The sequence below is a fragment of the Mesorhizobium tianshanense genome (genome assembly GCF_007830515.1).
Lineage (GTDB): Bacteria > Pseudomonadota > Alphaproteobacteria > Rhizobiales > Rhizobiaceae > Mesorhizobium > Mesorhizobium tianshanense.
Window position 1 is genome coordinate 1 of sequence record NZ_VLKT01000031.1, and the last position, 56,035, is coordinate 56,035.

Here is a 56,035-nt window from a genome sequence, read left to right on the forward strand (position 1 = left end):
GTGTTCGAGCGCAACGTTCACGATCTTCTGCAGGGCGAAGCAAAGCTGGCGCGCATCGTCGTGCCAATGCTTCGGGCATGGAGTGATATTCGATACCAGATAGCAGAGCTGAGCAAGCAACTGGCCGCGATGGCTCGTGAAGACCAGCACTGCCGTCTACTCATGACGGTGCCCGGTGTCGGCACCGTCACAGCCACCGCCTTTGCCGCGGCCGTGGAGGATCCGGCGAACTTCAGGAACTCGCGCGCCGTGGGCGCATGGGTGGGCCTGACCCCGAGACGCTACCAATCTGGCGAGGTCGATAATGACGGCCATATCTCGCGCCGTGGCGACAATCAGTTGCGCGGACTGCTATACGAAGCGGCCGCGGTCATCCTGAACCGGTCGACGGATACCAGCACCCTGCGAACCTGGGCGTTGGAGCTGAAAGAACGGCTCGGCTTCAAGCGAGCCGCCGTGGCCCTGGCGCGCAAGCTGGCAGTGATCATGCATGCGATGCTCCGGACGGGCGAGCTGTTCGATCCGCACGGAGGAACGCCCGCCGCTGCCTGATTCTGCAGACGCTCGACTACGACGATTCCGTCAGGCCATTCAACACCAATAGCGTTCTTACAGGACGCACCGAGCCGTCCCTGCCGGGACGTGGCTGAGATCATTCCGCGAAGCGGGAAGCAACTGCCTCGTTAAGCAGATTGCGTAACGAACATAGGAAGATCTCACCTGCGAAACTCATCCTGCGGCGATCAGCTTTGCATCGACCGCGTAGACGACCCTGTACCCGGCATACGAACGAACGAGCATGGACAGAAAGGACGACTGCCTTGCACCTACCCCCTTGACGGTCGGGCGATTAGACGACCCGCTCGCGCGGGAGGGCGCGGGCTTCGAGGTCGGCGCGTATGCGGCGGCGTCTATGAGTGCGTGAACGATCAGGGGTGACGGACTGTGATCTGCCTCCGAGCATGAAGGGTCAACCTTCAGCTTGAGAGGAGCACCCGATGACCACCGATCTCTCGCATCCGTCCGGCAGCGCGCTGCGCGAGCGCATGATCGAAGACATGTCCGTGCGCGGCTTCACCGAGGACACGCGCCGGGACTACATCCGTTGCGTGAAGGCGTTTGCGGCCTTCATCGGCCGCTCGCCCGACACGGCGACGACCGAAGATCTTCTGCGCTTGGCGAGGACTTCAGGTGGAAAGTCTTCAAGAGGGCCGTAGCGGCCAAGAAGCCGGGCTGCCGAGACGCGGCCGATGCCTTCGAGACCCGGATAGCCATCGGCGGCATCGCCTACGAGCGCAAGAAAATCCGGAATCAGGGCCGGCTCAACTCCGAACTTCTCGCGTACGCCGACAGCATCGCGAATTTTCTGGGTCCTGCGGTCCACCTGGACCACATGGTCACCGCGCACACACTGCGCGAGATCTTTGTCCGGGGTCCAGATGCACACTTTCTGGACGCGCGGATCGGCGACGGCGCGGCGAGCCGCAGAGGCCAACGCATCGTCGGCCTCCAGTTCGATCATCGGCCAAACGGCCACTCCCATCGCGACCAAGGCCTCCTCGAGGGGATGAAACTGCGCGAGCAGTGCCGGCTCGATGCCATCCCCAGTCTTGTAGCCGGGCCAGAGCTGATTTCGGAACGACTCGACCACGTGATCGGTTGCCACCCCAATGTGTGTGGCGCCACTCTCGATCATCTCCAGCACTGTGTTCAGCACGCCGACGACGGCGCCAAACGGCTTGTCTCGCCCGTTGTTGAACCGGCGTTGGCCATAGAAGTGGCGAAACAGCTCGTAAGTGCCGTCAACCAAATGGACAATCATCGCCAGCCTCGAGGAGATAGCATCCGGCCTCTGTCTACAAAGCTAGACCAGCAGATGGCCTTCTCCAAATCCTCAATGGGAGCGCTTGGTCGTGCTCGTGCGAAGTCGCGGGTCTTCACCTTAATGGCGTCGATGTGCAGGTCGGAATGTAGATGTCCCGAGGACGCGCGGCTTGGTGCGGATCCGGTCCGGAACCGTGGTGGCGCTCTTGGTCGCCGCGGCCGCGAAAAGGCGCAAACAATTCCAAGCAAGAATTAGAGACGTCCACGGCTTTACTGAGTTCGAGCGCCGTATTACTCTGGCGCAATTCATCGTTTGCGGATTTGCTTAGACGGCTTGTGGGGGTCACATTGTCAACGGGTTTGGCTGCACCTCCACGGAAGCTACGGATTTTCGCCTTCGATCCCAGCCTCGGCCGACGGCATGAGACGTTGCCCATCAACGAAGTCACCGTCTCCATTCCATGGGAGATGGAGCGCATCGACCCAGGCAAACCGTTCCTCGGGCCGGCTGGACGATATCTCGAGGTCATTGATTACGATCCATCGCTCGAGCTCTTCTACGCGCCGGTTGACCTCAATGACCCGCGCCTGCTCGCCGACGGAGGCCTTCGTCCGGCTGAATGGGATCCGCAGTTCCACCAGCAGATGACGTATGCAGTGGCAATGAACACCATCATCCAGTTCGAGCGCGCACTTGGTCGGGTGGCACTCTGGGCGCCGCAGGACTTCCGGAACGTGCCGGGTGGGGATGAGGAGTTCGTTGCCTGCCTGAGGATCTATCCACACGCACTGCGGGACGCAAACGCCTACTATAGTCCGGTGAAGAAGGCGCTGCTCTTCGGCTATTTTCCGGCCGGGCACGGGCAGCGCGGGGCCCCGGAGGGGTCGATCGTATTCACGTGCCTCTCACACGACATCATCGCGCATGAGACGACGCACGCATTGCTTGACGGCATGCATCCGCGCTTCAACGAAGCGAGCAATCCCGATGTGCTCGCGCTGCATGAAGCGTTCGCCGACATCGTCGCGATCTTTCAGCATTTTTCGTTCGACGAAGTGCTAAAGGACCAAATCGCGCGAACACGTGGGAACCTTGAGCAGCAAAGCCTGCTCGGACAACTGGCGCAGGAGTTCGGGCAGGTGCTCGGCCGTGGGCGGGCGTTGCGCGATGCTCTGGGCGAATCCGGCGAGGACGGCGTCTGGCGGCCGCGCGAGCCGAATCCCAGAGCGCTCGAGGAAGCGGAGGGACCGCACGCCCGTGGCGCGATCCTCGTGGCGGCGGTGTTCCGCGCATTCCTATCGATCTATCGCTCGCGCATCGTCGATCTGCTGCGCATCGCCTCTGGCGGTACCGGAGTGCTCGCGGAAGGCGAACTCCATCCCGATCTCGTCAACCGGCTGGCGCGGGAGGCGGCGAAGTCGGCGGACCACGTGCTGCAGATGTGCATCCGCGGCCTCGACTACGTACCTCCTGTGAACGTGACATTCGGCGACTACTTGCGCGGAATCATAACGGCCGACGCCGACCTCTACGCCGACGACGAGCACAACTACAGGGTGGCGTTCCTAGAGGCATTCCTCGCTTGGGGAATCGTGCCACGGAACGTCAAAATCATGTCAGTCGAGACCATGCTCTGGCCGATGCTCGAGGATGTGGCGGCAGACTACAACGCCGTTGCACCGGAAGTGCGGATGATGATCGAACGGCTGGCCCTGATGCTCCAGGCCCCGGAGGAGATGATACGGCAACTCCGCCAAAGGACCGACTTCGACGACCACTATGGCCGTGACTACCTGGACGGACTGAAAGCCAAGGGTCAGCAGATCGTAGCAGCCATGGCCGACGCGATGGCAGATCGGTTGGACCCGACGCCGGCGGCGAGAACGGAAGTCGCGACAGCCGGCGCGACGCAACCCGCTCGCCGCCGCTCGCGATCGCAAACACTGAGCCAGGTGCTGTCGCGCAACCTGCTGCAACTTGGCCTCGACGCGGACCGGCGCGTGGAGTGGCTGGCGCGCCGCCTCTATGGTCAACTCTTCTGGGGGATGATGACCGAGCCGGGCACCGAAGGTCTGCGCAAGGTGCTTAGAATCTGCACCGAGATCAGCCCGAAGAAGCAGACCGTGCATAAGAGCCGGACGCTCGCGAACGGCAAGCCGGCGCTGGAGGTGCATAGCGTGCGGATGGCGACGCGTACCAACCCGCGTGGCGTGGTCGAAGCGGAATACGTGGTCGAACTCATTCAAACGCGCGACGGCTATTTCGACGCCGACCAACAGCAGTCCGCGGATGAAGGTGGCGAATCCGGCAAGGCGGGTTTCAAGTTCCGATGGGGATGCACCCTCCTGATCAATGCCGAGACCTTCCAAATCCGTCGCGTCATCCAGAACCCGGGGTCGATCGAGGACGATGCCGAACTTGGACGGGTGCGTGATTTCATGCTGGGAAGGGCCGATCGGGAGGACGATGCCTTCACCGACAGCATCACCGATCCTGAGGACGGCGAAACGTTCGCGCGACTTCACATTCACGGGATGTAGGAGGGAACGATGCCCAAGATGAAGGCGCCTGCCTCGGGTGTGACCGTCAGGATGTACCGGCAGGGCCACGGGGACTGTTTTCTGCTGGCTATGCGCGACCCCGATGGTGGGCCGTTCTACATGTTGATCGACTGCGGGCTCTGGACTGGATCAGAAGTCGCTCCGGATCGCACGATCGACAGGATCATCGCCGATATCGGCGAGGCGACCGGCAACCACCTCAACGTGGTGCTGATCACCCACGAGCACATGGACCATGTCAACGGTTTTGGCGCGGAAGATGCTCAGCAACAGCCCCATTTTGACGGTATCGACATCGACGAGACATGGCTGGCCTGGACCGAGGACGCGACCGACAGCGATGCAAACAAGCTTAGAAAACGTTTCGGGGACACTTTGCTGGCGCTCGCCGGTGCGGCGCTGAAGCTGCGCTTTGCTGTCGATTCCCGGGCGAAGTCCTCCTACGAGACCGTCCGGGATCTTCTGATGTTCGAAACCGGAGCAACGGACGAGGCGTCGCTGCACGTCGCGCTCAGTGAGTTGCAAAGCCACGCTTTCGCAGCGGATGGCAGCAAGAACATGTCCAACGCCGTCCGCAAACTGAAGCTCGCAATCAAGTACATCCGGGACAAAGCCGCAAATGGCGTGAGGTTCTTCAGCCCCGGGGACGATCACCAGCCAGTCGGCAAGGACGGCCCACGCATATACGCGCTCGGGCCACCGCGCAGCGAGGAGCTGCTGCTGTCACTGGACCCGCATTCTGGCGAGGGTTTCCATATCGACTCATCGGCTCTCGGACTGATGGCAGCGACGGAACCCGACCCAGATCCCTTGCGGCCTAAGGGTCGAATCTTCGACAAGCGCTTCGGCCTTCCGCGCAAGGAACTTGAAAAGGGGGACAACGACGCCTCGTTGGCACAGTTGGTCCGGAGCGCGTATGGCAAGGACCGGAGCGTTGCCGAGGTTCGGGGTTTCTTCATCGATCGCTATGGCCGCAAGGCTTTAGGACAACCCGCCGCGCAAACGTGGCGACAGATCGATGATGATTGGCTCAACTCGGCCGAAACGCTGGCGCTTCGGCTCAACAAGGAGGTCAACAACACCAGCCTCGTCATCGCCATCGAACTGCCCAAGACCGGCAAGGTGCTGTTGTTCACCGGCGATGCGCAGCGCGGCAACTGGATTTCCTGGGGCACCCTCGAGTGGATGGTCGACGGCAAGAAGGTGAAAGCGCGGGACCTGCTCGGCCGGACTGTGTTCTACAAGGTGGGTCACCACGGCAGTCACAACGCAACACTCAGCGGCGAAGTGACCTCTGACTTCGCCAATCTCGCGTGGTTGGCAAGCGGCAAGTATGAAGACGAATTCGTGGCGGTGATACCGGCCAATCGTGTGTGGGCCTACGGCAAGGAGAAGCCGTGGCCCCATCCCCTAAAGTCAATCGAAGAAGCTTTGCTCAAAAAGGCCCGCGGCCGGGTCTTCCGGAGCGATCTGGACGACGTAGCGAGACCGGAAGACGTGTCTTTGGCGCAGTGGACCAAGTTCAAGCACAAGGCGACGGATCTCTATTTCGAGTACACGGTGTCGGACAAATAGGCGCCGCTGCGGGCGCCGCTCGCAGTCAGTGGAAGTCCCGCGTCCTCACCCGATTCCCCGATTCGTGTCGATGTGCAGGTCCGGATGTCGATGTCCCGAGGGCGCGGGACGAGAGGCGCGACTTCGCGCGGGTCCGGTCTGGAGCCGCCCTGGCGCACCTGATCGCCGCGGCAGTGCAGCAGCGGAAAGGTGGCGTCGCGTTGGTCAATGTGTCAATGCTTGCCAGTTCCGCTGACAGATCGGTCAACCGTTGCGCCACGAGGTGGACGACTTCTGGTAGGCATCGAACGTGAATATCTGACCCGTTACAGTTCGTTTCGCCACGCATGATGAACGACCGTTATGCGCCGCCTGTCGGTCGTCCGGATGCTTTCTGGTACTGCCTTGGAAGCGGACGTTGAATCGAGCTGTTGCGCTCCGTCGCCGCTGACTTAGTTGATCCCTACGATTGAGACGCGATATTCGGCATCGAACAGACGCATCAGAACGCGCATGCTGCAGCCGGTACGGCGGCGGATCGCTTCTTGGCGGACCTTTCTCTCTTGCTCGGGCGAAGCGGTCGTTCCGGGTTCGGGCGAAGCGACCCTTGTGTGTTCTGCCGCGGCCCAGCGCGTCCCGTCCTTTTGGGTATCGACTTCGCAGAGATGGATCGGCGCGATGTCGTTCAAGAGCGCCTCTGTTCGGCTCGGCGAAAGACGCCAGCCCAACGGTAAAGCCAGTTCCGCCTGGGCGATCCGGTGTGCGTAAAATCCGTTGTCGACATGTACGGTGACGTCCAGCGCCGGATTGCGCTGCCGTTCCTCAAGGCCAGTTAGAGCCCGGCGGGCTTCGCCGACACGGGCGCCTAGCAGCGCCAGGAATGGATCGGCGATTGTCGGATCTGCGGCGGGCTTCACGTCCGCCGTAGGATCGGCCGCAAAGGCGACGTGAGCCAGAAAAAGCGGCAGCCGGCAGCCGCTCCAATTGGCTTCGCTCATGAATTTCGCGGCGAATACAACCTCGAGGGTCGGGCAGTTGTCTTTGCCCCACGCTTTGCCCCAGGATACCGACTGGGTATTCCTCAAGGCGGAGATCAAATTCGATGCGGTCAATGCGCCCGTGTTGTCGGCATATCCGCCGTCGACGAGAACGCGGCTCGCCACGCCATCATTGAGCACCGCCGATTGCGTCAGGAACGGAAAACGCGCGCTGGTCACAGCCGCATGAATGATCGTGTCCTGGATTGCCGCGTCGGACTCCTTCTCGGCTATCGAGAACGTCTGGACGTCGCCGGAGCCATCGAAACGGATCGGTGAAAAGACGACGCGCGATCCTGCACGTGCGTCGGTCGTCACAAACAGCAGAGCGGCATCTTCGGGCTTGTTGGAGAGCGTGTCGCGCGCCGGCCCCAGAGCGTGCGACAGCGTCTCGGCAAGAGTACTCCCGCCATCCGGAAGTGTATTCCAAAAAGGCATCAGCCAAGCGATTGGCTGACGGAGGAGCAGATTGGCGAGAACAGGCGAGAGCAGATCCGCGATGATCGTGTCGGGAACGTCGTTCGGCGCAACCTCGTCACGACACTGCGTATGCGCCACCGGACGGCTCAATGCGCGTTCCATGACGAAACCGAGCGCGCCGCCCGATACGCCAATGGTCGCGAAGACATGCGTCTTCAACTGCGGACAGTAATGCGTGAGCGCCCGATAGCCGAGAAAACTGTGTGCGGCCGCATATATTCCGCCGCCCTCCGCCGACATGATGATCAAGGGCAGCGGCCGCATCGCCTTTCGATATCGATCGACGGCGTCGTTGCGCGCTGCCAGCCAGGTGTTGAGCGCTTCTTGTGTGCTGCGGCCCTGCTGGCCTTTGCCGACCGGGATCGTGGCGAACTGCTTATCAAAGGCGGCGACCGCCAGCCAAACCAACAGGAAACACAGCGCAGATTTTGGGTGCTGCAGGATCGCTGTGATGATCAGGGTAAAGAGCAGCAGGCCGAGCGAGAAGATCACGAGCGGCCCGAGCGCGATCGGAAACCCGACCGGATCTAACGCAAGATAGAGCACGAGCACACCGTAGAAAAGGCCGAGAAGAGCCAACACAGTCCCTTTACGCGCGACGATACCGGGCGATGAGAGCGGCGACCATCGGGCCATCGCCCAGCCTGCGAGAATGGCGGGGACCGATAGATACGCGCTGCGTGGAGCGGATAGGACGCCGAGACCCGCGAGTGCTACGGCTGGCAGCAGGCAAACGATCGTGTCGCAGATCGAGAGGCGCGTGTCATCGAGCTGAACCAAGACGATGACGAACGGGGTCAGCGCCAGGATGAAAAACGCGCCCGCGATGCCGGCATATTGTTGCCGGTCGATGATGGCGACGAAAATATCGGTCAGTTGAGCCGGATGGATCAGGCACAGCAAGATTACGACGGTGCAAAGGAATAACAAAGGGAGTCGCCGCACGAACCAGCGGTGTTTGACTAAGACAAGTAGAAGCAGGACTGCGGCGGCGCACCCGGCAAGGATGCTGAAACCCGTCGAGGGCATCGCTCAGATCCCACACAGGTGTTGCACGTGATCGCGGAGAACTTTCGCACTCGGATCAGGCGGGCGAAAGCGGTTCACGATCGGCGCATACATGAACTGCAGCTTGCTGCGCAGCGGCCCATCGATGGAGAGCGCGGCGGCATTGAGGGGCGCCGAACTGTAAACCACAAATCCGCGGATATCACCTTTCGCCTGATCGACGCTGCGGATCAATTCGCCGAGGACCAGCCTGAGATTGGCCGAGCCCGTGAACGTCGAGCCGTGGACGACGACGACGTCAGGATTTTGCGCGACGATGTCCGGCGCTATCCGGGCGGCTTCCGACTGGCCGGGTTGTTGCTGCGCCGAAGAAGCCGGCACATACCGGTAGGGCGATTGCTCGCTCTTGAGAAGGGCGAAGTCCGGACAAAGGACCTGACCGACATCGGTGTTCCTCGCTGCTACCTCGCCCGGATGTGCGAGGAAGGTTTGCTCATGAAGGCGGGCCATGGGCGCTACCGTGCGGCAGTTCCCAAAGCGGCTTGATGGCACAATACGAACGGCTCTTGAGGGCGCAAGATGCCGATGAGAGGCGGAGTAGGATTAGGTAGGTTGGAGGAGAAAAAGGCGGGGCTTGTGCTACGGATGCCGGCGCCCTGCTGTCACACGGGTACCAAAGGCCAGGGCAGACGCCACCGGCTATTCGCTTAAGGACAAAGAGCGGTTTCGAACAGGCAGCAATCAGCCGCCCACCTACCTCGATCCGCTCGGATCGGCTCCGTATTGGATGACCGCCGAACAGGCTGGCGATATTCCTTGGCTGCGGCAAGCTCACAGCGGAATCACGGGCATAGCCGCGGTGCAGTTGGCACAAATGAAGGCCGACCAACTCGGCCTCAGCGGCATGAACCTTCTACGCTTTGCCTCGGCTCTATGGGCGCTACGCCCTCCGATTCTGAGAAGATTCGTTGATTACTTTCAGGCGGGATTTTCTAGTCGCGCGATGGTGTCTTGATAGCAAGTCTTGTTAGCTATTGTGTTATTGCTTTTCTCTCGGGGGAAACGATTCGGCCAATGGACGTGAAGCCACAGAGGGTCCGCGACCCATTACACGATCTGATCGAGTTTTCGACTTCGCCTTTTGAGCAGGGGCTCTGGCACGCCATTAACGCTGCGGAATTCCAGCGCTTGCGGCGCGTCAAGCAGCTTGGGTTCTCCGAATTGGTTTATCCAGGCGCTACACACACACGCCTTGCACATAGCCTAGGTGTCTTCCACACCGCTCGGCATCTGGCAAACCACGTCAGAAGGCTGTTAGGACAATCTGCATTCGACGAAGACCGATGCGAAATCGCGTTGGCCGCTGCACTGGTTCACGACCTTGGCCACGGTCCCTTTAGCCATGCATTTGAAGTCGCCATGGAGAAAATCGCCACAGCCCGCGGCGCAAAATTCGAGAAACGTCACGAAATCTGGACAGCGGACATAATTCTCGGGAATACAGATATCGGCGCCCGGCTCGAGAGGGGCATTGGTAAGGAAAATCGTGAAGCAGTAGCCATCCTATTGCTACAAGAGACCCCAACTGACCTCTATTCGGGGATCGTTTCCAGTCAGTTCGATGCTGACCGTTTGGATTATTTACGACGGGATCGGCTAATGACCGGGGTGAGCCACGGGAGTTTTGACTATTCGTGGCTATTGGCGAATCTAGAGGTCGATAGTGTCGCTTTCGCAACGGACGGGGAAAATTATGCCACGGTAGACAGCCTGATCCTCGGCAATAAGGCCTTTCAGGCAGCGGAAGCGTATGTTCTCGGTTTGTTTCACATGTATTTTGCTGTATATTACCACAAGGCGACACGGTCGGCGGAGAAGATTCTGTCGGCCATTCTCGTTCGAATAGGGCAATTGGTGTTGAATGGAAAATCGTCGGCCACAGGCTTGGAAAAGTCGCACCCTCTGGTTCGGTTTTTGTCCGACGCTTCCCTCGGGAATTATCTAGCTCTTGACGATACCGTCATATGGGGCAGTTTACCTATGATGATGCAAGCGGATGACAATCATATAAAGGAGCTCTCATCGAGGCTCCTTCGTCGTGATTTGTATAAGGCTTTCGATGTGGCAGAGCATTTTAAGTCGCGAGGCGGCGCTGCTTCAGTTGCCAAATTTCGGGCGGCACTCGCTGAGGCCAATAAATCCGGGGCTTTTGAAGAGTTTGAGATATTTGAGGATTCGCCAGCCAGGGATCCTTATAAACGTCGAGGCTATGACTCGCCCGACGCACTTTCGAAGGTCTTGATTCGGGGGTCGGCTGGAGGGCCCTATCAAGACCTTTCCGAGTTGTCAGAGGTCGTAAGCGCGCTTCAAAAGCGTACCGCGTATCGTGTGTATGCAAGCAATGCGGACGCAATGACGAAATTAACGGAAATAGCGAAGGGAGTTGGATGATGACGAGGGCAATCGACGTCGCCAAGATACTGCATCTAAATGGAGGCGAGTTGATCGGCAAAACGCGTCTTCAAAAGTCATTCTATTTTTTGGAGAAATTTGGGCTGGGGTTTGGTTTTGATTTCCAGTATCATCACTACGGACCTTATAGTGAGGAGTTAGCAACGGCTATTCAAGACGCCATTGCTTTGGGATTAGTGAAGCAAGAGAAACGCGTTGGCTCTCAGGCTCAACCCTATTCCGCCTTTAAATTGATGACAGATGTAAAAGACGAACCTAATGATGCTGCCAGATCGAAGGTCCTAAAGATGCTGGCTGGCCACGACGCGATTACATTGGAACTGGCTGCTACGGCTGATTTTCTTGAAGTTGCGGGATATGACGATCCATGGGCGGAAACTGTTGTGAGGAAAGCATCTAAGGCATCCGCGGAACGAATCTTGAAGGCAAAAGCACTACTTTCGGATTTGGCCGCTTAAACCTTTCTTATGCGAGATATTTTTTAGCTGGGCCGCCCATCGAGGCGGCCTTTTCATTTTAGGAACCCGCACATGGTCGACCGTGAAGAATTCGGAAGCTGCTGATATTCCATCGGAATCGCCCGATTTGCAGATTTCGGAATTGCAGGTAGCGGCCAGTTTGTGGATGGTTTCTTGCAATTCCAGTTTGCGATTTCGCTGCCCGGCGAAGCGTGATTCACTGCTTTCATCGCAGTGAATCGGAGCCAGGCGATGGGCAGACTGCGCGAGCGGCGCGAGACAGGAGAACAGGATCTGTTCCGCGCCCGCCTTAATCAGATCCTCAACATGAACCACGAGCTGGTGCGGCTGGCCCGCACCATCGACTGGCCGGTGCTGGAAGCGCGCTTCGGCGGGGTCTACTGCGACGGGCCGGGCATGCCGCCGCTGCCGACGCGGCTGATGGCGGGGCTCGCCATCCTCAAGCACACGTTCAACCTGTTGGACGAGGCGCTGTGCGAGCGCTGGTCCGTCAATGGCCAGAGAATTCCGCTGATCCTCAACGAGGTATTTAAGCCGTCGTCGATGAAGCATCTGTAGAGCATCCAAACCATCTATCTGCGAACAGACGCGCGCGTCTGGTGCGACGATCAACGAGCAGTTCACACCAGGGACGGGGGCCTTAACTCGCCAGGGGAAGCGCGAGCCGCTCGGTGCACTCATCGAGGTAGGTGAGGAATTGATGTTGGCGGTCCAAATCTTCGCTATCAAGGCCTCCCGCGATCAGGGCTTCAGACTCTCGTCGAGCTTTGACGACCGATCGCCATGGCGTATTCACGTCCGCTTCCAGCACCCGTTTCCGGACTTGTTGTTGCAAGGTTAGTCGCAACTCGGTGCTTAGAAGATCAGGCCGCTCGAAGTAGACCAGTCGCATAGCCAGTCGGCGGTATCTTTCATCGGCAAACTGACGTGCAATTCCTTGCCGCTGTTCCCAAGGCGCAGCATGAAAGCGCGCCATAAGCGCCTTGTCCTGCGGGGGAGGGAACCCCCGTTCGTAGAGCTGCTCTTCGACGTGTGGTGACGGCAAGTAGGCCCTCTCCGCGGCCTGCGCCGCCGCGCGAAGCCGCTCCAGGAAGGGGCGATCGTCACGTAAGTGCGCGACGCGTTCCAGAATTTCGGCCTCGTCGAACGGCGCGAGATGCTCCGGCGTCGCATCGTACAGCGCCCAGAGCGTCGGTGCGACGTTGGTCCGCACCGTGACGATCGGCCGGTCAGCCGTTTTGCAAAGCGCAATGAGCTCATCGTGGGATAACCCGCGTAGGTGGTCGAAGTCGGCGCTGAGGTCGAGGCAGTAATGCCGTATCACCTGTTCACTATGTTGCCCGATACGGGTGACAAGGCGTGTGCGGTGCTGGTTCCCGACTGTCTCGGATACGAGGAAGGCTTCTTCCCCGGTCATAAAGGAATCGACGCTCGCCTTCTGGCTGAACCGCATAAACTGGGACCAGATCTCGGGTGCGCGCGTGCGGACAATTTCGCAGAGCGCGTGCATGGTCAGGACATCCGCCATGGCGTCGTGCGCCTGCGTCATCGCTACGCCGTTCGCCTCGGCAAGCTGCTTGAGCTTGAAAACCGCGCGCCCCGTTGCGTCCAACGCCGGCTTCATGACGTCAGGTCGGAGGGCGGCCGTCATGCGGCAGAGATTGAGCACGTCGGCCCGCGCGCTACGCTGTGTGTTCGTCAAATAGGCATCGTGAAGGCACAGATAGAAGGCTTGGCGCAGAAATTCCTCATCAAAGGACAAGGAGTTGAAGCCAAGGAAGAGCGCGGGACACCAAGATTGAAGGGCCTGGCGGATTTCCGTCACCATCTCGAAATGAGAGGGGAGGGCAGGGTCCGTCAGTCGCCCGATCCGAAGCCCAGTCAAGTGCATGGCTTCTGGCGACGGAACAATGTGCGGCATGAGCCGGCAGCGAATTTGTAGCCGATCATTGATCCTCAGTTCCGAGTCCGTATAAACGGCCGCGAAGTGTACGATTTGGTCGAAGCGTTTCGCCAGTCCGGTGGTCTCGACGTCGTAGAGAACGAAGCTCACCCGGGTTCTCCCAGCGAACTTAATCGGTAGCGTATCGCCGCCTCACTCACTCTGAAGCGCTTGGCTAGCGATCCTATGGCCGCGTCATCCTCCAAGTCTACGGAATGCCCATCGAGAGCCGCCATTAACAGATCAGTCGGCATCAGCAGCTCGGCGGCGAAAGTATTCGCCTCGATTTCTGTCGGGTCTGTACCAGCAGCGGCAAGCGCATCCCGACGCAACGATCCTCGATCGACGTGAACTGTGCCTTCAAGTTCGTGCCGATGGAGCTGGATATGGGCCAACTCGTGGGCGAGCGTGAAACGCTGCCGAGCCGGCGTATGCAATGTGTTTACCCCGATGATAGGCACACCGTTGCGAACGTGGGCGAGGCCAGAGAGGTCACCATCAAGCGGCGCATACTCAACGCGCACACCAAGAGATTTTGCAATTCGTTCGACGGGCACGGGCGCCGCTCGAACCACGTACCGGTCGAGTAGTGCTTTTGCAGTATCTCGCGCCGTTTTCTTATCTGCCCGCCGCATCATGGCGCGCGCTTCCTCAACCGCTCTTCAGCAAGAGCTGAGGCAATAAGACTTGCGACTCCCGATTGCTCTTGCGGGCTTAAGGCCGGACCGTCTGTCACCTTGATCTCCGGTAGCGGCTCTGCAGGCACCCAGGTCTGTGGCACCAGATCCAGAATCGACTTGAGCTTCAACGCGTTCACGAGCGCGAAAAGTTGGTGCACCATGATTCGCTGGCGGCCGTTCTCAAGATTTGCAAGCGACGCTCTCGAGAGGCCGAGCTTCTCCGCGACTTCGCCCTGCGTCATGCCGAGCTCGACGCGCCGTTTGGCTACCGCCCGACCAAGGCCGAGATAAAGTTCCATGTCTGACATGCTCATAAACTGCTCGCTCCGCCGTTGTGCGTCAAGCTGACAGATTGTGTGTACACAGCAAACATTAAAAATTACATCGTGTCTGCCATTGACAATGGCGTTGGCCACAGCCATCTTCAACATGGGCTGGCGGGAAATGGTTTTCATCGCGTAGCTGGCATCGTTGGCGCCAAGGAGGTCGTTCAAATGACTGAAGTTATTAAAGAAAGGGAGGTCGTCGACTCGCCTCCGACCAAGATCAAGATCCCGGTGAAGACCGGGCATGGGGAGGAGCGCGTCATCGAGCTCAAGCTCCGCAGCCGCGTGACCGAGATCGTCGACATCGTTGCGGCCGAACGCGGCTGCCGCGTAGAGGAGTTGGTCCTGATTCGCGATGGGGACGATGAGCCGCTGACCTCGATCGTTCTGATCGAGGCCGACTACCCACATAAGCGCCGGCACCATGTTCACCTTGCGGGCGATGTCGAGGTGACGGTCTATTATCAGGCCGGGCAAGATACACGGCGTTTTCGGCGCAGCGCAACCGTCGAGGACGTGCTTACCTGGGCCATCGCGGTGTTCAAGGTGGACCCGAGCATGGCAAGCGAGTTCGAGCTCACGCGCCACGGCCAAAAGGAAGAGCTACCAGGGACTGAGCATATTGGCCACCTGGCTGGGGCTCAGCGCGACCTTGCCCTCGATCTGGTCCGCGGAGATATCGCTAACGGGAGCTGCGCGTGATCGTAGATCCCAGTGCCGCCCGCGTCGTCGCCGACCTCGAGGAAGCTGAATTCCTCAACGGTTGTGACGCGGGTCGTTGGCGCATCATCTCCTTTAGCTTCCCGATCCTGGACTTTGCGATCTCCGCCACCGAACCAGATGGCAAAACCGGTGAGTATAGCTTTCAGGCTGAGCTATCGATTTTTCCTGCTCAGGCTCCGAAAGTCCGCATCTGGGATCATGCTCGCAATGCGCCCCTGGCTGCCGAACTGCGGCCTAAAGGTGGCGCGCGGCTGCAGAAAACCTTCCAGCAATGGGGATCCGATACCGTTTACCGTCCTTGGGACAGGGAGACCGGGCCGCATGGCAACAATGCCGCCAACTTCCCACATCTCGCGTGGCGTCCCGACCGGCACCTGACCTTCATCTTCGAGGACCTCTATGGCATCCTTAATAGCAACGCTCGCGCGCAGCGTCTTCGGCCCGGCGCCTGAGATCCTTTGTGAGGACGCGATCTGGCGCCTCGGCATCGCAGAACTCCACCGACGCACCTATGGGCGACGGGAGAGCGGTGCGTTCCTTCTAGGCTCGAAAGGAAAGGCGCGGCGCATCGAAGAGTTTGTCTACTACGACGACATCGACCCGCACGCGCTCGATACAGGCATCATCGTGATCGACGGGCGGTGCCTCGGTGATCTCTGGGTTCACTGCCGCAAGACCGGGCGCGACGTCGTCGCCGACGTTCACGTACATCCCGGCGGCTTTGGACAGAGCGCGTCGGACAAGGCCAACCCGGTCATGGCTGAGATTGGCCACATCGCCTTCATTCTGCCCAATTTCGCGGCGCGTGCGACTACGCCCAGCGGAATCGGCGTCTACGAATATCGCGGCGCCCGGCAGTGGCGCGACCGCAGTCGCGAACGCCCTTCGCCGCTCCATGTCGGATGGTGGCCATGGCGCTAGATCGGCAGATTGCACGGATATCCAAGATCCTCGTCGATAGTGACGGTATCACTTTCGACGAGGCCCAGGCCCGCCTTCGCGCTCTTACTCTGGAAGTGGTGGTCGGGCCTAACGCCACAACCCCAGCCGCTCACGCTGCCGCGCTAACTGCGGTATCGGTAGGCAATCGGACATTCGTCGGGGGCGTCCGGCTGGTGGGGGCCGTCGATCAGCGTCTCAATTCGGCCCTTCCCCTTGCAGCTTCCACACTTGGAGAGGCCGCCCTGGAGGTCGGAGCGTCCGCCTTCGAGGGCTCGCCATCGCGCCGAATCTTGATCGGCGCTGTTCCAGGTGTCAGTGAGAGGTTGGCCGTTTCGGCTTGGTGGCGTGGCTGGCGTGCAGGGGTCGCTCTGCCCGGCGATGCTCCCTGTGGCGATGGCGAGAACGCTCTGTCCGGTATCGCCGCGGGCGCGCTCTCAGTCGGCGCTGCCTTCGAGACGGTGCGCGGTCGTGCGGTCGATCTATCGTTAGGGGTTGATCTCTGGCCGGTCGATTCAAGCAAAGAGGCTCCGCGTTTCGCGGAGGTATTTCTGCCCGGCGCGCTCTGGTTGGTCGGACTCGGGAATCTTGGCCAAGCCTTCCTCTGGGCTCTCGCGGCGTTGCCTTATACCGATCCCGCCGCAGTCTCCATCGTGCTTCAGGACCGCGATAAGGTCACAGAGGAAAATTGGGCGACGTCGGTGTTGGTCAAGGGCGAGACCTATGGAGACCTCAAAACGAAGGTTGCTGAGAGATGGGCGGTGGCGAAGAAGTTCGATGTTCGGCGATTGGATCGCCACCTCCTTGCTGCTGACCGGCTTGAGGATGAAGATCCCCGTGTCGCGTTCTGCGGGGTCGACAAAATCGAAGCTCGCAAGCTCATGGCTAAGACCGGCTTCGACTGCATTGTCGACGCCGGACTTGGTCGTAAGGCGTCAGACTTCGACCGATATCGGGTCACGGTGTTCAACGCCGCGCGTCCGATCGACAAGCACTTCGAAGGCCAGTCGGACGAGTCCGCAGACGACTCGATCCCCGACAATGACGCCTACCAACGCCTTGGGGCGGAGGTCGGGCGTTGCGGGACGGCAGAGGTCGCAGGCGCAAGCGTGGCAGCCCCATATGTGAGCGCCGTTGCCGCCGCCGTTGCAGCCTCGCGCCTCATAAACATAGCATCCGGCTGCCCCTGTAGGATTAACGAGGTGCGGCGGCTCTCCGAGACCGAGCCCAAGTCAGGCCCCTCGGCGAGCATAAATGCGCGAGGAATCCGACACGCTGGGAGGCCGGCAGTTTCGTGACCGGCTAAATCACCGTCTTTCCTATCCAGTCTGAGGCGGGGATGGTGTAATATCTGGCGTACCCTAACCTTCGCTCATGGCAGCACCGAGCGCCAGGTATTGAAGAACCGCATCGGTGTGCGTGATCCCTGATGAATCGTGAACTGTCCGTGTTGCAACGTGCGGATGGATTATATTGTTGTAGATCAAAAAAATGGTCCAGGTATACAGTGCATTATTTTGCATAATGTTAGTGACTCTCGAAAATAGACTAGGGTCTTGGTTGGGTGTCTGCAACTAATGACGTTCTGTGATTATTTCCGCCGTATTCCGCCCGATTCTTGTCGTGCCCAGAAATGCACGCGGGATCACGAATTCCGAACGGGTCAGACACCACACTAAAGGATGGAAAGCTGAAGATCAGCTGATCGCCCCCGCGATCCGCGCCCTCGAGGAGAAGATCGCCGCGCTGGGCCGCAGTGCCGATCCCTGCGATGCCTTCGCCCAGGCCGACACGGAGGATGTTGCTCAAAGAGACGAAAATGGCTTTCGGCCTTTCGATCAAGTCCATCTGGGAGCGTCAACTACGTGGCTACGTTCGGCAAACGCGTCAGCTGGGCTGCATTCGGTACCTGAGCCAGCCCGGCCCTGTCGGATTCGGTTGATGGCTGGGCAACAATCTGCTGATAAAAGACGGCCCGTGAGGCCTTGAGGTTTCTGCCATTATGCCTGATTTGCTGAACTTGTCGCTTGACCTCCAGATTCTACTGGTGTCGGGTTATTTTGCCTACAAAACCGCCGCCATAGGTAAGGTGCAAACTGACAGCACGGAAGAGTTTGTTCTGAAAATTGTGGCGTACGGCTTTATAGGCAGATTGATCACTTATCTTGCGGAGGGCCTTTGGCGCTTGCAAGGATTTGGGTGGAGTTTAGAAGGCGACTCCTTTACCCTGGCTCATTCCGCAGCTGTCGTTTTCTTCGCGATATTATCGGCTATGATTTGGCGCACATATGCTTCGCGTATGTACAGTAAAATAATGCAGCATTTTGGCGTGTACCGCGATGATCACGAATCGAGTGTGTGGAACTCAATAACCGCAGCGCCAGCTATATGGGATTGCGTACAGATTCAGATTGAAGATGGAAGAGTTCTGGAAAGCCACTTTGCGAAATTGGATAGCAATCGTCCGTTACCAGGGGTCGTTCTGAACGAGGACGGTGTATCGGTCTACGTAACTAGAATTCATAAGGCGGACGGGACTTCTGACGAGTTTGAACAAGGAAACAATTCCGGGTTCGAGACGATCACGTATATACCGCGTGATCGGATCCGCCAGATGGAAATTTCTTGGAAAATCAAATCTCGGCGTCCCTAACGGCGCACCTTGGGAGGATTTCCACCATTACCGGAACTGGTTGTAACTGGCTTCTGTGAGGCCTGTTCATGACGACTTGGAGTCGTCGTGATTGGCATCGCGCTTTTTTGTTCAGTGTTTGTGTGCACTGGCGTTGTACCAACGATCCTAATCTTACTTACCATCCTACCGGTTCCTCTCATCGACTCAGAGCGATTTCGTCAGTGTGGGATCATACCAGAGTAGGTGAGCCCGAATCTAGTCGCCGCATTCCGGGGGGGCAGCCCCCCTGACGCCCCGATCATGGCCACGACAATGCTGTCCATCTGTCGCACCAAACCTCGTATGCCCATCGCATGAAAGTCTGCACTTTGTCGGGCGCGAACGGATAATGTGCGGTCCCGGATACGATGAACTCTTTGAGTACCCTGCCAAACACCAAGCACCTTAATATTAGCGGTGCCCTTCTTGTGGAGCTCGCGCGCAGAAGAAGAAGGTTGGTTTTACCACAGCCCGGCGGACCAATCACAAGGTGGTTCGTATCGTCGTCGAGCGAGATCAAGCAATTTCAAAGCCGGCAATGTCCGCCCGATCGCACCGAATCGTACATAAGACCCCTTCGATTTCCTGACATCCGGCGCCATGGTGCTTCCGCTTAAGAAAAGCTGCGGAGCTGCGCCCATGACGCCAACGAAGCTCCTTATCGGCCAGATCGCGGTCGTGTTCGCTATCGTCGTCCTCGGCGTGTGGGCCGCAACGCAATGGTGCGCCCAAATGCTGGCCCATCAGCCACCTCTGGGCGCGTCATGGTTCGTCGCTGCCGGCTGGCCGATCTACCAGCCGTGGAAACTGTTCGAATGGTGGTTCCAATTCGACGCCTATGCGCCTGAGGTCTTCGACAAGGCCGGCATGCTTGCCGGCGCCAGTGGATTCATGGGCTGTGCTGTAGCAGTCGCCGGCTCGCTCTGGCGGGCGCGGCAGCGCGGGTTGGTCACTACCTATGGCTCGTCACGTTGGGCCTCGTCTTGGGAGATCGAGAAGGCAGGGCTGTTCCGGCCCGCCGGCGTTTTCCTCGGAAAGCTGAAGGATCGCTACCTACGCCATGACGGGCCGGAGCACGTCATGGCGTTTGCGCCGACCCGTTCGGGCAAGGGCGTCGGACTGGTTGTTCCAACTCTTCTTTCCTGGACCAGCTCGGCCGTCATTCACGACATCAAAGGCGAAAACTGGCAGCTGACCTCCGGCTGGCGGTCGAAGTTCTCGTACTGCCTTCTGTTCAATCCGACCGATCCGAGATCCGCGCGCTATAACCCGCTGCTGGAAGTTCGCAAGGGCCCGAATGAGGTCCGCGACGTTCAGAACATCGCCGACATCCTTGTCGATCCTGAAGGTGCGCTGGAGCGGCGGAATCATTGGGAGAAGACCAGTCACTCACTCTTGGTTGGCGCCATCTTGCACGTCCTCTACGCCGAAGAGGAAAAGACGCTGGCCCGCGTCGCCAGCTTCCTGTCGGACCCGCAACGCTCGTTTGCCGCGACACTGCGGCGGATGATGACGACCAACCATCTCGGCACGGCGGATAAGGCTCAGGTCCATCCGGTCGTGGCCTCGGCGGCCCGGGAGGTGCTGAACAAGTCAGAGAACGAGCGTTCGGGCGTCCTCTCGACCGCCATGTCGTTTCTCGGGCTCTATCGTGATCCCACCGTGGCTGCGGCAACATCGGCCTGCGACTGGCGCATTGCCGACCTCATGGATGCCGAGCGACCGATGTCGCTCTATCTGGTGGTGCCACCATCGGACATCTCGCGCACCAAGCCGCTGGTGCGACTGGTGCTCAATCAGATTGGCAGACGGTTGACCGAGCGGCTGGAGGGTGACCCAAGGAAGAGCCGTAAGCATCAACTGCTCATGATGCTGGACGAATTCCCGGCTCTCGGGCGTCTCGATTTCTTCGAGACCGCGCTTGCCTTCATGGCCGGTTACGGCATTCGCGCCTATCTGATCGCGCAATCCCTGAACCAGATCTCGAAAGCTTATGGTGAGAACAACGCCATTCTCGACAACTGCCATGTTCGGATTGCCTTTTCGTCCAATGATGAGCGCACGGCCAAGCGTATCTCGGACGCGCTCGGTACGGCGACGGAACTCAGATCCATGCGCAACTATGCCGGCCATCGGCTGGCCCCTTGGCTTTCGCACGTCATGGTGAGCCGCCAGGAAACCGCACGGCCGCTGCTCACGCCGGGCGAGGTGATGCAGTTGCCGCAGGAAGACGAATTGGTACTGGTTTCGGGGCTGCCGCCGATCCGCGCGAAGAAGCTGCGCTACTACCAGGATCAGAATTTCACCGAACGGGTGCTGCCTTCGCCGGCCCTACGCGACGGTCTCCACGCAGACTGCCCTGCGTCGCGCCCGGACGATTGGAGTGGACAGGTGCGCGGCGTCGACCGTCGACTTGCCGGCGCCGACGAGAGTTCCGGCGCGGCAATCGAAGACGACGGCGGCACACAGCAGCAGCGTCATCCAGGCCTCCCCGAAGAACACACCGTCGCTGCCCAAGCGGCTGATCAGGGAGACCTGTTCAATCCCGCCGACGATGATAGTGAGGTGGTGGCCGACAAGCGCGTCATGGACCGGATTTCCACCGCGGCACGTGCCTACGGCATCAACGAGGGAAAGGGCGACGACAAGGACATCGTGCCAGGCTTCTGATCGCCGCTCCAACGGGAGCGCATCTCAGCGTAGATAACGGCCGTAAGTGATTTCGAGCGTCTGGCCGATGCTTGTTCCCGCCGGCGCAGCAGCGCCGGCCAGTCGGAACGAGCCGCATGAATCCCCACCGCATTCGTCATCAGTTTCTGCTTGAACCCGCGCTGAGCGAAAAGCTTGAGAACCTCAGCCGCAATCCCGCGACCACCAAATCCGCGGTCGTAGCAAAGGCGGTCGAGGCCTTTATCCAGCAGCGTGGCGAGAACGAGCTCGACCAGCGCTACGGCATGAGGCTCGACCGTCTCTCCCGCGATCTCGGTCATATCAGGCGCGATGTCGAGATGATCCTGGAGAGCGTGGCGCTCTTCATCCGCTTTTCGATCACGCTCCACGCTCACACGCCGGTTCCGGACAAGGCAACGCAGGCGATTGCCCAGGAGCGTTTCGACAAATTCGTCGAGCAGGTCGGCCGGCAGATCGCTTCCGGGAAACGGTCGCTTGGCAAAGGCAATGGCGGGGGAGGGGAAGAATGAGCTCTCATCCGGAAGCTGACCATCGCCGCCGCGCCATGCTGCGCACCGCCATGGGCCAGGCGATCACCGAGGCCCTTGCCGATCCTTCCGTCATCGAGGTGATGGTCAATCCCGACGGCGCGCTGCGGCTCGACCGGCTGGGAGAAGGCCGAGTCGATACCGGCGTGCACATGCACCCTTCCGAGGCGGAACGCATCATCCGCCTGGTCGCCTCCCATGTGCGCGCCGAGGCGCATGCGGACAACCCGATTGTCAGTGCCGAGTTGCCATCGGGCGAGCGCTTCGAAGGCTTGCTGCCGCCTGTGGTGCTGGCGCCATGCTTCGCGATTCGCAAGCCAGCGGCAAAGCTCTACACGCTGGCCGACTATGTCGCCGACCGCATCATGCTGCCGCTGCAGGCCGATGCGCTGAAGAAGGCGGTCCGCGAGCGGCGCAACATTCTGGTCGCCGGCGGCACGTCGTCCGGTAAGACGACGCTTGCCAACGCGCTGCTGGCGGAAGTCGCCGAATGCGACGAGCGGGTCATCTTGATCGAGGACACGCGCGAACTGCAGTGCGCGGCGAAGGACTGTGTTGCCTTGAGGACGAGGCGGGGTTCGGTCACGCTCGCCGATCTCGTGCGCTCGACGCTGCGGCTCAGGCCCGACCGCATCATCGTCGGCGAAGTCAGGGGCGCGGAAGCCCTCGATATGCTTAAGGCCTGGAACACCGGGCACCCCGGCGGCATAGCCACCGTTCATGCCAATTCGGCCCGCTCCGCCCTTTACCGCGTCGAGCAACTCGCCCAGGAAGCCGTCGTCACGGTTCCCCGCCGCCTCATCGCCGAGGCGATCGACCTGATCGTCTTCATCGCCGGCCGCGGATCCTCGCGCCGCATTGAGGCGATCGCCGAGGTCGCCGGCCTCGACGGCAGCGGCGATTACGCCGTCAACCAACTCACGCTCCCGCAATTTCAGCAGCTTTGAAAGGTCACTTCCATGCGCAAGAAGCTTCGCTTTCTTTCGTCAGCCGCACTCGTGTTTCTTCTCACAGCCCAGGCTCATGCGGCTGGCTCCGGGATGCCGTGGGAACAGCCGCTGCAGCAGATCCTGGAGTCGGTGCAGGGACCGGTCGCTAAGATCATCGCGGTGATCATCATCATCACCACCGGCCTGACGCTTGCCTTCGGTGACACGGCAGGCGGCTTCCGCAGGCTGATCCAGATCGTCTTCGGCCTGTCGATCGCCTTCGCGGCATCGAGCTTTTTCCTCTCGTTCTTCTCCTTCGGCGGCGGAGCGCTCGTCTGATGGCGAGCGGAGAGCAGCATATCGAGGGCTTTGAAGTCCCCGTTCACCGGGCCCTGACCGAACCGATCCTGCTGGGCGGTGCGCCGCGAGCGGTGGCGATCCTCAATGGCACGGTGGCCGCCGCCATCGGCCTTGGCTTGCAGCAGTGGATTGCCGGGCTGGTGCTCTGGATCGCGGGACACACGCTCGCGGTCTTTGCCGCAAGACGCGATCCGGACTTCGCCGGCGTGCTTGTCCGTCATCTTCGTCAGAAGGGTTGGTTTGGATGCTGAACCTTTCAGAATACCGCAGCAAAGCCGAAAGGCTTGCCGACCATCTGCCCTGGGCCGCATTGGTCGCGCCCGGCATCGTGCTCAACAAGGACGGCAGCTTTCAGCGGACCTTCCGGTTCCGCGGGCCCGATCTCGAAAGCGCGACGGAAGTTGAACTTGTCGGCATCTGCGCGCGGGCGAACAATGCGCTGAGAAGGCTCGGCTCCGGCTGGGCATTGTTCTTTGAGGCCGAGCGCATCGAAGCGCTGGACTATCCGAGCTCGCGTTTTCCCGACGCAGCGTCATGGCTGGTCGACGAAGAGCGGCGCGCGGCGTTCGAGGGCAAGGTCGCGCACTTCGAGAGCCGCTTTCACCTGACCTTGCTGTTCATGCCGCAGCAGGATGGCCAGGCGCGGGCCGAAAGAGCGCTGGTTGAGGCGCATCGTTCCGAAGGCGCGAGAGACTGGCATCAGGAGTTGGCGCGGTTCCGTGACGAGACCGACCGGGTTCTGGATCTTCTGTCGGGCTTCATGCCCGAAGTGCGCGTTCTCGACGATGCAGAGACGCTGACTTATCTCCACGGCACAATCTCGACCCGCCGCCATCCAGTGGCCGTGCCGGAAACACCGATGTATCTCGACGGCGTCCTGGTCGATGCGCCGCTTACCGGTGGCTTGGAGCCGATGCTGGGCGACCTGCATCTGCGCACGCTCACAATCCTCGGTTTCCCGGACGTCACTCGGCCCGGAATCCTCGATGCACTCAATCATCAGGAGTTCGCCTATCGCTGGATGACGCGCTTCATTCCGCTCGATAAGACGGAAGCCACTAGGACATTGACGCGCTTGCGGCGGCAGTGGTTTGCCAAGCGCAAATCGATTGCGGCCATCCTGCGCGAGGTCGTGACCAATGAACTCGTCCCGCTCCTTGACAGCGATGCCGATAACAAGGCGCTCGATGCCGACGCAGCACTTCAGGCGTTGGGCGGCGATCACGTCGGCTTCGGCTATCTCACCACTACCGTGACGGTGTGGGACGAGGTCCACCAAGCCGCCGCGGAAAAACTTCGCGCGGTCGAACGCATCGTCAACGGACTCGGCTTCACCACAATCCGTGAAAGCACCAATGCGGTCGAGGCGTGGCTCGGCTCGTTGCCCGGTCATGTCTATGCCAACGTTCGCCAGCCGCTCATTCACACGCTGAACCTTGCCCATCTCATGCCGCTGTCGTCTGTGTGGGCCGGCCCGACGGCGAACGAGCATCTGGCCAAGATCACCCGCACAGAATCCCCGCCACTTCTTTTTGCCGAGACCAGCGGGTCGACACCGTTCCGGATATCCACCCATGTCGACGATGTCGGCCACATGCTGATCGTTGGTCCGACCGGTGCCGGCAAGTCGGTTCTGCTTGCCCTGATCGCTCTGCAGTTCCGACGCTATGCCGGCGCGCAGCTCTACGCCTTCGACAAAGGCAATTCGGCGCGCGCGGCAACACTTGCCATGGGTGGAGAGCACCACGCGCTGGGTGCAGACGGCGCGCTTGCCTTCCAGCCGCTGCGCAATATCAGCGACCAGGCTGCCCGCAGCTGGGCAGCCGAATGGATCTCCGCGCTCATTGCTCATGAGAACGTCACCGTCACGCCGGAGGTGAAGGAGGCAATCTGGTCGGCACTCACCAGCCTTGCCACCGCACCGGCCCAGGAACGAACGCTGACCGGCCTCTCGGTCCTGCTTCAGTCCAATGCGCTGAAGTCCGCACTCATGCCCTACACGCTCGACGGCCCCTTCGGCCGGCTGCTCGATGCCGATGATGATCGGCTGGCTTTGTCGAATGTGCAGTGTTTCGAGACCGAGGAGCTGATGCATCAGGAAGGCGCCGTGCTGCCGGTGCTGACCTATCTGTTCCATCGGCTCGAGGAGCGGTTCGACGGCCGGCCGACGCTGCTGATGCTCGATGAGGCGTGGGTCTATCTCGACAACCCGCTCTTTGCCGCCCGCATCCGCGAATGGCTGAAGGTGCTGCGAAAGCGGAACGTGTCGGTTGTATTCGCCACGCAGTCGCTTGCCGACATCGCCAGCTCTTCCATCGCCCCTGCGATCATCGAGAGCTGCCCACAGCGCATTTTTCTGCCCAATGACCGTGCCGTGGAACCGCAGGCGCGGGCAACCTATGAGCGCTTCGGTTTGAACGAGCGGCAGATCGAATTGATCGCCCGCGCCACGCCGAAGCGGCATTATTATCTGCAGTCGCGTCGCGGCAACCGTCTCTTCGAGCTTGGGCTCGGGCCCATCGCTCTCGCGCTTTGCGGCGCTTCCGACACGTCCACACAGAGCCTGATCGACACGGTCCTGTCCGAGCCCGGGCAGGACAGCTTTGCCTCCCGGTTCCTGAGCGTGCGCGGCCTCGATTGGGCCGCCGACCTTCTCCGGCAATTCCCTCAAACAGACAAGGAGCAATCGTCATGATGCGGCGCCGCCTTCTCACCGGCCTGATCACCGTTTCCCTGATCGCCAAACCGATGGCCGACTACATCCAGCCGGCCTCCGCCCTGATCGTGTTCGATCCGTCGAACTATACACAGAACGTGCTAACGGCGGCACGCTCGCTGGAGCAGATCAACAACCAGATCCAGTCGCTGCAGAACCAGGCGACCATGCTGCAGAACATGGCGCGCAACCTTCAGCGTCTGGACTTTTCCTCGATTGGTCAACTCACCGGCGCGCTCCATCGCGTCGACGGGCTGATGGAGCAGGCGAGCGGGCTGAGCTTTGATCTCGACCAGCTTCAAGACCAGTGGCGCAAGCAATATCCGGAAAGCTACGACGCCGCGATTAAGGTCAGCGATGTGGCGAGCGCCGCGCGCGAGCGCTGGCAGAGCGCGATGCAGGCATTCCGCCAGACCATGGGCGTCCAGTCGCAGATTGTCGAGAACGTCCGTACCGATGGCGACCTGCTTGCCGATCTCGTCAACCGCAGCCAGGGCGCGGCCGGTTCGCTTCAGGCAAGCCAGGCCACCAACCAGCTGATCGCCCTCTCCACCAAGCAGCAGATGCAGATCCAGACGCTGCTCGCGACGCAGTTTCGGGCTGAGGCCGAGGATGCGGCGCGCAAGGCGCAGTCCGAGGAAGCCGCCCGCGAGACAACGCGCCGCTTCCTTGGCTCCGGCACGGCCTATTCCGGCAACTGACCAGGCATTTCTCAGAACGAGGAAGGCGGCCACATGAACGACCTCGGCGTCATTGATCGCTTCATGGAGACCTTCATCCGCTATATTGATAGCGGGTTCGGTCTACTTTCGGGCGACGTCGCCTTTCTCACCACGATCCTGATTGGCATCGACATCACACTGGCCGGCCTGGCCTGGGCGCTCGGTAGCGAACCCAATGTTCTCGGGCGGCTCACCCGGAAGGTGCTCTATGTCGGCGTCTTCGCCTTCATCCTGAATAACTTCAAGAATCTCGCCGACATTATCTACCGCTCCTTTGCGGGCCTCGGCATAAACGCGTCCTCTGGCAACCTTTCCGCCGACAGTCTCCTGCGGCCCGGCCGCATTGCCGCGACTGGCTTCGAGGGCGCCTGGCCGCTGCTCGAACAGGCAAGCCAGCTTCTTGGCTTCCCTGAGTTCTTCGGCAACGCGCTCACCATCTTCGTGCTGCTTTTAGCGTGGTTCCTGGTCATCATCGCCTTCTTTATTCTTTCCATCCAGCTCTTCATCACCATCCTGGAGTTCAAGCTCACCACGCTGGCCGGTTTCATTCTGGTGCCCTTCGCGCTCTGGAATCGGTCGGCCTTTCTGGCCGAGCGCGTGCTCGGCAATGTGATCTCATCGGGCATAAAGGTCATGGTTCTCGCCGTCATCGTCGGCATCGGCTCCACGCTCTTCGGCGAGTTCGCTTCCGCGCTGCAAGGCAAGGAGCCGGATCTGGCCGCCGCCATGGCACAGGTGCTTGGCGCGCTGGCCCTGCTTGGGCTCGGCATCTTCGGGCCTGGGATCGCCTCGGGCCTTGTCTCTGGCGCACCGCAGCTTGGCGCGGGCGCCGCACTCGGAACCACGGCGGCCGCCGCCGGTGCATCGCTCGTTGCCGGAGGTGCGGCGTTTGCCGGCGCGCGCATGGCAACCGGCGGCAGTCTCGCCGCAGTCCGCGCCGGCACAACCATGGGATCGGCTGCTTCCACGGCTTGGCAGATCGGACGTGCAACCTCGCCCGACTCCGGCCTGTCCGGCGTAGCTGCTGGAATTCACGGCGTCACAAGTGCCGTCGCCGGCGCTGCGACAGGCGGAGCGCGATCTGCTGCAGAAGCTTTCAGGCGCAGCGCCGATGCCGGCCATGAAGCCGCCTGGACTGCGACCGGCGGTACGCCGACCGCGTCAATGACCGGAACTCCTGCCGCTGCGAGCTCCGATACTGCGCCGACCTGGGCGAGGCGCCTTCGCTCCGAACAGACCGCGCGAGCCCATCGTCACACCGCCATGCAGGCTGTCCGTGAGGGCGATCGGCCGGGCGGCAGCGCCAATCCCTTCCTCAACGATAAGGACGACTAGATGCTCTTCAAGCGACCGGTTCAGCGTTACGGGAAGATACCCGAACCCGTCACACCGTATCAAAAGGCCGGCCAACTCTGGGATGAGCGTATCGGCTCCGCCCGCGTTCAAGCCAGGAACTGGCGGCTCATGGCCTTCGGCAGCCTGGCACTGGCGATCGGCCTTTCCGGCGGGCTGATGTGGCAATCGATGCAAAGCCGCGTCGTTCCCTACGTCGTCGAGGTCGACCGGTTCGGCGAAGCACGCGCCGTCGCACCGGCGATCCAGAACTACGAGCCGTCGGATGCACAGATCGCCTGGCATCTCGACCGCTTCATTTCGAATGTCCGCGCCATCTCTACCGATCCGGTGCTGGTGCGCCAGAACTGGCTTTCGGCCTACGACTTCGCCACCGACCGTGCCGCTCTTTTCCTCAATGAATACGCGAAGGCGAACGACCCGTTCGGAAAGATCGGTACGCGCAGTGTTTCGGTGCAGGTCACCAGTGTCGTGAGAGCCTCCGACAACTCCTTCCAGGTCAAGTGGTCCGAACAGGTCTATGAGCGCGGCAGCCTCGCCAGCACCAGTCGCTGGACCGCGATCCTTACAGTAGTGATCCGCCCGCCTAGCAATGCAGACCAGCTGCGCCGAAATCCCCTCGGCGTCTTAATCAATGCCATCGACTGGTCGCGCGAACTCGAGAACGCCGCGCCGACATCCATTTCCCCGAAGGAGTCCGCCAATGAAGAATAAAATGTCCTCGGTCCGTGCCGCGCTGATCCTGTCGGCGTCGGCAGCGGTCCTCTGCGCCTGTGCATCAAAGCCGGTACCGCCACCTCAGATTTCCTATGACGCTGCTGATTTCAAACCGGCTGCAATTGAGAAGGCCCCGGAAAAGCCGGTCAAGATAGTCGAGGTGCCAAAGCCCCTGCCGCTACCCGGCCAATTACAGCCTGACTTGGGCAAAGTCGTTGCAGACAAGCGCTCCCCTGAAGAACGTGTCGTAGATGCCAACAAGGCGGCGACGCAGCAACCCACCAAGTATGGCTATATCAACGCGGTACAGGTCTATCCCTATACGGAAGGCGCACTTTACCAGCTCTACGCAGCACCCGAGCGCGTCGTCGACATCGCCCTGCAGCCAGGCGAGAAACTCTCATCTGTGTCGGCCGGCGACACAGTGCGCTGGGTGATTGGCGACACTGTCAGTGGTTCCGGCGACAACCAGCGAACCCATGTGCTGGTGAAGCCCTTCGCACCGGGGCTCAGCACCAATCTGGTCATCAGCACCGACCGGCGGACCTATCACCTGCAGCTTCAAAGCACGGAAAGGACGGCTATGGCGGCGATTTCCTGGACCTACAGCGAGGACCAGATCATCGCGCTTCGCCGGCGCAACGCTCAAGCCGAGGCAGCCATGCCGGTGGCATCGAATGTGGCGCTCGAGAATATTCGCTTCCGCTATTCGATTACCGGCGACGCGCCGCCTTGGAGCCCGACGCGTGCCTTCGACGATGGCAGCAAGGTCTATATTGAATTCCCGCGCCGCATCGATCAAGGCGAGGCGCCGCCGCTCTTCGTCGTCGGAGCTGACGGGGACAACCAGCTCGTCAATTACCGCATGCGCGGCAACTATTACATCGTCGATCGCCTCTTTGCCGCGGCCGAACTGCGGCTCGGCGCCAAGCAGCAGCAGGTCGTCCGCATCACGAGGACTGACGGCCGGCAACCGCCCCGGCGGATAGCACTTTTTGCGCGTTCCGTCAGGTGAGGGGGAAGGATTCATGACCGATACTTCCCGCTCCAATGCTCCGCCGAAACTCGATCCCGAACAGCTGCAGTTACGGGCCTCACCCCGTCGTGCGGTACGGTTCAAGCGCGGTGTGATCATCGCGATCGCTGCACTCGGATCCAGCGCCATATTCGGCGTTACCATCCTGGCGTTGCAGGGACCGGCACTGCGCATCAAAGAGCAGGCGGAAGAGCTATACAACACCGGGAGCAAGCCAACCGCCGAGGGACTTGAAACGCTTCCAAGAGACTATTCCGGAATCAAGCCGAACGCGCCTGTGCTCGGCCCGCCATTACCAGGCGATCTCGGCCGGCCGATCCTCGAACGCCAGCGCCAGCTCGGCATCGCGCCGGGGCACGAGATTTCCGACGAGGAACAGCGCCTTGCTCAGCAGGCGATTGAGGCACGTGAATCGAAAGTCTTTTTTTCGATCGAGAATCGACCCCGGCAGATAGACGTCGCCGGCAGTGGGCAGGATGTGCAGAGGCCATTTGAGCCGCTTCCGCAATCCGATGCCGCACGCGCGTCGGCTTCCGTTGCCCCGGCCGAGGGCGACCAGAACAATCAGCAGCGCAAGCTCGATTTTATCAGCCAGCGGAACACAAGCGGGATCTACAATCCGCATTCCTTGCAGACGCCGGCTTCGCCGTATCAGCTGATGGCCGGCAGCGTGATCGCAGCAAGCCTCATCACCGGCATCAATTCCGACTTGCCCGGCCTCGTCGTCGCACAGGTCACCGAGAACGTGCATGACACAGTCACCGGTGGAATCCTGCTGATCCCACAGGGGTCTCGCCTGATCGGCACCTATGACAGCGTTGTCGCCTTCGGGCAAAGACGCGCGCTGCTGGTCTGGCAACGCATTCTGCTGCCCGACGGCTCGTCAATCGAAATCGACAATCTGCCCGCGACAGACACCGCCGGCTATGCTGGCCTTGAGGACAAGGTGGATTTCCACACCTGGCAGCTGATCAAGGGAGTTGCATTAGCCACATTGCTTGGCATCGGCACGGAATTGAGCCTCGGGGAAGACGAAAGCGATCTGGTGAAGGCAATCCGCGAATCCGCCCAGCAGAACGTCAGTCGGGCCGGCCAGCGCATCACCGAAAAGAACCTCAATATTCAACCCACCATCACCGTCCGCCCCGGTTGGCCGCTGCGCGTCGTCGTACACAAGGATCTCGTGCTGCGGCAGTACCCGAGTTGAACAGGAGTAGTCATGGCCAACCTGAAATTGGGAAAGCTTCCGGACCGGACGCCTTCCAAGATCACTATCACCGTTAGCGCGGACCTGAGCCAAGCGCTCCAGGAATATGCGGCGCTTTACCGTGAGACCTACGGCGAGTCGGAAACGGTGGCCGAACTCATTCCATTTATGCTGGCGGGGTTTTTGGAAGGCGACCGAGCGTTTGCCAAGGCCAGAAACCAAGGCCTACCGGCTGCGGGCATGTCGGAAAAATCTCGGCGCCTACGCGGTTCAGGTTCGGACTAGCCGAAGTACAAAGTTGGTCAAGCCGAACCATGGCGAACGCCGCCGAATTTCCCGGTTCTCCAACATCGCTCGCGGAGCTCGAACGATTTCTGGGTGTGGCGGCCTATTTGGTCGTTCGTCATGGCGAAACCTATACGCCGACGTTCGAGCGGCTGGAGCACGAGCTTGAGGAAGCGCGGCGGCGGTTCGGAAACCGAGACCGGGCTCGGCGCGTGCTAGCCGAACTGATCCAGAATGGGGGACACGTAGGTGCGAAAGCGATAGCACAACTGCGATATGCGCCCCAAACTTCCATCGATAGCGGGATTGTCGCCAACCCGCCCTCGCATACTACGTGATGGCTGTCCGGCACCGATGAATTGCAAGGCATCAAAACTTGCAACCGCACAACATCAAAAACTTGTAGTCACACAGCGTGGCATCAGCCCCGTTCAGGCGGGGTGAACGCGATCCTTTGAAGCCACTGGCGCTTCTGCGCCAGGGACGGTCCGGCGCCGTACTTCGGCCGGATCCATTTGTGGCCCATCAACGAGGCGATTACTTTCTCCGGCGCCTCAACTGCCGTTAGCCGATCCTCGAAAGTGTGCCGCAGGCTATAGAGGCTATGCTCCGATGTCGGCAGGAGTTTCTTGTTGGTGAGCACCTTATTGACGAGCGCCGAAAGCGAGGCTGCCTTGTCACGATAACGCGGGAAGCCGTTCGGATGGAGCTTCATCGCTTCAAGCGCGCAGCCGACCAGGGGGATGTCGCGCGCTGAATGATCGGTCTTCAGCCGACGGCCATTGGGGCGCACCTGCACATGCGGGGTTTCGTGATCGAGGTGGATTGATTCCGTGGTGAGGTTTGCCGCTTCAGAGAGCCTGAGACCCGTGTCGGCGATGAGATAGACAAGATGGCGCGCCTCGTCGTTGAGCCCGTCGAGCGCGCCTTCGGCGAGAATCTCTCCCTGCACGAACTCCGCCGTGAACGCAGCGCGTTGAGCCGCAACGGCACCGGAAAGGCGCAGATGATGGAAAACTGGCTCCAGCTTGAGCTGATGAGTGAGGTCGACGACACGCAGCATCTTGGAGATGTGGCCGATGTCCTTATTGGCCGTACCGATATCGAGGCCGCCCCCGACGATCCGCTTCTGCCACCACTCGCGGAAGGTGACCGCATCATCCCGTGTCAGGCGAGCGATCTCTTTGTCGCCGATGACGCCAATCAAGTTTGCGATCGCTCGTTTCTTCGGATTACGCCACTTCTTTACCTGGTTTGGCGACATGGCCAGCAGGTTCTGTTGCTCGATCGCCTCGAACTCCTTGATGAGACCGCTCAGGCGCAGTGCTGGCCGCGGCTCTCCGCCCATCACCGCAGAGACGTCCTTTGCGTCCTCGACCGCATTTGTGTCGAGAAGCAGCTTTATGCGGGCCACGAGTTCGTCGAGCGGTCCCGCCGCCAGTTCCTCATTAGTGCGATAGGCCACCCCGAACGACCGCGCTCGCTTCCTTGCATCTTCGAAGCGCAGCGCCGCCTCTGCCGACTGGCCGTCGCCAAGTCTGCGCCAATATGCCTCGAGCCCGGCGCCGAGGCTGCGCACTGCATCGCGGGCCCGTACACCGCGCGGATCGTCAGCAACGGCGACCCCGGTGGAAATACGTACCAGGCCGCGTCGATCAAACGCCGCAAATTCCTTCGGCACCCGGCGCACGAGATACCAGATGCCGTCACGTTTGTGCGGCCTTGGCGCCGCAGATCGTCGCATTATCTCGCTCTAATGTTACACAGTTTGTTACACAGTATGAGATATGTTTCGAGCTCCGGCGGTCAAGGTCTACAACGAAGTTTTTGAAAACTAACGACTTTTATGGGAGTCGGTTGGCGGAGAGAGCGGGATTCGAACCCGCGTTACGGTCTCCCGTAAACACACTTTCCAGGCGTGCGCCTTCAACCACTCGGCCACCTCTCCGTCCTGGCATTTCGCGCCGGCCGGTTTTGCCGCGCGGGTTGGGAAGATGCGTCTCCCTTGGGGATTCCGGCCCGGAACTCCGCACCGTGGGCGCCGTCAACCAGCGGACGCCCTTTCCCCGCACCTGAGCCGTCAAAGCAACAGGCGCGGGGCTCATCTAGTCGATCCGACATCGAATGCCAAGCCATAACGGCACTCTATTCGTTTTGCCGGGCACCAACGGTTATTTGCGATGTCGCCGGCGCAAGGCTTCGGGTGCGGCGACGGCTCTGCAGCATGAGGCTGGTGCCGTAGGTCCGTGCATGATCGATGACCGGCGGCGTAGCTTCAAATTCGCGTGTCGCGATTGCGAACAAAGCGCGCGCGCACTATCTCTGTGTTCGAAACAGATGTTGGAAGTCTGCTAAAGTCTGGAGGGGAAAGGTCTGCATGCTTCGCTTTCTTTTCCGGCTCGCGGCAATGGTTGCGCTTTCGGTTTCCGTCATCATGGCGGTGATCGACGCGACACGCTCGGTGGCGGTCTCCGCGCTGGTCATGACCCCGCTCAACATAAGCTGGCTCGCCGTTTCGCCGGATACGCGAAGCGCCTTCGAAAGCTTCGTCCGTGACAAGGCCGGCCCGCTGCTGTGGGACGGCACCTTCGCCTGGGTGCTCGGCCAGCCCGGCTTCGCGGTGTTCGCGGCGCTTGCCTTCATTCTCTACATGATCGGCTACAGGCGGGAGCGGCCAACCGGGCGGTTCGCCCCGACGTGACGACTTCCAGCGTCCCTAACAAAAAGAGAAAGGGAGACTGCGCATGTTTTTTCTCAGCGACATGCTGAACAAGAAGCTCAATCTACCAAAGCCTGCCGAGGCGCTGCCGGGCCGCGCCAAGCCTATCCCGACGGCATCCAAGCACTTTGTCTCGAAAAGGCCGCTCAACGGGCCTTATCCCGAAGGTCTGGAGACGGCGATGTTCGGACTCGGCTGCTTCTGGGGCGCCGAGCGCCTGTTCTGGCAGCTTGAAGGTGTCTGGGTCACGGCTGTAGGCTTTGCCGGCGGTGTCACCCCCAACCCGACCTACCAGGAAACCTGCACCGGTCTCACCGGCCACGCCGAAGTCGTGCTCGTCGTCTACGATCCGAAGATCGTCTCCTATGGCGAGCTTCTGAAGCTGTTCTGGGAAAGCCACGACCCGACGCAGGGCATGCGCCAGGGTAACGATGTCGGCACCACCTACCGCTCGGCGATCTACACGTTTGGCGACGCACAGTACCAGGCGGCGATCGCTTCGCGCGACGCCTATGAGGCCTCGTTGCGCGGTGCCGGCCGCGGCAAGATCACCACCGAGATCGCGCCGGCGCCGGAATTCTACTTCGCCGAGGAAGACCACCAGCAATATCTGGCGAAGAATCCCTACGGCTATTGCAATCTGCAGGGCACCGGCGTCGCCTGCGCCATCCCTGCTGCCGTCTCCGCTTGAGGCCTTTGGCGAAGGGAGCTGTCGTGGCGCTGCATCCCGGCGCCACGCTTTTCCAAAAGGTCAAAATTCCGCGTGAATTTTGTTTCGGGCCGTGCCAGATTGGCCCGAAGCGGGAGGAAGACACTCCTGTCTGATGTCGCATGCCTGCCGGAGAACCGGGCAGGCAGGCGGTGCGTAACGGAAAAAATAACCGACAGGGTGTGGATCACATGAAACGTATCGTTCTCGGCCTTCTGGCCGCAACTGCAATGGTTCTTCCGGCCTTCGCCGCGGACATTCAGCCCGCGCTTCTCTACGATCTCGGCGGCAAGTTCGACAAGTCGTTCAACGAAGCGTCCTACAATGGCGCCGAAAAGTTCAAGGCCGAAACCGGCATTGCCTATGTGGAATTCGAGGTCAGCAATGCGACCCAGCGCGAGCAGGCGCTGCGCCGTTTCGCCGAGGATGGCCGCACCCCGATCGTCATGGCAGGCTTTTCCTGGGCGGACGCGCTGGAGAAAATCGCCGTAGAGTTTCCCGAAACCCAATTCGCCATCATCGACATGGTCGTCGACAAGCCCAATGTCCGCTCCCTCGTCTACAAGGAGCAGGAAGGGTCCTACCTCGTTGGCGTGATGGCGGCGATGGCCTCGAAGTCCAAGAAAGTCGGCTTCATCGGCGGCATGGACATTCCGCTGATCCGCAGATTCGGCTGCGGCTATGTCGGCGGCGCCAAGGCGGCCGGCGCGACCGACGTCATCCAGAACATGACTGGCGACACGCCGGCAGCCTGGAACGATCCGGCCAAGGGCGGCGAGATCGCCAAGACGCAGATCGACCAGGGCGCCGACGTGATCTACGCGGCGGCGGGCGGAACCGGTGTTGGCGTGCTGCAGGCAGCGGCGGATGCCGGCAAGCTCGGCATCGGCGTCGATTCCAATCAGAACGGCCTGCAGCCGGGCAAGGTGCTGACCTCCATGGTCAAGCGCGTCGACGTTGCCGTCTACAGTAGCTTTATGGACGCCAAGGACGGCAAGTTCACCGCCGGCATCAACGATCTCGGCCTCAAGGAAGGCGGCGTCGACTACGCCATGGACGACAACAACAAGGACCTTGTCGACGATGCAATGAAGGCGGCAGTCGAAAAGGCCAAGGCCGACATCATCGCGGGTACCGTCAAGGTGCACGACTACATGTCGGACAATGCCTGCCCTTATTGATCCACCGACATTGCGGATCTGATCGAAGCCGCCGGGTGAAAGCCCGGCGGCTTTGACTTTCTCCGTGGGCTCACCAATGCGGCGGCTTGGTCACCGGCACGTCGGGTGCGGCCTGTTCCTCCAGCGCCAGGAACCGGTCGGTCAGCGCATCGAGCTTGCGCTGCATGCGCTCGATCACCTTCCACTGCTCGGCGATCTGGCCGGACAGTTCCTCGATGGTCTTCTCCTGCTCGGCGGCGCGGATCTCCAGCGTCGTCAGCCGGTCGGCGGGCATGGTCATTTTGAAAACCTCGGGTTCCTGCTGCGCAACTCCCAAGAGATGCGAATTTTTGGGATTCGACACATTAGAGCGACATGCATCCAATTGGACACACAAAGTGCGCTCTAACACCTACAATCTTCGCATCGCGCTTGCGAACCGAGGGGCGGCGCAGCAAAATCGAATCCGGTTTTCAGGCCGATGCGATAGCGAATGTGAAGGCTGCGGCCACGTTCGAAATTGACAAGCGCGCGGGGATTTGTCGAGAGTGGATGCTGCTCCGACCAATTGGCACAAGCGGTGCGTCATGCTAGGCGTTTTGACCAAGCGATAAAAAAATAAGAGTGGGACAGGCTGCATGGCGCAAGCCGCAATCGAGCTGATCGGCATCAACAAGAGTTTTGGCGCCGTTCGCGCCAACCGCGACATCAATCTGGAGATCGTGCGCGGCACCATCCACGGCATTGTCGGCGAGAACGGCGCCGGCAAGTCGACGCTGATGTCGATCCTCTACGGTTTCTATCAGGCCGACAGCGGCGAGATCCGCGTCGGCGGCCAGCCTGCGTCGATCAAGACGCCCAACGACGCCATCGCGCTCGGCATCGGCATGGTGCATCAGCATTTCATGCTGGTCGACAATTTCACGGTGCTGGAAAACGTCATTCTCGGCGCCGAAAGCGATGCGCTGCTGAAGAAGAGCATCGCCAAGGCGCGATCCGAACTGGAACGGCTCGAGCGCGAATACGGGCTGGAGGTCGATCCCGATGCGATCATCGAGGAGTTGCCGGTCGGCCTGCAGCAGCGTGTCGAAATCCTCAAGGCGCTGTATCGCGGCGCCGAGATCCTGATCCTCGACGAGCCGACGGGCGTGCTGACGCCTGCCGAGGCCGACCATCTGTTCCGCATCCTCAAGCAGTTGAAGGAACAGGGCAAGACGGTGGTGCTGATCACCCATAAGCTGCGCGAGATCATGGCGATCACCGACACGGTCTCGGTCATGCGCCAGGGTACGATGGTGGCGACCAGGGAGACCAGGAAGACCACGGTCGAGGAACTGGCCGAGCTGATGGTCGGGCGCCGCGTGCTGCTCAGGGTGGAGAAGGGCGAGGCAGAGGCCGGCGGCGTCAAGCTCGCGGTCAAGAACCTGACGGTGAAGGATTCCCGCGGCGTCACCATGGTCGATGACATCTCCTTCGATGTGCGCGCCGGCGAGATCGTCGGCATCGCCGGCGTCGCAGGCAACGGACAATCCGAAATGCTCGAGGCGATTTCCGGCATCAGGCGCGCCGTCTCGGGTTCCGTCATGCTCGACGGCAAGCCGATCGACCTCACCGGTGCCGCAGATCCCGGCGAACTGCGCGACCGCGGTCTCGCCCATGTGCCGGAAGACCGTCATCACGTCGGCCTGGTGCTGGCCTTCGAGGAGAACGAGAATTCGATCCTCGGCTATCATGACGATCCTCGCTATCTCAGGGGGCCGTTCCTCAACATCGACGCCATCCGCGACGACGCCAGGGACAAGATCACCAAATACGACATCCGCCCGGCGGACTGCCGGCTCAAGACCGCCAATTTCTCCGGCGGCAACCAGCAGAAGATCGTGCTGGCGCGCGAAATGGAGCAGGATCCGGGTGTGCTGATCGTCGGCCAGCCGACGCGCGGCGTCGATGTCGGCGCCATCGAATTCATCCACAAGCGCCTCATCGCCATGCGCGACCAGGGCAAGGCGGTGCTGGTGGTGTCGGTCGAGCTGGACGAGATCCGCTCGCTTTCCGACCGCATCCTGGTGATGTTTGCCGGCCGCATCGTCGGCGAGCGCGGCCCGGAGGCGACCGAAGGCGAACTCGGCCTGCTGATGGCCGGTGTCGAGCACCAGGAGGCGGCGCAATGAGCACGCCTTACGCCAAGCTGCCGGCCTGGGCCGATTACGGGCTGATCCCGGTGATCAATCTGTTCGTTGCCTTCGTCGTCGCTGGCTTTGTCGTGCTTTTGGTTGGAGAAAATCCGTTCCGCGCGGCCGCCGTCCTGGTCGAGGGCGCCTTCGGCCGTGGGCAAGGCATTGCGTTCACGCTTTTCTACGCCACCACCTTCATCTTCACCGGGCTGTCTGTGGCGGTTGCCGCGCATTGCAGCCTGTTCAACATCGGCGCCGAGGGCCAGGCCTATGTCGCCGGGCTTGGCGTGGCCATAGTCTGCCTCGCCTTCGACAGCGTGCTGCCGTGGTGGCTGCTCTTTCCGCTGGCGATCATTGGGGCTGCGGCGGTCGGCGCGCTATGGGCGCTGATCCCGGCCTATCTGCAGGCCAAGCGCGGTTCGCATATCGTCATCACGACGATGATGTTCAATTTCATCGCGTTCTCTGTCGTGGTCTACCTGCTGGTCGGCGTGCTGAAGCCCGCCAATTCGATGGCGCCGCAGACGCGCACCTTCCTCGACGGCGCGCAACTGCCGAAGCTCAACTGGATCATCGAGCTGTTCGGCGCCAAGATCCGCTCGGCGCCGTTCAACATCACCTTCCTGCTGGCGCTGGCCATGGCCTTTCTGGTGTGGGTGCTGATCTGGCGCACCAGGCTCGGCTACGAGATGCGCACCTACGGTCACAGCCCGAAAGCGGCACGCTATGCCGGCATTTCGGAAACCCGCATCATCATCGTCGCCATGATGATCTCGGGCGCTCTGGCCGGCATGATGGCGCTCAATCCGACGATGGGCGACCAGCACAATGTCGCGCTCGATTTTGTCTCGGGCGCCGGTTTCGTCGGCATCGCCGTGGCGCTGATGGGCCGGCTGCACCCGATCGGCATCGTGCTGGCGGCGATCCTGTTCGGCATGCTCTATCAGGGCGGCGCCGAGCTCGCCTTCGAGATGCCGGCCATCAGCCGCGACATGATCGTCATCATCCAGGGCCTGGTCATCCTGTTCGCCGGCGCGCTCGAGCACATGTTCCGGCCTTATATCCAGGCGATGTTCGCCTCCATCAGCCCGAGAACGGTCGGCATGGAAGCGGTCAAAGGGAAGGGTGCCTGAGATGGATGTCTTCATCGCCATCGTCCAGGTACTGGACTCGACCATCCGCCTGTCGGTGCCCTTGCTGCTCGCCTGCCTCGCCGGCCTCTATTCGGAGCGGGCCGGCGTCTTCGACATCGGGCTCGAAGGCAAGATGCTGGTCGGCGCCTTCGCTGGTGCCGCCGCAGCCTCCGTCTTCCATTCCGCCTATCTCGGCCTCGGCATGGCCATCCTCATCTCGGTCGCCTTCGCGCTGATCCACGGCTTTGCCTCGATCACCCATCGCGGCAACCAGATCGTCTCCGGCGTGGCGATCAATTTCATCGCCGCCGGATCGACGATCATGCTCGGCCAGGCCTGGTTCCAGCAAGGTGGTCGCACGCCAGCCTTGGCCTCGGGCGAGCGGTTCGGGGCGATCATCTGGCGCGGCGCGGACGCGGTCAGGGGCGTGCCGATCCTCGGACCGATATATTCGGAACTGATCTCCGGCCATTCCGTGCTGGTCTATGTCGCGTTCCTCGCGGTGCCGTTCACCTGGTGGGTGCTGTTCCGCACACGTTTCGGCTTGCGCCTGCGCGCGGTCGGCGAGAACCCGGCCGCGGTCGACACCGCCGGCATCTCGGTCGCCTGGCTGCGCTATCGGGCGCTGATCTGCACCGGCGTGCTCACCGGCATCGCCGGCGCCTATCTGTCGATGGTGCAGAATGGCGGCTTCGTGAAGGACATGACCGCCGGCAAGGGCTACATCGCACTGGCCGCGCTGATCTTCGCCAAGTGGAAGCCGGTCAACGCCATGTTCGCCTGCCTGTTGTTCGGCTTCCTCGACGCGCTGTCGATCCGCCTGCAAGGCACGCCGCTGCCGCTGATCGGCAAGGTGCCGGTGCAATTCATGCAGGCGCTGCCCTATGTCCTCACCGTCATCCTGCTCGCCGGCTTCATCGGCAAGGCGATCCCGCCGCGCGCCGGCGGCGTGCCCTATGTCAAGGAACGCTGAGCATGGCCCCGAACCGCGGGTCCGCGTCAGCGAAAAGTGGAAGCCGGTTTTGGGACAAGATCATGCGAGAGAAAAACCAAATGGCTCATGATCTGTTCGAAGCGGCCAAGGCCGCCATGGCCAAGGCCTATGCGCCCTATTCGAAATTCCCGGTCGGGGCGGCACTGCGCACCGAGGACGGCCGCGTCTTTGCCGGTGCCAACATCGAGGTCGCGTCCTATCCGGAAGGCTGGTGCGCCGAGACCACCGCGCTCGGCCACTATATCATGGGCGGCGGCGGCAGGATCACGGAGATCGCCGTGATCGCCGAGCGCATGGCGAAATGCTCGCCCTGCGGCGGCTGCCGGCAGCGGCTCGCCGAATTCTGCCGGCCGGAAACCAAAGTCTATCTGTGCGACAATGGCGGCGTGGTCGAGACCGTGACCATGGGCGAGATGCTGCCCTACGGCTTCCAGGGCGACATTTTGAAATGAAGGAAGCGCTTGATCGTCTCGTCGAAAGGCTGGACGGGCTGGCGCCCGCCACCGCACTTGTGCTGGGTTCGGGGCTTGGGGGGCTTGTCGACCAGGTCGAGGATCCCGTCCGCATTTCTTATGCCGAATTGCCGGGCTTTCCCAGAAGCGGCGTCACCGGCCATGCCGGCGAGGTGGTGGCGGGACGTTTTGCCGGCACGCCGGTGCTGATGCTGTCGGGCCGCGCCCACTACTACGAGCACGGCAACGCGGCCGCGATGCGGCCGGCGCTGGAGGTGCTCGCCGGCATCGGCATCTCGAAACTGATCCTCACCAATGCCGCCGGCTCGGTCGATCCGGAGATGGGGCCGGGCTCGGTGATGCTGATATCAGACCACATCAATTTCTCGGGCTCCAACCCGCTGATCGGCGAGCCGAGCGATCGCCGCTTCGTCGGCCTGACCGAAGCCTATGATGCCGGCCTTCGCTCGGCGATCGAAAAGGCCGCCAAGGCGACGGCTACCGCGCTGCACAAGGGCGTCTATATGTGGTTCTCCGGGCCGTGCTTCGAGACGCCTGCCGAGATCCGCATGGCGCGCATCATGGGTGCCAACGCCGTCGGCATGTCGACCGTGCCGGAGGTCATCCTCGCCCGTTTCCTTGGCCTGCGCGTCGCCGCCTGTTCGGTCATCACCAACCTCGCTGCCGGGATGACCGGGGCGGAGCTTTCGCACCAGGAGACCAAGGACATGGCGCCGGTCGGCGGCGCGCGGCTGGCGACCATTCTCCAGCGTGTGTTCCAGGACGGGTTGCCGGAGAGTAAGGTCCCGGCCTGATGCTTCCCCAGGAAATCATCCGCAGCAAGCGCGACGGCCACAAGCTGTCGGCGCAGGAGATCGTCAGCTTCATCGAAGGCGTGACAGCCGGCACCGTCTCGGACGGGCAGGTCGGGGCCTTCGCCATGGCGGTGTTCTTCAACGGCATGAGCCGCGACGAGGCGGTGGCGCTGACGCTTGCCATGCGCGATTCCGGCGACGTGCTCGACTGGTCGGACCTGCCAGGCCCGGTCACCGACAAGCATTCGACAGGCGGCGTCGGCGACAATGTCTCGCTGATGGTGGCCCCGATCGTCGCCGCCTGCGGCGCCTATGTGCCGATGATTTCCGGTCGCGGCCTCGGCCATACCGGCGGCACGCTGGACAAGATGGACGCCATCCCCGGCTACATCAGCCAGCCGGACGTTGCGCGGTTCCGGAAGGTGGTGCTCGAAACGGGCTGCGCCATCATTGGCCAGACTGCCGATCTCGCGCCCGCCGACCGCAGGCTCTACGCGATCCGCGACGTGACGGGAACCGTCGAATCGGTGCCGCTGATCACCGCCTCGATCCTGTCGAAGAAGCTGGCGGCCGGCCTGCAGTCGCTGGTGCTCGACGTGAAGGTCGGCAACGGCGCCTTCATGGAGAAGTCGCGCGATGCAGCGGCTCTGGCGAACAGCCTGGTCGAAATCGCCACTGGTGCCGGCCTGAAGGCCTCGGCGCTGGTCACCGGCATGAACGAGCCATTGGCGTCGGCGGCCGGCAATGCGGTCGAGGTGCGCAATGCCGTCGATTTCCTCACCGGCCGCTTCCGCGACCGGCGGCTGGAGGACGTGACGCTGGCGCTGGCCGCGGACATGCTGCAGTTGGCCGGGTTGGTCTCGTCCAACCAGGACGGCATGCGGCGCGCCGCCGAGACCCTGGCCGGCGGCGGTGCCGCCGCCGCCTTCGCGCGCATGGTGGCGGCACTAGGCGGTCCGGCCGATTTCGTCGAGAGGCCGGAAAAACACCTGCCGAAGGCGGCGACGGAGTTTGCGGTGAAGGCGACCGAAAACGGCTTCGTCACCGGCATCGCGACCCGCGACATCGGGCTTGCGGTGGTCGGGCTTGGCGGCGGGCGCATGCGGCCGGACGACAGGATCGACCATGCGGTCGGCATCACCAGGCTGTTGCCGGTCGGCGCGGAGGTGCAGGCCGGCGAGGCGCTGGCGCTGGTCCATGCCCGCAATGCCGGGGATGCCGAAGCGGCCGCGGCCGCCGTGCTTTCCGCCTATGCGATCGGCGCCTCGAAGCCGCCGGCGGAAAAAACCGTCATCCGGCGGATCCTGCCGCGCAGGTAAGCCGAACCAACCCGACGGAATCGGAACGGGATCCTGTTGGACCATGATCTCTTCCGAACCGAAGGTCAGCGAAGCAAAACCGGTTCCCACTTTTTGGGACGATGGTCTACTGGACAAGCAGCAGCGCGCCGTTTTCGACCTGGTATTTTTCGAGCCGCTGGAGAAAACTCAGGCCGATCAGATTGGTACGCAGCGCCTTGTCGTCGAGCACCACCGCCTGGACACCGTCGACCGTGATCTTGCCGATCTGCAGGCGGTCGATCGTCACCAAGGCAGCCCCGATCGCGCCGTTGGCGGTGCTGACCTCGTGGCGGAAGTCCGACGCGTTCAGCGAAATGCCAATCCTGCGTGCCGTCGAACTGTTGATGGCGACGAGCGTCGCGCCGGTATCGATCATGCCGTCGACCTGACGGCCGTTAAGCTTGAACGCCGACGTGAAATGCCCGCGCGCGTCTGCCGTGACCACGACCTTGCGTCCGAGCGGCTGCGGCGTCGCCGGTCTGTCGGGAACCGCGGCCAGATTCAGGTCGGTTTGCGCTTCGGCCGCCGGCCTGGTTGCGACCGCCGATTTCAGCAGGCCATCCAGCATCTGCGGATTCGACTGATAGAGGATCGGGAACGACGCCGACGTTCCGGCGAGCACGCCAAGGATGAGAAGCTTGCGCAGCATGGACTGGCCTTCGTGAAGGCCCATGCTTATCGCGACATGGTGTTTGCCGCTTTAACCGGCGCCGAAACCGTGCATTTGCGTAAACGATCGGTTAACGGTCATTTGGTCCCGTACATGCGGTCGCCGGCGTCGCCGAGGCCGGGCATGATGTAGCCCTTCTCGTTGAGCTGGCGGTCGATGGAAGCGGTGAAGACCGGGACATCGGGATGCGCCTTGGTGAACCGCTCGATGCCCTCTGGCGCCGCCAGCAGGCAGAGGAAGCGGATGTTGGTGGCGCCGCGCCCTTTCAGCTTGTCGATCGCCGCGATCGCCGAATTGGCGGTCGCCAGCATCGGGTCGACGACGATCACCAGCCGGTCGGCGAGATCGCTCGGTGCCTTGAAGAAATATTCGACCGCTTCCAGCGTCTCATGATCGCGGTAAAGCCCGATATGGGCGACGCGCGCCGCCGGCACCAGATCGAGCAGGCCCTCGAGCAAGCCGTTGCCGGCGCGCAGCACCGAGGCGAAGACCAGCTTCTTGCCCTCCAGCGTCGGCGCTTCCATCGTCTCGATCGGCGTTTCGATCGTCGTCGTTGTCAGTTCGAGGTTGCGGGTGACCTCATAGCCGAGCAGCAGCGAGATCTCGCGCAGCAGCCGCCGGAAGCCGGCCGTCGAGGTTTCCTTCTTGCGCATGATGGTCAGCTTGTGCTGGACAAGCGGGTGGTCGACGACTGTGACGCCCTTCATGGTGTTCTCCTGAAAATCCGGCTGCTTGCGCGAACCCTAGCGGCAATGCGCCGGCCAAGGAACTGCTTGCGATCACCGATCACAGCTTTTGCTGGAGGAGAGCGTCAGCGCACGCCGCCGTCGAGGCGGGTGAGAAGCGCTGTCCTGGTCTTCTTGTCGACGAAGGCGGCCTCTATTGCCGTTCTGGTGACGGCGGCGAGCGCCTTGTCGTTCATCGAGAAATGCTCGGCGGCGATGTCGTATTCGCGCTTCAGCGACGTCCAGAAGTAAGGCGGATCGTCGGAGTTGAGCGTCACTTTGCAGCCCGCCGCCCGCAGTGCCGGAAAAGGGTGGTCGGCGAAACTGTCGAAGACCCTCAGCGCGATGTTGGAGCCGGGGCTGCATTCGAGCACGATGCCTTCGTCGGCGATGCGCCTGATAAGGTCGGGGTTTTCGATGGCCCGCACGCCATGGCCGATGCGGGAGGGGCGGATGTGGTCGAGTGCGGCCGCGACGCTCTCCCAGCCCATCAGTTCGCCGGCATGGACGGTGATGCCGAGACCGGCCTCGCGCGCGATTTCGAAGGCCCTGACATAGTCCTCCAGATCGCCGATCCGCTCGTCGCCGGCGACGCCGAAACCGGTGACCAGCGGATGCCGGCAGCGGGCCGCGAAGCGCGCCGCCTGCTCGATCGATTCGACGCCGGCGTTACGCACCCCGGTAACGATCATGCGGCCCTCGATACCGGTCTTGGCCTTGGCACGCGCGATGCCTTCGCCAAGCGCGTCCGTATAGGCCTTGGGCGATAGGCCGGCCTTCCCGGCGTGGTCCGGCGAGGTGAAGATCTCGGAATAGATGGCGCCGTCGCGGGCGAGGCTGGTCAGGTAATGGTCGGCCAGCCGCGCATAGTCCTCTTCCGTGCGGAACAGGTCGGAGGAGAAGTCATAGGCGGCGAGGAAGGAGGTGAAATCGTGCCAGACGAAAGAGCCGTCCTGAATGTAGGGCGAGGTGTCCTTGCCGTATTTCTGCGCCTGGCGGATGACGAGTTCGGGCGCCGCTGCTCCTTCGATATGGCAGTGCAGTTCCGCTTTCAAAGGCATGCAGTCATCCCGTCAGGTCAGCCCGGGCCGTGGACCCACAAGCGTGATTCCACGACCGGGGAGCGCGGCCGAACACCGCGCCTTAAACAATAGCGTCCGCACCATCGATCGGCTATGGTCCCGCCGGTTTTATGACGGATCAAAAATAATGTCGGTTGAGAGAACCACGGCCGTTGGCGGCATGGAGACCTCCTATGGTTTCAAGCGTGTAGGGGCAGGCGAGAAGCAGTCCCTGGTCAATGACGTTTTCCACAAGGTGGCGAACCGCTACGACCTGATGAACGACCTGATGTCGGCCGGCCTGCACCGGCTGTGGAAGGACGCGATGGTCGCATGGCTCCATCCACCGAAGCGGCCGGACTGGAGCGTGCTCGACGTTGCCGGAGGCACCGGCGACATCGCCTTCCGCATCGTCGAGGCGAGCGGCAGGAACGCCCATGCCACGGTTCTCGACATCAACGGCTCGATGCTCGCCGTCGGCCGCGAGCGGGCCGAGAAAAAAGGCCTGTCGGCAAACATCGATTTCGTCGAGGCCAATGCCGAGGAACTGCCTTTCAGTGAGGCCACGTTCGACGCCTACACGATCGCCTTCGGCATTCGCAACGTGCCGCGCGTCGACGTGGCGCTTGCGGAAGCCTATCGCGTGCTGAAGCCCGGCGGGCGCTTTCTCTGCCTCGAATTTTCCGAGGTCGACATGCCGCTGCTCGACAAGGTCTATGAGGCGTGGTCGTTCAACGCCATCCCCAGAATCGGCAAGGTGGTCACCGGTGACGGCGAGCCCTACTCCTACCTGGTCGAATCGATCCGCAAATTTCCCAATCAGGTGAATTTTGCTTCTATGATCACCCGCGCGGGCTTCGACCGCGCGTCGTTCCGCAATTATTCCGGCGGCATTGCCGCGCTGCATTCGGGCTGGAAGCTTTGAGGCTAGCCCGTATTTTTCATACTCGATGTGCCCTTCGCCGGTCTAGGAGATCGGCGGGGCAAGTGCAGTCATGAGCAGCCTCGCCGCTGGTTTCAGGCTCGTACGGGCCGGCTGGGTGCTGGTCCGCGAAGGCGTCGTGGCAGCCTTGCCGGGCGACGAGCTCTTCGGCCTGCCGAAATTCGGCTGGCGAATGGCGCGGCTGTTCACCCGCCGCCGCGCGCTGGCTTATGAGCGTGGCGACCGGCTGGCCAAGGCGGTCGTCCGGCTCGGCCCATCCTACGTCAAGCTCGGCCAGTTCCTGGCGACACGGCCCGATGTCGTCGGCAACGACATCGCGCTCGATCTCGCCATGCTGCAGGACAAGATGCAGACATTTCCCCAGGCCGAGGCCATCGCGGCGATAGAGGCTTCGCTTGGGCGCAAGGTCGGCGAGCTCTACGCCAGTTTCGGCGAAGCCGTCGCCGCCGCCTCGATCGCTCAGGTCCATACCGCTGAAACCCTGCAGAACGGCGTCGGTTCGCGGGTGGCGGTGAAGGTCATCCGGCCTGGCGTGCGGCGCCGCTTCTTTCGCGATCTCGAAAGTTATTTTCTCGCCGCCCGCCTCCAGGAAAAATACATCCCGTCGTCGCGCCGGCTGCGGCCGGTCGAAGTGACCGAGACGCTGGCGCAGACCACCAAGATCGAAATGGATCTGAGGCTCGAAGCGGCAGCGCTTTCGGAGCTCGGTGAGAACACCAAGGACGATCCCGGTTTTCGCGTGCCGACGGTCGACTGGGAGCGCACCGGCCGCGACGTGCTGACCATGGAATGGGTGGACGGCATCAAGATGAACGACATTGCCGGCCTCGCTGCCGCCGGCCACGATCTGAAGGCGATCGCCGCCAACCTCATCCAGTCGTTCCTGCGCCAAACGCTGCGCGACGGTTTCTTCCATGCCGACATGCATCCGGGAAACCTGTTCGTCGAGGCCGACGGCACCATCGTCGCCGTCGATCTCGGCATTGCCGGGCGGCTCGGCAAGAAGGAGCGCCGGTTCCTCGCCGAAATCCTCTACGGCTTCATCACCCGCGACTATCTGCGCGTCGCCGAAGTGCATTTCGAGGCCGGTTACGTGCCGCGCCAGCACAATGTCGCGGCCTTCGCCCAGGCGATCCGCGCGATCGGCGAGCCGATCCACGGGCAGCCGGCCGATACGATCTCGATGGCCAAGCTGCTGACGCTTCTGTTCGAGGTGACCGACCTCTTCGACATGGCGACGCGATCCGAGTTGGTGCTGCTGCAGAAGACCATGGTGGTGGTCGAAGGCGTCGCCCGCACGCTCGATCCGGCCTTCAACATGTGGAAGACGTCCGAACCGGTGGTCGGCGGCTGGATATCAGGCAATCTCGGACCGCGTGCTCTGCTGGTCGATGCACGCGACGGCGCCAACGCGCTGCTGGCGCTGGCTCGCCAGGCGCCGGACCTTGCCGCCCGAACCGAGCGGCTGTCGCGCGAGATCGATTTGATGGCCGAACACGGGCTGCGCTTCGACGAAAGGACGGCGCGCGCCATCGGCAAGGCCGAGGCGCGCTATAGCAGATCCGGCCGGCTGGCGCTGTGGGTGATTGCGCTGACGCTGGTCTACATTGCCTGGCGGATTTTCTAGCGGCTTGTCTCGAAGTGATTGCATTGCTATCATTGCAGTCAGCAGCGCCGAGCAAAGTGCAGTCATATGGCCAGCATCACCATTCGCAATCTCGATGATGAGGTGAAGGACCTGCTGCGCCGGCTGGCGGCAGAGAATGACCGGTCGATGGAAGAGCAGGCGCGGGTCATGATCCGGGCCGCGGTCGAAGGACGACTTGGTCCGATCGGGCGCATTGACCAGATCGAGAAAACTCTCCGCGAACTGACAGGCTCGTACGGTCCGACGACGCCAATTGCCGCGATATCCAACCAGATGCCACGAGGCATCCTCTCCGGCAAGCGCATCCTGCTGATCATCGGCGGTGGCATCGCCGCCTACAAGTCGCTCGATCTGATCCGTCGGCTGCGCGAGCGGGGCGCCTTGGTGCGGGTGGTGATGACATCAGCCGCGCAGGAATTCGTCACCACGCTGTCGGTCGGGGCGCTGTCCGCCGATCACGTCTTCACGGAATTGTTCGATCGGCAAGACGAGCACGATGTCGGCCACATCCGCCTGTCGCGCGAGGCCGATCTTGTCGTCGTGGCGCCGGCCACCGCCGATCTGATGGCGAAGCTTGCCAACGGCCATGCCAACGACTTGGCCTCGACCGTGCTCATCGCCACCGACAAACAGGTTTTGATGGCGCCCGCCATGAACCCGAGAATGTGGTCGCATCCGGCGACCCGGCGCAACCGCGCGACGTTGCAGGAGGATGGCATCGCATTCATCGGCCCGGCAAAGGGCGAGATGGCCGAGAGCAACGAGGCGGGCGAGGGCCGCATGACCGAGCCGCTGGAGATCGTCGCCGCGATCAAGGCGCTGCTCGATATCAGCCCAAAGCCGTTGTCGGGGAGGAAGATCATCGTCACCTCAGGGCCGACGCATGAGCCGATCGACCCGGTGCGCTACATCGCCAATCGTTCGTCCGGGAAGCAGGGCCATGCCATCGCGGCGGCGCTGGCAAGGCTGGGGGCCGATGTGCGCCTCGTCTCCGGTCCGGTCGGCATTGCCGATCCGGCCGAGGTCACCACGTTGCATGTCGAAACCGCGAACGAGATGAAGGACGCGGTCGAGCAGCTGCTGCCGGCTGACGCGGCGGTGTTCGTCGCGGCGGTGGCCGACTGGCGCAGCGAGACCTCGGCCGGGGAGAAGATCAAGAAAGTGGCGGGCGAGGGACCGCCGGTGCTGCGGATGATCGAAAACCCCGACATTCTCGCTGGTGTCGGTCATCACAGGCAGCGCCCCAGCCTGGTTGTCGGGTTCGCTGCCGAGACGCAGGACCTCGTCAGGAACGCCGAGGCCAAACTCAAAAAGAAGGGCGCCGACTTCATCGTCGCCAACGACGTGTCCCACGAAGGCGCAGAGTCTCCGGGCGTGATGGGCGGCGACCGCAACAAGGTGCGGATCGTCTCGAAGGCCGGTGTCGACGAATGGCCGGAGATGAGCAAGGACGAGGTGGCGGCGCGGCTCGCTGCAGTGATCGCGGAACGGCTGAAGACGATCGTCGTCTAGGTTTGAGGACCACCAATTTCGTCAGGCGTTACGACCGCTTCGCGCCTTCCGGACTCTCGCCTCGATGCGGCGAAAGGCTGCGCCGCGGTCTGATTTCAAGCTGAGCGTAGAACCGATGTAGCTATTCCGAAACGCAGCGTGTCAAGCTAGGTCCTTGACATATACCGACTGTATGGTATGTATAGGCATGCCCAGACCAACCAAACAGTCCCCCGAACGCGGCGGCGCGCGTATCAGGCTCCTCGAGGCGGCGCGGGATATCATCCGCGCGAAGGGCTTCGCCGCCACCACCGTCGATGACCTCTGCAAAACGGCTGCCGTCACGAAAGGGGCGTTTTTCCATAATTTTGGCAGTAAGGACGCTCTGGGGGTCGCAGCGGCCGAGTTCTGGGCAGAGACGACGTCTGGTTTCTTTGCAGCCGCGTCGTATCACGATCCGGCCGATGCCCTGGAGCGCATTCTCGCCTATGTCGCTTTCCGCAAGGCGATCATCGCGGGCGACCTCGCCGCGTTTACCTGTCTCGTCGGAACCATGGCGCAGGAGGTCTACGCAAGCTCCCCTGACATTCGCGATGCCTGTGGCCGCAGCATCTTCGGCCATACGGCCACACTGGAAGCCGACATCGAGGCTGCGCGGCGGGATCATGGTATCGCGGGCGACTGGACGGCCGAAAGTCTCGCACGGCACACGCAAGCCGTCATCCAGGGCGCGTTCATCCTGGCCAAGGCAGGGAACGATCCCGCGCTTGCGCGGGAAAGCCTCGACCATCTCGACCGGTACATTCGGCACCTGTTTCACGTCGCGGAGGATGACGCAAAATGAGCGGAACCACTGAGATCAGTTGCGCCTGCGGGCGGACGCGCTTGGAGTTGAGGGGAGCACCGATCCTCGTGTCCGAATGCCTGTGCAACAGCTGCAGGGCTGCCGCGGATCGTCTTGCGACGCTCGCCGGCGCAAGGAACATGCTTACATCCTACGACGCAACGCCTAGCGCCGAATATCGCAAGGATCGAGTCCGGATCCTGTCCGGCGCGGAGCATCTGAGTGAGTTCCGGCTGTCAGCCGATGCGGGCTCGCGCCGTGTCGTCGCGACCTGCTGCAACACGCCGGTTTTCCTGGAGCTGAAGGGCGCGCATTGGCTGAGTATCTATCTGCACCTCTGGCCGGAAGAGGCGCGGCCGAAAGCCGAAATGCGAACGATGACCGGTGACCTGCCCGACGCCTCCAACCTGCCAAACGACATCCCCAATCTGAAAAGCCATACGGTGTCCTTCTACGCAAAGCTTCTGGGAGCGTGGGCCGCCATGGGATTCCGGAATCCGAAGGTCGAAGTGGCGGGGAAGATCGATGCCTGACGACAAGATCGAAATCGAGAACGTCAACATCCCCGGGCGGACCGAACGGGTTGATCGCGCGAAATACATGGCGATACGCACTGCGCTTCTGACCGTCTTGCCGAGCGAAGCGCCTGGACTGAAAGTCGCAGACGCGAAAGAGGCGCTTCTGCCCCTGCTTGACGACGACCTCTTTCCGCGAGGCAAGACGGCTGGATGGTGGTTGAAAGCCGTCCAGCTCGACCTCGAGGCAAAAGGCGTCATCAAACGCGCGCCTCATAAGCCGGTTCATCTCTACAGGCATGGGCCAATCTAAGCTCTGATCTGAATCCCAAGATATCCGAGCGCCTATCCGGTCGCTTCCTGTGGCCGGGCTGCCGGCCCCGAGATACTCAGAGCGGCAAGGCACCCCAGAATCCCGAGCGGCACGAAGGCGAGGAACAGCCAGCTGGCGACATTTGCCGCGGCCTCTCGGTTCAGGCCTTCGGAAAAACCGCTGGCGTTGGCGACGATGCCGGTCAGTGCTGCACCCACCGCATAGCCGATGCGCTGCATCGTCGGCACGGCGGCGGAGGCGATCGTCTGCTCATCGTCCCTGGCCGATGCCACGATCACGCGCGTGACGAAGGGCCAGGCAATGCCGAAGCCGCCGCCTTGCAGCAAGGCGCAAAACAGGATCAGCGGAATCGAACCCGCCGGCACCGCATAGGCGAAGCCGGAAATGCCCGTCGCGATCATCAGCGCGCCGCCGGTGATGATCAGCCTCTCGCGCTCCGGCGGGGCATTGGCGACGAGGATCGACAGGACCGACCAGGCGATCGATTCGGCGGCGATGATATAGCCGGTGGTCAGGATCGGAATGCCGTGCAGGCTGGTCAGCAGCAGCGGCCCGTAGACGGCGAAGGAGCAGGTCGCCACCGAAAAGGCTGCGATCATGGTCATGCCTGCGCCGACCGGCGAACGCCATGAGAACAGCCGCGACGGGAACAGCCGCGAGCGCGGCTTCAGCGCGTCGATGCGGATGAACAGAGTGAGGCCCGCCAGGCCGAGGGTGAGCAGCAGGGACGAGCGCAGCAGGGCAATGTCGATACCGGCAGTGGCGATCAGCACGACGCTGACGGCAAGGCAGCCGAGCGCGGCAAAGGGGAAGGGCGGCGCCACCCCAACGATCGCGCGCGGCCTGGTCGCCTCGGGTGTGTTAAGCACGATGAAGCTCGCCAGCGCCATGGTCATGCCGCCGAGCGTGAAGATGCCGAAAGCCCAGCGCCAGGAGAGCAGCTCGGTCATCAACGCACCGAGCACCGGCCCGCTGAAGGCGGCAACGCCCCAGATCGCCGACATGACACCGAAAAGCTGCGGCCAGATAATGCGCGGAAACAGCCGCTCGACCGAGACGAAGGCCAGCGACACCAGCGCGCCGCCGCCAAGCCCCTCGATCAGGCGTCCCGCCAGGAACAGCGGCATGGACGGCGCGATGGCGCAGACCAGCGCGCCGGCCGCGTAGAGCAGGGCGGCGACCACCATGTTGGTGCGCAGCGCGACATAGCTCACCAGCCGGCCGGCGGCGGCGCCGGCGACGATGGCGCCGAGTTCGTAGATCGCCAGCGACCAGCCGACCAGCTGCACGCCGGCGAGTTCGCCGACCATGGCCGGCATCACCGTCGCCACCATCGTCTCGTTGGTGGCGTGCAGCAGGATGCCAAGGCTGATGAAGCAGAAGCGCGCCAGATCGCCGCTCGCCCATAGCGCCCGCCAGTCGACCCTGTTTGTGCTGGTCTCGGTCATCCCGCCTCCCGAACTTTCTTATACGCCGATTCAAAATGATGGAACGCTCTTCGCGTCCAAATAGAAACGCGGCGCTTCGGGAACGGCTTGTAAAACCTCAACCGCAGTTGAGCTCAAGCGGTTTTTTTGCGGTGGGCTAAGGATGCCCATCAAGTGTGAGGCGATCGAAGATTGGCGCCGGCGGCGATCGTGACGGCAGCGATGATCGTCCTTGGCATGGCGGTTTGTGAAAAATTGCGCGGCGCGGAACGATCCTGTTCCGCGCCGCGCTCAGAGCCACGCTATGCCGCTTATTTGTACGAGTGGATCAGCTCCAGCGAAGTGACGGCGACCGCCAGGTTGACGCCGGTCTGCGCCTGTACGTTGAGAGGCTGTAGCGAGAAGGCGCTGTTCAGTCCGCCGACTAGAAGGTTGGCGCCGCCGCCGGTCACCAAGCTGGCCTCGGCGTTGACGCCATAATAGCTGCCGGCAAGATCGCTGGAAGCACGGTTGCCGGTGGCCGCCAGAACCGCCCATATCAACTCGCCCTGATGCGTCTTGCCGACGTCGACGCCAAGCTTGGAAATGACCCCGGTATAGGCTTCGGGGGGACCGCCATGGTGGGGGCGAAAGGTGCAGGTCACCCCTTTGTTGGATGTGACGATATAGCCGGTGCCGCCGTCGATGGTGCAGTCGAGCACGCCGAGCTGAAGCCTGCCCGCGCTGGCAGGGGAGGCGAGAACTGTGGCGGCGAGGCCGCCGGCGCAGGCGAGTTTCTTGATCATGGGAGGGTCCTTTCGCGAATTGCCTTGAACAACGGCTAAGCGTCGCGAGCGTTCCGCCGATAACTTGGCGCGATCAAGGCGAGCGTTAACGCGTGTCGTCCAAAAGCATCCCCCGACAAACTTGAAGCACACCGCATGAATTCCATTACATGCGATGCGCTCAAATAAGCAGTCTTCGAGCGTTTCGAAGGCATGCCACGCGGCAGGCCTGCCATATCAGGCCGGACGCCGCCGTCGGTCAGCCGGCGCCGGTGCGCGCCAGGCCGTCCTTGGCCGGCTGGTAGGTGGGGTTGAGGCGCACGGCCTCGCGGTAGGATTTCGCCGCCTTGGCCTTGTCGCCGCGCCGCTCGTAGATCAGCGCCTGATTGGACCAGGCCTCGGCGTTCTTGCCGTCGAGCTTGATCGCCATGTTGATGTCGGCGAAGGCATTGTCCTCGTCGTTCGTGGCCAGGTAGGAAAGGCCGCGGCCATTGTAAGGCTCGGCGGCGTCCGGCGCCAGTGAGATGGCGGTCGAGAAATCCTCGATGGCGAAGGCGTGCTGGCCCTGGCTCTGATAGATCAGGCCGCGATTGTGGTAGGCGCGGGCATCTGTCGTGTCGAGCTGGATCGCCTTCTGGAAATCGTTGAATGCTTCCTGGGTGCGGCCGGCCCTGCGGTAGAGATTGCCACGGCCGATATAGGCGGCGTCATAGTTGGAATTGATCTGGATCGAGTGGTTGTAGTCGGCAAGCGCGGCCGCCTGGTCGCCGAGGAAGCGATGGATGAGAGCGCGGTTCGAATAGGCCTGGTAGAAATTCGGATTGAGCTGGATGGCGGTGTCGAAGTCCTTGAGCGCCGCCTGGTACTGGCCGCCACGGCCATAGGCCGAGCCGCGCACGTTGTAGCCTTCCGGATCCTGGGGACTGCGCTGGATCACGGCCGATAGCGAGGAAATGTTCTCGACCGATCCTTGTGCCTTGTCGATGTTGTTGAATCCGGCGGTCGGGGCTGTCTGGCAGCCGGCAAGCGCCAAGCCAGAAAGCAGGGCTGCCGTCAGGGCGAAGCCGTGCATTGCGGTTTTGCGCTCCAGGCTTGTTGCGTTCATGTCTGCTCTGTCCTCACTGCCGCCGCGCCGTCAGGTTCCCTCTCGAACCGGCCCCCCGAACCAGGTCGAATTCAAAACAAAAAGGTGGCGGCGATTACGCATCGCGCCACCCTGGATATCCTTCGAAAAGGACGAAAAATTGGCGTCAGAACCGCGGCGGACGCGGAGCACCAGCAGCACCGGCCGCCACTGGGCGCGGCGTCATCGGCAACAGGCCTTCGCGCTGGGCGCGCTTGCGGGCCAGCTTGCGGGCGCGGCGAACGGCTTCCGCCTTCTCACGCGCGCGCTTCTCGGAAGGCTTCTCGTAATGCCCACGCATCTTCATTTCGCGGAAGATGCCTTCGCGCTGCATCTTTTTCTTGAGCGCGCGAAGCGCCTGGTCAACATTGTTGTCGCGGACGAGTACCTGCACGGGCAATCCTGTCTTTCGGGTTTGATATCAACAGGCAAGCGGCCATAGCCACCAGCCTCCGCAGTGGGCTACACCACGAATTGCGGCGGCTGATAGCAGAATCATGCCGCTTTGTCCACTGCTGAAACGAAAAACCCGCCTAGCGGCGGGTCATCGGCGCAAATCAGCACCGTATCTAAATCAATAGCATAACTGCCGTCAGAAAGCAATCGATTGATCGCGAGTTCAGGCAGTGTGTCTGCCTTCCAAATTGCCAGCCGGGCAGAATGGTTCCAGCCGTTTGGCCACGCAAGCGTGCCGAACGACCCAGCCGCAGGTCCCAGTTCAAGCCGCGTCGAGCCTACCGCAAGCTTTCCAACTCGCGGATGCGTTTGGCGCTGTCAGCCTCGAGCTGCCGGGTGACGGCGCCGATCAGGGTTTCGGCAACGACGAAAAGCGCCGCCGAGGAGTCCCAGGCCGAGGGCACGGCGGTGCGCCCGGCGATGACATGGCGGGCAAAGCGGGCGATCGGCGACAGCCACTGGTCGGTGAACAGCACGATCTGCACGCCGCGCTGGTGCGCCGTTTCGGCAAAGCGAACCAGGCTGTCCTGGTAGCGCCTGATGTCGAAGATCACCAGCACGTCGCGCTTGCCCATGTCGATCAGCCGGTCGCGCCAGACGCTCTCCTGCCCGGTGAGATGGAAGACGTTGGGCTGGACGATGGCGAGGTGGGCGGCCATGTAGCAGGCAAGCGGATCGGTGAAGCGGCCGCCGATCAGGAATGTCTTGCCGCGCCGGTCGGCAAGCCTTGCGGCGATGTCGGCAAGCTGCTTGTCGGACAGGTGCTTGAACGTCTCGCGCAAATTGTCGAGCGTCGCCTCCAGCAGGGGCGAAACCGCGCCGCCGTTCGGCGACGGCGGATTTAGTGTCCGTGACGCCGGCGACTGCAACTGCGCCGCCAGTTCGTCCTGCAGCGCCGACTGGAATTCCGGATAGTGCTGGAACCCGAGCCTGGCGACGAAGCGCAGGATGGTCGGCGAGCTTACGCCGGAGGCAGTTGAGAATTCGGCGACCGTCTTCAGGCCGATCAGCGGGTAGTTGGCGATCAGCGTCTGTGCGGCGCGCCGCTCGCCTGCCGGCATCGTGCCGATGCGGTCCGAGATCAGTTCGGCAATGCTGGATATCATCTTCTCCCACCCTGGCTGTTTGCCGAAATCGCATTTGACCCGAAATCGCGTTTGATCCGAATTCGCGTTTGACAAAGCCGGTCAAACTGTATGAAATCATCCACAGGGACGCAATGATGCAAAATACGTAACATACGATACAGCGCTCGCCGGGGACTGCAAACAATGGAGACAGCACGGCGCGCCAGC

The 56,035-nt window shown here is 61.9% G+C and carries 57 protein-coding genes, 1 tRNA gene and 2 pseudogenes (1 of these 60 cut by a window edge); 43 read left to right on the forward strand and 17 right to left on the reverse strand.

Features of this window, described 5'->3' with window-relative positions; translation table 11 throughout:
• Together IQ26_RS22990 and IQ26_RS40505 are read left to right on the forward strand one after the other, a co-directional pair.
• A partial coding sequence (locus IQ26_RS22990) for an IS110 family RNA-guided transposase (RefSeq protein ID WP_145720628.1) occupies positions 1-552 on the forward strand: 552 nt, incomplete at its 5' end.
• A gap of 506 nt (positions 553-1,058) precedes the next feature.
• Positions 1,059-1,217 (forward strand): hypothetical protein, encoded by a 159-nt coding sequence (locus tag IQ26_RS40505; protein WP_240547197.1) that lies wholly within the window; start codon positions 1,059-1,061, stop codon positions 1,215-1,217.
• On the opposite strand, the pseudogene IQ26_RS23000 reads toward IQ26_RS40505, so the two are convergent.
• Positions 1,208-1,822: pseudogene (locus IQ26_RS23000) on the reverse strand (5'-3' exonuclease); the annotation flags it as partial. The gene IQ26_RS40505 and the pseudogene IQ26_RS23000 sit on opposite strands and share 10 nt — an antisense overlap.
• Positions 1,823-2,253: 431 nt before the next feature.
• On the opposite strand from IQ26_RS23000, the gene IQ26_RS23005 reads away from it, so the two are divergent.
• Positions 2,254-4,365, forward strand: coding sequence for a gluzincin family metallopeptidase (locus IQ26_RS23005; protein WP_145720630.1), 2,112 nt, complete (start codon positions 2,254-2,256; stop codon positions 4,363-4,365).
• 9 nt (positions 4,366-4,374) lie between these two features.
• Positions 4,375-5,961 (forward strand): MBL fold metallo-hydrolase, encoded by a 1,587-nt coding sequence (locus tag IQ26_RS23010; RefSeq protein WP_145720631.1) that lies wholly within the window; start codon positions 4,375-4,377, stop codon positions 5,959-5,961.
• Positions 5,962-6,392: 431 nt separating this feature from the next.
• Here the strand turns inward: IQ26_RS23010 and IQ26_RS23020 are convergent, their stop codons facing one another.
• The gene (locus IQ26_RS23020) at positions 6,393-8,387 is read right to left on the reverse strand and encodes a patatin-like phospholipase domain-containing protein (protein WP_145720632.1); all 1,995 of its coding nucleotides are present in this window, start codon (positions 8,385-8,387) and stop codon (positions 6,393-6,395) included.
• Positions 8,388-8,747: 360 nt separating this feature from the next.
• Between IQ26_RS23020 and IQ26_RS41290 the strand changes: the two genes are divergently transcribed.
• From IQ26_RS41290 to IQ26_RS23045, 5 genes and pseudogenes are all read left to right on the forward strand, one after another.
• Positions 8,748-9,011: a type IV toxin-antitoxin system AbiEi family antitoxin domain-containing protein gene (locus IQ26_RS41290; protein WP_338101634.1), complete on the forward strand. Its 264-nt coding sequence runs from the start codon at positions 8,748-8,750 to the stop codon at positions 9,009-9,011.
• A 241-nt stretch (positions 9,012-9,252) separates the two neighbouring features.
• Positions 9,253-9,480, forward strand: a complete 228-nt coding sequence (locus tag IQ26_RS23030; RefSeq protein ID WP_145720633.1) for a hypothetical protein — start codon at positions 9,253-9,255, stop codon at positions 9,478-9,480.
• A gap of 59 nt (positions 9,481-9,539) precedes the next feature.
• Entirely contained in the window at positions 9,540-10,916 is a 1,377-nt protein-coding gene (locus IQ26_RS23035; protein WP_145720634.1) for an HD domain-containing protein, read from the forward strand.
• Entirely contained in the window at positions 10,916-11,395 is a 480-nt protein-coding gene (locus tag IQ26_RS23040) for a hypothetical protein (protein ID WP_145720635.1), read from the forward strand. The genes IQ26_RS23035 and IQ26_RS23040 overlap by 1 nt, the downstream gene beginning before the upstream one ends.
• Positions 11,396-11,647: 252 nt before the next feature.
• Positions 11,648-11,911: pseudogene (locus tag IQ26_RS23045) on the forward strand (transposase); the annotation flags it as partial.
• 145 nt (positions 11,912-12,056) lie between these two features.
• On the opposite strand, the gene IQ26_RS23050 reads toward IQ26_RS23045, so the two are convergent.
• The 3 genes from IQ26_RS23050 to IQ26_RS39495 are packed head-to-tail and all read right to left on the reverse strand — an operon-like array spanning position 12,057 to position 14,532.
• Positions 12,057-13,469, reverse strand: a complete 1,413-nt coding sequence (locus IQ26_RS23050) for an exonuclease domain-containing protein (protein ID WP_145720636.1) — start codon at positions 13,467-13,469, stop codon at positions 12,057-12,059.
• The gene (locus IQ26_RS23055) at positions 13,466-13,996 is read right to left on the reverse strand and encodes an ImmA/IrrE family metallo-endopeptidase (RefSeq protein WP_322791142.1); all 531 of its coding nucleotides are present in this window, start codon (positions 13,994-13,996) and stop codon (positions 13,466-13,468) included. The genes IQ26_RS23050 and IQ26_RS23055 overlap by 4 nt, the downstream gene beginning before the upstream one ends.
• The gene (locus IQ26_RS39495; protein WP_162458048.1) at positions 13,993-14,532 is read right to left on the reverse strand and encodes a helix-turn-helix domain-containing protein; all 540 of its coding nucleotides are present in this window, start codon (positions 14,530-14,532) and stop codon (positions 13,993-13,995) included. Before IQ26_RS39495 ends, IQ26_RS23055 begins: the two co-directional genes overlap by 4 nt.
• Between IQ26_RS39495 and IQ26_RS39500 the strand changes: the two genes are divergently transcribed.
• The 4 genes from IQ26_RS39500 to IQ26_RS23075 are packed head-to-tail and all read left to right on the forward strand — an operon-like array spanning position 14,533 to position 17,324.
• Entirely contained in the window at positions 14,533-15,066 is a 534-nt protein-coding gene (locus tag IQ26_RS39500) for a hypothetical protein (protein WP_162458049.1), read from the forward strand.
• Positions 15,063-15,539 (forward strand): DUF7665 family protein, encoded by a 477-nt coding sequence (locus IQ26_RS23065; RefSeq protein WP_145720638.1) that lies wholly within the window; start codon positions 15,063-15,065, stop codon positions 15,537-15,539. Before IQ26_RS39500 ends, IQ26_RS23065 begins: the two co-directional genes overlap by 4 nt.
• A complete protein-coding gene (locus IQ26_RS23070; protein ID WP_145720639.1) occupies positions 15,487-16,008 on the forward strand; it encodes a hypothetical protein in 522 nt (173 codons plus the stop codon). Before IQ26_RS23065 ends, IQ26_RS23070 begins: the two co-directional genes overlap by 53 nt.
• The gene (locus tag IQ26_RS23075; RefSeq protein ID WP_162458050.1) at positions 15,999-17,324 is read left to right on the forward strand and encodes a hypothetical protein; all 1,326 of its coding nucleotides are present in this window, start codon (positions 15,999-16,001) and stop codon (positions 17,322-17,324) included. Before IQ26_RS23070 ends, IQ26_RS23075 begins: the two co-directional genes overlap by 10 nt.
• Positions 17,325-17,574: 250 nt before the next feature.
• Here the strand turns inward: IQ26_RS23075 and IQ26_RS39190 are convergent, their stop codons facing one another.
• Positions 17,575-17,874, reverse strand: a complete 300-nt coding sequence (locus IQ26_RS39190) for a hypothetical protein (protein WP_156090946.1) — start codon at positions 17,872-17,874, stop codon at positions 17,575-17,577.
• 154 nt (positions 17,875-18,028) lie between these two features.
• Between IQ26_RS39190 and IQ26_RS23080 the strand changes: the two genes are divergently transcribed.
• The 14 genes from IQ26_RS23080 to IQ26_RS39965 all read left to right on the forward strand — a co-directional run bounded on the left by IQ26_RS23080 (position 18,029) and on the right by IQ26_RS39965 (position 31,581).
• Complete coding sequence (locus IQ26_RS23080; RefSeq protein WP_145720641.1) at positions 18,029-18,679, forward strand: hypothetical protein; 651 nt, start codon at positions 18,029-18,031, stop codon at positions 18,677-18,679.
• A gap of 660 nt (positions 18,680-19,339) precedes the next feature.
• Entirely contained in the window at positions 19,340-21,370 is a 2,031-nt protein-coding gene (locus tag IQ26_RS23090) for a conjugal transfer protein TraG (protein WP_145720642.1), read from the forward strand.
• A 116-nt stretch (positions 21,371-21,486) separates the two neighbouring features.
• Positions 21,487-21,900 carry a CopG family transcriptional regulator gene (locus tag IQ26_RS23095; protein ID WP_145720643.1) on the forward strand — a complete coding sequence of 138 codons (414 nt, stop codon included), beginning with the start codon at positions 21,487-21,489 and terminating at the stop codon, positions 21,898-21,900.
• The gene (gene trbB / locus IQ26_RS23100) at positions 21,897-22,865 is read left to right on the forward strand and encodes a P-type conjugative transfer ATPase TrbB (protein ID WP_145720644.1); all 969 of its coding nucleotides are present in this window, start codon (positions 21,897-21,899) and stop codon (positions 22,863-22,865) included. The genes IQ26_RS23095 and trbB overlap by 4 nt, the downstream gene beginning before the upstream one ends.
• Before the next feature lie 12 nt (positions 22,866-22,877).
• Positions 22,878-23,186: a TrbC/VirB2 family type IV secretion system protein gene (locus tag IQ26_RS23105; protein WP_145720645.1), complete on the forward strand. Its 309-nt coding sequence runs from the start codon at positions 22,878-22,880 to the stop codon at positions 23,184-23,186.
• Complete coding sequence (locus IQ26_RS23110) at positions 23,186-23,458, forward strand: VirB3 family type IV secretion system protein (RefSeq protein WP_145720646.1); 273 nt, start codon at positions 23,186-23,188, stop codon at positions 23,456-23,458. The genes IQ26_RS23105 and IQ26_RS23110 overlap by 1 nt, the downstream gene beginning before the upstream one ends.
• Positions 23,452-25,902, forward strand: a complete 2,451-nt coding sequence (gene trbE / locus IQ26_RS23115; RefSeq protein ID WP_145720647.1) for a conjugal transfer protein TrbE — start codon at positions 23,452-23,454, stop codon at positions 25,900-25,902. The genes IQ26_RS23110 and trbE overlap by 7 nt, the downstream gene beginning before the upstream one ends.
• Positions 25,899-26,624: a P-type conjugative transfer protein TrbJ gene (trbJ, locus tag IQ26_RS23120; RefSeq protein ID WP_145720648.1), complete on the forward strand. Its 726-nt coding sequence runs from the start codon at positions 25,899-25,901 to the stop codon at positions 26,622-26,624. Before trbE ends, trbJ begins: the two co-directional genes overlap by 4 nt.
• A 33-nt stretch (positions 26,625-26,657) precedes the next feature.
• Entirely contained in the window at positions 26,658-27,980 is a 1,323-nt protein-coding gene (gene trbL, locus IQ26_RS23125; RefSeq protein ID WP_145720649.1) for a P-type conjugative transfer protein TrbL, read from the forward strand.
• Positions 27,981-28,712, forward strand: a complete 732-nt coding sequence (gene trbF / locus IQ26_RS23130; protein ID WP_145720650.1) for a conjugal transfer protein TrbF — start codon at positions 27,981-27,983, stop codon at positions 28,710-28,712.
• Positions 28,702-29,730 (forward strand): P-type conjugative transfer protein TrbG, encoded by a 1,029-nt coding sequence (gene trbG / locus IQ26_RS23135; protein WP_145720651.1) that lies wholly within the window; start codon positions 28,702-28,704, stop codon positions 29,728-29,730. The genes trbF and trbG overlap by 11 nt, the downstream gene beginning before the upstream one ends.
• Before the next feature lie 13 nt (positions 29,731-29,743).
• Entirely contained in the window at positions 29,744-30,958 is a 1,215-nt protein-coding gene (locus tag IQ26_RS23140; protein WP_145720652.1) for a TraB/TrbI/VirB10 family type IV secretion system protein, read from the forward strand.
• Between the two features lie 12 nt (positions 30,959-30,970).
• Positions 30,971-31,243 (forward strand): DUF2274 domain-containing protein, encoded by a 273-nt coding sequence (locus tag IQ26_RS23145; RefSeq protein WP_145720653.1) that lies wholly within the window; start codon positions 30,971-30,973, stop codon positions 31,241-31,243.
• A gap of 29 nt (positions 31,244-31,272) precedes the next feature.
• Positions 31,273-31,581 carry a hypothetical protein gene (locus tag IQ26_RS39965; RefSeq protein ID WP_208760198.1) on the forward strand — a complete coding sequence of 103 codons (309 nt, stop codon included), beginning with the start codon at positions 31,273-31,275 and terminating at the stop codon, positions 31,579-31,581.
• Between the two features lie 83 nt (positions 31,582-31,664).
• Here the strand turns inward: IQ26_RS39965 and IQ26_RS23155 are convergent, their stop codons facing one another.
• Positions 31,665-32,933 carry a tyrosine-type recombinase/integrase gene (locus IQ26_RS23155; protein WP_240547195.1) on the reverse strand — a complete coding sequence of 423 codons (1,269 nt, stop codon included), beginning with the start codon at positions 32,931-32,933 and terminating at the stop codon, positions 31,665-31,667.
• 168 nt (positions 32,934-33,101) lie between these two features.
• Positions 33,102-33,191: transfer RNA gene (locus IQ26_RS23160), tRNA-Ser, on the reverse strand.
• Positions 33,192-33,620: 429 nt separating this feature from the next.
• Here IQ26_RS23160 and IQ26_RS23165 point away from each other — a divergent pair.
• The 3 genes from IQ26_RS23165 to IQ26_RS23175 all read left to right on the forward strand — a co-directional run bounded on the left by IQ26_RS23165 (position 33,621) and on the right by IQ26_RS23175 (position 35,852).
• Positions 33,621-33,944: a hypothetical protein gene (locus IQ26_RS23165; protein WP_145720655.1), complete on the forward strand. Its 324-nt coding sequence runs from the start codon at positions 33,621-33,623 to the stop codon at positions 33,942-33,944.
• Between the two features lie 43 nt (positions 33,945-33,987).
• Positions 33,988-34,653: a peptide-methionine (S)-S-oxide reductase MsrA gene (msrA, locus tag IQ26_RS23170; protein WP_145720656.1), complete on the forward strand. Its 666-nt coding sequence runs from the start codon at positions 33,988-33,990 to the stop codon at positions 34,651-34,653.
• A gap of 209 nt (positions 34,654-34,862) precedes the next feature.
• Positions 34,863-35,852: a BMP family lipoprotein gene (locus tag IQ26_RS23175; RefSeq protein ID WP_145720657.1), complete on the forward strand. Its 990-nt coding sequence runs from the start codon at positions 34,863-34,865 to the stop codon at positions 35,850-35,852.
• Between the two features lie 70 nt (positions 35,853-35,922).
• On the opposite strand, the gene IQ26_RS23180 is transcribed toward IQ26_RS23175, so the two are convergent.
• A complete protein-coding gene (locus tag IQ26_RS23180; RefSeq protein ID WP_095488524.1) occupies positions 35,923-36,132 on the reverse strand; it encodes a SlyX family protein in 210 nt (69 codons plus the stop codon).
• Between the two features lie 337 nt (positions 36,133-36,469).
• Between IQ26_RS23180 and IQ26_RS23185 the strand changes: the two genes are divergently transcribed.
• From IQ26_RS23185 to deoA, 6 genes are all read left to right on the forward strand, one after another.
• The gene (locus IQ26_RS23185) at positions 36,470-38,002 is read left to right on the forward strand and encodes an ABC transporter ATP-binding protein (protein ID WP_145720658.1); all 1,533 of its coding nucleotides are present in this window, start codon (positions 36,470-36,472) and stop codon (positions 38,000-38,002) included.
• Positions 37,999-39,138: an ABC transporter permease gene (locus IQ26_RS23190; protein ID WP_145720659.1), complete on the forward strand. Its 1,140-nt coding sequence runs from the start codon at positions 37,999-38,001 to the stop codon at positions 39,136-39,138. Before IQ26_RS23185 ends, IQ26_RS23190 begins: the two co-directional genes overlap by 4 nt.
• A gap of 1 nt (position 39,139) precedes the next feature.
• Entirely contained in the window at positions 39,140-40,111 is a 972-nt protein-coding gene (locus IQ26_RS23195) for an ABC transporter permease (RefSeq protein ID WP_145720660.1), read from the forward strand.
• A gap of 80 nt (positions 40,112-40,191) precedes the next feature.
• Positions 40,192-40,584, forward strand: a complete 393-nt coding sequence (gene cdd / locus IQ26_RS23200) for a cytidine deaminase (RefSeq protein WP_145720661.1) — start codon at positions 40,192-40,194, stop codon at positions 40,582-40,584.
• A complete protein-coding gene (locus IQ26_RS23205; protein ID WP_145720662.1) occupies positions 40,581-41,399 on the forward strand; it encodes a purine-nucleoside phosphorylase in 819 nt (272 codons plus the stop codon). The genes cdd and IQ26_RS23205 overlap by 4 nt, the downstream gene beginning before the upstream one ends.
• Positions 41,399-42,718, forward strand: a complete 1,320-nt coding sequence (gene deoA, locus IQ26_RS23210; protein WP_145720663.1) for a thymidine phosphorylase — start codon at positions 41,399-41,401, stop codon at positions 42,716-42,718. The genes IQ26_RS23205 and deoA overlap by 1 nt, the downstream gene beginning before the upstream one ends.
• Before the next feature lie 106 nt (positions 42,719-42,824).
• Here deoA and IQ26_RS23215 read toward each other — a convergent pair whose 3' ends face one another.
• From IQ26_RS23215 to IQ26_RS23225, 3 genes are all read right to left on the reverse strand, one after another.
• The gene (locus tag IQ26_RS23215) at positions 42,825-43,388 is read right to left on the reverse strand and encodes a TIGR02281 family clan AA aspartic protease (RefSeq protein ID WP_145720704.1); all 564 of its coding nucleotides are present in this window, start codon (positions 43,386-43,388) and stop codon (positions 42,825-42,827) included.
• Positions 43,389-43,486: 98 nt separating this feature from the next.
• Entirely contained in the window at positions 43,487-44,116 is a 630-nt protein-coding gene (gene upp, locus IQ26_RS23220) for a uracil phosphoribosyltransferase (protein WP_010911460.1), read from the reverse strand.
• A 104-nt stretch (positions 44,117-44,220) separates the two neighbouring features.
• Positions 44,221-45,195 carry an adenosine deaminase gene (locus IQ26_RS23225; protein ID WP_145720664.1) on the reverse strand — a complete coding sequence of 325 codons (975 nt, stop codon included), beginning with the start codon at positions 45,193-45,195 and terminating at the stop codon, positions 44,221-44,223.
• Between the two features lie 148 nt (positions 45,196-45,343).
• On the opposite strand from IQ26_RS23225, the gene ubiE reads away from it, so the two are divergent.
• From ubiE to IQ26_RS23255, 6 genes are all read left to right on the forward strand, one after another.
• Positions 45,344-46,120 (forward strand): bifunctional demethylmenaquinone methyltransferase/2-methoxy-6-polyprenyl-1,4-benzoquinol methylase UbiE, encoded by a 777-nt coding sequence (gene ubiE / locus IQ26_RS23230; protein WP_145720665.1) that lies wholly within the window; start codon positions 45,344-45,346, stop codon positions 46,118-46,120.
• Between the two features lie 70 nt (positions 46,121-46,190).
• On the forward strand, positions 46,191-47,765 hold the full coding sequence (gene ubiB / locus IQ26_RS23235; protein ID WP_145720666.1) for a 2-polyprenylphenol 6-hydroxylase: 1,575 nt from the start codon (positions 46,191-46,193) through the stop codon (positions 47,763-47,765).
• Positions 47,766-47,831: 66 nt separating this feature from the next.
• Positions 47,832-49,298, forward strand: a complete 1,467-nt coding sequence (coaBC, locus tag IQ26_RS23240) for a bifunctional phosphopantothenoylcysteine decarboxylase/phosphopantothenate--cysteine ligase CoaBC (protein ID WP_208760199.1) — start codon at positions 47,832-47,834, stop codon at positions 49,296-49,298.
• A gap of 187 nt (positions 49,299-49,485) precedes the next feature.
• Positions 49,486-50,121, forward strand: a complete 636-nt coding sequence (locus tag IQ26_RS23245) for a TetR/AcrR family transcriptional regulator (RefSeq protein ID WP_145720706.1) — start codon at positions 49,486-49,488, stop codon at positions 50,119-50,121.
• Entirely contained in the window at positions 50,118-50,654 is a 537-nt protein-coding gene (locus IQ26_RS23250) for a GFA family protein (protein ID WP_145720667.1), read from the forward strand. The genes IQ26_RS23245 and IQ26_RS23250 overlap by 4 nt, the downstream gene beginning before the upstream one ends.
• The gene (locus IQ26_RS23255; protein WP_145720668.1) at positions 50,647-50,949 is read left to right on the forward strand and encodes a DUF6958 family protein; all 303 of its coding nucleotides are present in this window, start codon (positions 50,647-50,649) and stop codon (positions 50,947-50,949) included. Before IQ26_RS23250 ends, IQ26_RS23255 begins: the two co-directional genes overlap by 8 nt.
• 32 nt (positions 50,950-50,981) lie before the next feature.
• Here IQ26_RS23255 and IQ26_RS23260 read toward each other — a convergent pair whose 3' ends face one another.
• The 5 genes from IQ26_RS23260 to IQ26_RS23280 form a co-directional block, all read right to left on the reverse strand.
• Positions 50,982-52,418 (reverse strand): MFS transporter, encoded by a 1,437-nt coding sequence (locus tag IQ26_RS23260; protein WP_145720669.1) that lies wholly within the window; start codon positions 52,416-52,418, stop codon positions 50,982-50,984.
• Between the two features lie 290 nt (positions 52,419-52,708).
• Positions 52,709-53,182, reverse strand: coding sequence for a DUF992 domain-containing protein (locus tag IQ26_RS23265; RefSeq protein ID WP_145720670.1), 474 nt, complete (start codon positions 53,180-53,182; stop codon positions 52,709-52,711).
• Between the two features lie 238 nt (positions 53,183-53,420).
• A complete protein-coding gene (locus tag IQ26_RS23270; RefSeq protein ID WP_145720671.1) occupies positions 53,421-54,266 on the reverse strand; it encodes a tetratricopeptide repeat protein in 846 nt (281 codons plus the stop codon).
• A gap of 145 nt (positions 54,267-54,411) precedes the next feature.
• Entirely contained in the window at positions 54,412-54,678 is a 267-nt protein-coding gene (gene rpsU / locus IQ26_RS23275) for a 30S ribosomal protein S21 (RefSeq protein WP_023797519.1), read from the reverse strand.
• Between the two features lie 340 nt (positions 54,679-55,018).
• The gene (locus IQ26_RS23280) at positions 55,019-55,846 is read right to left on the reverse strand and encodes a MurR/RpiR family transcriptional regulator (RefSeq protein ID WP_145720672.1); all 828 of its coding nucleotides are present in this window, start codon (positions 55,844-55,846) and stop codon (positions 55,019-55,021) included.
• Positions 55,847-56,011: 165 nt separating this feature from the next.
• Between IQ26_RS23280 and IQ26_RS23285 the strand changes: the two genes are divergently transcribed.
• Positions 56,012-56,035 carry the beginning of an N-formylglutamate amidohydrolase gene (locus IQ26_RS23285; RefSeq protein WP_145720673.1) on the forward strand. 765 nt of this gene lie beyond the right edge of the window, so the window shows 24 of its 789 coding nt (coding positions 1-24); its start codon is at positions 56,012-56,014; its stop codon lies off the right edge, out of view.

Coding starts and splice junctions, on each gene's coding strand:
- IQ26_RS40505 (WP_240547197.1), top strand. CDS start 1,059: ATGTCCGTGCGCGGCTTCACCGAGGACACGCGCCGGGACTACATCCGT.
- IQ26_RS23010 (WP_145720631.1), top strand. CDS start 4,375: ATGCCCAAGATGAAGGCGCCTGCCTCGGGTGTGACCGTCAGGATGTAC.
- IQ26_RS23030 (WP_145720633.1), top strand. CDS start 9,253: ATGACCGCCGAACAGGCTGGCGATATTCCTTGGCTGCGGCAAGCTCAC.
- IQ26_RS23035 (WP_145720634.1), top strand. CDS start 9,540: ATGGACGTGAAGCCACAGAGGGTCCGCGACCCATTACACGATCTGATC.
- IQ26_RS23040 (WP_145720635.1), top strand. CDS start 10,916: ATGACGAGGGCAATCGACGTCGCCAAGATACTGCATCTAAATGGAGGC.
- IQ26_RS23055 (WP_322791142.1), bottom strand. CDS start 13,996: ATGATGCGGCGGGCAGATAAGAAAACGGCGCGAGATACTGCAAAAGCA.
- IQ26_RS39500 (WP_162458049.1), top strand. CDS start 14,533: ATGACTGAAGTTATTAAAGAAAGGGAGGTCGTCGACTCGCCTCCGACC.
- IQ26_RS23070 (WP_145720639.1), top strand. CDS start 15,487: ATGGCATCCTTAATAGCAACGCTCGCGCGCAGCGTCTTCGGCCCGGCG.
- IQ26_RS23075 (WP_162458050.1), top strand. CDS start 15,999: ATGGCGCTAGATCGGCAGATTGCACGGATATCCAAGATCCTCGTCGAT.
- IQ26_RS39190 (WP_156090946.1), bottom strand. CDS start 17,874: ATGGACTTGATCGAAAGGCCGAAAGCCATTTTCGTCTCTTTGAGCAAC.
- IQ26_RS23080 (WP_145720641.1), top strand. CDS start 18,029: ATGCCTGATTTGCTGAACTTGTCGCTTGACCTCCAGATTCTACTGGTG.
- IQ26_RS23090 (WP_145720642.1), top strand. CDS start 19,340: ATGACGCCAACGAAGCTCCTTATCGGCCAGATCGCGGTCGTGTTCGCT.
- IQ26_RS23095 (WP_145720643.1), top strand. CDS start 21,487: ATGAATCCCCACCGCATTCGTCATCAGTTTCTGCTTGAACCCGCGCTG.
- trbB (WP_145720644.1), top strand. CDS start 21,897: ATGAGCTCTCATCCGGAAGCTGACCATCGCCGCCGCGCCATGCTGCGC.
- IQ26_RS23105 (WP_145720645.1), top strand. CDS start 22,878: ATGCGCAAGAAGCTTCGCTTTCTTTCGTCAGCCGCACTCGTGTTTCTT.
- IQ26_RS23110 (WP_145720646.1), top strand. CDS start 23,186: ATGGCGAGCGGAGAGCAGCATATCGAGGGCTTTGAAGTCCCCGTTCAC.
- trbE (WP_145720647.1), top strand. CDS start 23,452: ATGCTGAACCTTTCAGAATACCGCAGCAAAGCCGAAAGGCTTGCCGAC.
- trbJ (WP_145720648.1), top strand. CDS start 25,899: ATGATGCGGCGCCGCCTTCTCACCGGCCTGATCACCGTTTCCCTGATC.
- trbL (WP_145720649.1), top strand. CDS start 26,658: ATGAACGACCTCGGCGTCATTGATCGCTTCATGGAGACCTTCATCCGC.
- trbF (WP_145720650.1), top strand. CDS start 27,981: ATGCTCTTCAAGCGACCGGTTCAGCGTTACGGGAAGATACCCGAACCC.
- trbG (WP_145720651.1), top strand. CDS start 28,702: ATGAAGAATAAAATGTCCTCGGTCCGTGCCGCGCTGATCCTGTCGGCG.
- IQ26_RS23140 (WP_145720652.1), top strand. CDS start 29,744: ATGACCGATACTTCCCGCTCCAATGCTCCGCCGAAACTCGATCCCGAA.
- IQ26_RS23145 (WP_145720653.1), top strand. CDS start 30,971: ATGGCCAACCTGAAATTGGGAAAGCTTCCGGACCGGACGCCTTCCAAG.
- IQ26_RS39965 (WP_208760198.1), top strand. CDS start 31,273: ATGGCGAACGCCGCCGAATTTCCCGGTTCTCCAACATCGCTCGCGGAG.
- IQ26_RS23165 (WP_145720655.1), top strand. CDS start 33,621: ATGCTTCGCTTTCTTTTCCGGCTCGCGGCAATGGTTGCGCTTTCGGTT.
- msrA (WP_145720656.1), top strand. CDS start 33,988: ATGTTTTTTCTCAGCGACATGCTGAACAAGAAGCTCAATCTACCAAAG.
- IQ26_RS23175 (WP_145720657.1), top strand. CDS start 34,863: ATGAAACGTATCGTTCTCGGCCTTCTGGCCGCAACTGCAATGGTTCTT.
- IQ26_RS23180 (WP_095488524.1), bottom strand. CDS start 36,132: ATGACCATGCCCGCCGACCGGCTGACGACGCTGGAGATCCGCGCCGCC.
- IQ26_RS23185 (WP_145720658.1), top strand. CDS start 36,470: ATGGCGCAAGCCGCAATCGAGCTGATCGGCATCAACAAGAGTTTTGGC.
- IQ26_RS23190 (WP_145720659.1), top strand. CDS start 37,999: ATGAGCACGCCTTACGCCAAGCTGCCGGCCTGGGCCGATTACGGGCTG.
- IQ26_RS23195 (WP_145720660.1), top strand. CDS start 39,140: ATGGATGTCTTCATCGCCATCGTCCAGGTACTGGACTCGACCATCCGC.
- cdd (WP_145720661.1), top strand. CDS start 40,192: ATGGCTCATGATCTGTTCGAAGCGGCCAAGGCCGCCATGGCCAAGGCC.
- IQ26_RS23205 (WP_145720662.1), top strand. CDS start 40,581: ATGAAGGAAGCGCTTGATCGTCTCGTCGAAAGGCTGGACGGGCTGGCG.
- deoA (WP_145720663.1), top strand. CDS start 41,399: ATGCTTCCCCAGGAAATCATCCGCAGCAAGCGCGACGGCCACAAGCTG.
- IQ26_RS23215 (WP_145720704.1), bottom strand. CDS start 43,388: ATGCTGCGCAAGCTTCTCATCCTTGGCGTGCTCGCCGGAACGTCGGCG.
- upp (WP_010911460.1), bottom strand. CDS start 44,116: ATGAAGGGCGTCACAGTCGTCGACCACCCGCTTGTCCAGCACAAGCTG.
- IQ26_RS23225 (WP_145720664.1), bottom strand. CDS start 45,195: ATGCCTTTGAAAGCGGAACTGCACTGCCATATCGAAGGAGCAGCGGCG.
- ubiE (WP_145720665.1), top strand. CDS start 45,344: ATGTCGGTTGAGAGAACCACGGCCGTTGGCGGCATGGAGACCTCCTAT.
- ubiB (WP_145720666.1), top strand. CDS start 46,191: ATGAGCAGCCTCGCCGCTGGTTTCAGGCTCGTACGGGCCGGCTGGGTG.
- coaBC (WP_208760199.1), top strand. CDS start 47,832: ATGGCCAGCATCACCATTCGCAATCTCGATGATGAGGTGAAGGACCTG.
- IQ26_RS23245 (WP_145720706.1), top strand. CDS start 49,486: ATGCCCAGACCAACCAAACAGTCCCCCGAACGCGGCGGCGCGCGTATC.
- IQ26_RS23250 (WP_145720667.1), top strand. CDS start 50,118: ATGAGCGGAACCACTGAGATCAGTTGCGCCTGCGGGCGGACGCGCTTG.
- IQ26_RS23255 (WP_145720668.1), top strand. CDS start 50,647: ATGCCTGACGACAAGATCGAAATCGAGAACGTCAACATCCCCGGGCGG.
- IQ26_RS23260 (WP_145720669.1), bottom strand. CDS start 52,418: ATGACCGAGACCAGCACAAACAGGGTCGACTGGCGGGCGCTATGGGCG.
- IQ26_RS23265 (WP_145720670.1), bottom strand. CDS start 53,182: ATGATCAAGAAACTCGCCTGCGCCGGCGGCCTCGCCGCCACAGTTCTC.
- IQ26_RS23270 (WP_145720671.1), bottom strand. CDS start 54,266: ATGAACGCAACAAGCCTGGAGCGCAAAACCGCAATGCACGGCTTCGCC.
- IQ26_RS23280 (WP_145720672.1), bottom strand. CDS start 55,846: ATGATATCCAGCATTGCCGAACTGATCTCGGACCGCATCGGCACGATG.